This window comes from Streptomyces sp. T12, assembly GCF_028736035.1.
GTDB lineage: Bacteria > Actinomycetota > Actinomycetes > Streptomycetales > Streptomycetaceae > Streptomyces.
Genome location: NZ_CP117866.1, coordinates 5,193,567 through 5,250,623, shown reverse-complemented (window position 1 = coordinate 5,250,623; position 57,057 = coordinate 5,193,567). Strand labels below are relative to the sequence as shown.

General features: G+C 70.8%; 50 protein-coding genes, 4 tRNA genes and 1 pseudogene (2 of these 55 running past the window's edge). 27 read left to right on the top strand and 28 right to left on the bottom strand.

Annotation, left to right across the window (positions count from 1 at the left end):
* Nucleotides 1-222, bottom strand: partial view of an SDR family oxidoreductase gene (locus PBV52_RS23545; RefSeq protein WP_274240873.1) — the beginning only. The gene continues 1,536 nt to the left of window position 1, outside the view; 222 of the gene's 1,758 nt are visible here — the first part of the coding sequence; its start codon is at nt 220-222; the stop codon falls past the left edge of the window.
* 8 nt (nt 223-230) lie between these two features.
* Nucleotides 231-1,082, bottom strand: coding sequence for a M24 family metallopeptidase (locus PBV52_RS23540; RefSeq protein ID WP_274240872.1), 852 nt, complete (start codon nt 1,080-1,082; stop codon nt 231-233).
* 257 nt (nt 1,083-1,339) lie between these two features.
* Between PBV52_RS23540 and PBV52_RS23535 the strand changes: the two genes are divergently transcribed.
* The 6 genes from PBV52_RS23535 to PBV52_RS23510 all read left to right on the top strand — a co-directional run bounded on the left by PBV52_RS23535 (nt 1,340) and on the right by PBV52_RS23510 (nt 5,603).
* Entirely contained in the window at nt 1,340-2,317 is a 978-nt protein-coding gene (locus tag PBV52_RS23535; protein ID WP_274249528.1) for an ABC transporter ATP-binding protein, read from the top strand.
* Nucleotides 2,307-3,233: an ABC transporter permease gene (locus PBV52_RS23530; protein WP_274240871.1), complete on the top strand. Its 927-nt coding sequence runs from the start codon at nt 2,307-2,309 to the stop codon at nt 3,231-3,233. The genes PBV52_RS23535 and PBV52_RS23530 overlap by 11 nt, the downstream gene beginning before the upstream one ends.
* Entirely contained in the window at nt 3,230-4,141 is a 912-nt protein-coding gene (locus PBV52_RS23525; protein WP_274240870.1) for an ABC transporter ATP-binding protein, read from the top strand. The genes PBV52_RS23530 and PBV52_RS23525 overlap by 4 nt, the downstream gene beginning before the upstream one ends.
* Nucleotides 4,142-4,151: 10 nt before the next feature.
* Nucleotides 4,152-4,871, top strand: coding sequence for an ABC transporter permease subunit (locus PBV52_RS23520; protein ID WP_274240869.1), 720 nt, complete (start codon nt 4,152-4,154; stop codon nt 4,869-4,871).
* A gap of 118 nt (nt 4,872-4,989) precedes the next feature.
* Complete coding sequence (locus PBV52_RS23515) at nt 4,990-5,232, top strand: hypothetical protein (RefSeq protein WP_274240867.1); 243 nt, start codon at nt 4,990-4,992, stop codon at nt 5,230-5,232.
* 283 nt (nt 5,233-5,515) lie between these two features.
* Nucleotides 5,516-5,603, top strand: a tRNA-Ser gene (locus PBV52_RS23510).
* Between the two features lie 89 nt (nt 5,604-5,692).
* Here the strand turns inward: PBV52_RS23510 and PBV52_RS23505 are convergent.
* From PBV52_RS23505 to PBV52_RS23465, 9 genes are all read right to left on the bottom strand, one after another.
* Complete coding sequence (locus tag PBV52_RS23505; protein ID WP_274249526.1) at nt 5,693-6,496, bottom strand: HAD family hydrolase; 804 nt, start codon at nt 6,494-6,496, stop codon at nt 5,693-5,695.
* Nucleotides 6,497-6,525: 29 nt separating this feature from the next.
* Nucleotides 6,526-7,803, bottom strand: coding sequence for a serine--tRNA ligase (gene serS, locus PBV52_RS23500; RefSeq protein WP_274240866.1), 1,278 nt, complete (start codon nt 7,801-7,803; stop codon nt 6,526-6,528).
* 589 nt (nt 7,804-8,392) lie between these two features.
* A complete protein-coding gene (gene pheA / locus PBV52_RS23495) occupies nt 8,393-9,325 on the bottom strand; it encodes a prephenate dehydratase (protein ID WP_274240864.1) in 933 nt (310 codons plus the stop codon).
* Nucleotides 9,326-9,431: 106 nt separating this feature from the next.
* On the bottom strand, nt 9,432-10,793 hold the full coding sequence (efeB, locus tag PBV52_RS23490) for an iron uptake transporter deferrochelatase/peroxidase subunit (RefSeq protein ID WP_274240863.1): 1,362 nt from the start codon (nt 10,791-10,793) through the stop codon (nt 9,432-9,434).
* A gap of 8 nt (nt 10,794-10,801) precedes the next feature.
* Nucleotides 10,802-12,973 carry a copper resistance CopC/CopD family protein gene (locus tag PBV52_RS23485; RefSeq protein ID WP_274240862.1) on the bottom strand — a complete coding sequence of 724 codons (2,172 nt, stop codon included), beginning with the start codon at nt 12,971-12,973 and terminating at the stop codon, nt 10,802-10,804.
* Between the two features lie 13 nt (nt 12,974-12,986).
* Nucleotides 12,987-13,469, bottom strand: a complete 483-nt coding sequence (locus PBV52_RS23480) for a copper chaperone PCu(A)C (protein WP_274240860.1) — start codon at nt 13,467-13,469, stop codon at nt 12,987-12,989.
* Complete coding sequence (locus tag PBV52_RS23475) at nt 13,466-14,119, bottom strand: SCO family protein (protein ID WP_274240857.1); 654 nt, start codon at nt 14,117-14,119, stop codon at nt 13,466-13,468. Before PBV52_RS23475 ends, PBV52_RS23480 begins: the two co-directional genes overlap by 4 nt.
* A gap of 117 nt (nt 14,120-14,236) precedes the next feature.
* Entirely contained in the window at nt 14,237-14,974 is a 738-nt protein-coding gene (locus tag PBV52_RS23470; RefSeq protein ID WP_274240856.1) for a YcnI family protein, read from the bottom strand.
* A 210-nt stretch (nt 14,975-15,184) separates the two neighbouring features.
* On the bottom strand, nt 15,185-16,048 hold the full coding sequence (locus tag PBV52_RS23465) for a hypothetical protein (protein WP_274240855.1): 864 nt from the start codon (nt 16,046-16,048) through the stop codon (nt 15,185-15,187).
* Nucleotides 16,049-16,317: 269 nt separating this feature from the next.
* Between PBV52_RS23465 and PBV52_RS23460 the strand changes: the two genes are divergently transcribed.
* Nucleotides 16,318-16,767, top strand: coding sequence for an ATP-binding protein (locus PBV52_RS23460; protein WP_274240854.1), 450 nt, complete (start codon nt 16,318-16,320; stop codon nt 16,765-16,767).
* Between the two features lie 21 nt (nt 16,768-16,788).
* Here PBV52_RS23460 and PBV52_RS23455 read toward each other — a convergent pair whose 3' ends face one another.
* On the bottom strand, nt 16,789-18,090 hold the full coding sequence (locus tag PBV52_RS23455) for a phosphatidylserine/phosphatidylglycerophosphate/cardiolipin synthase family protein (RefSeq protein ID WP_274240852.1): 1,302 nt from the start codon (nt 18,088-18,090) through the stop codon (nt 16,789-16,791).
* Nucleotides 18,091-18,327: 237 nt separating this feature from the next.
* On the opposite strand from PBV52_RS23455, the gene PBV52_RS23450 reads away from it, so the two are divergent.
* Nucleotides 18,328-19,278 carry an intradiol ring-cleavage dioxygenase gene (locus PBV52_RS23450; protein ID WP_274240851.1) on the top strand — a complete coding sequence of 317 codons (951 nt, stop codon included), beginning with the start codon at nt 18,328-18,330 and terminating at the stop codon, nt 19,276-19,278.
* 11 nt (nt 19,279-19,289) lie between these two features.
* Nucleotides 19,290-20,123, top strand: a complete 834-nt coding sequence (locus PBV52_RS23445; RefSeq protein ID WP_274240850.1) for a triphosphoribosyl-dephospho-CoA synthase — start codon at nt 19,290-19,292, stop codon at nt 20,121-20,123.
* On the opposite strand, the gene PBV52_RS23440 is transcribed toward PBV52_RS23445, so the two are convergent.
* From PBV52_RS23440 to PBV52_RS23425, 4 genes are all read right to left on the bottom strand, one after another.
* Nucleotides 20,098-21,327, bottom strand: coding sequence for an MFS transporter (locus PBV52_RS23440; RefSeq protein WP_274240849.1), 1,230 nt, complete (start codon nt 21,325-21,327; stop codon nt 20,098-20,100). The two genes, PBV52_RS23445 and PBV52_RS23440, sit on opposite strands and share 26 nt — an antisense overlap.
* A 68-nt stretch (nt 21,328-21,395) precedes the next feature.
* The gene (locus tag PBV52_RS23435) at nt 21,396-22,742 is read right to left on the bottom strand and encodes a PLP-dependent aminotransferase family protein (protein WP_274240848.1); all 1,347 of its coding nucleotides are present in this window, start codon (nt 22,740-22,742) and stop codon (nt 21,396-21,398) included.
* Nucleotides 22,743-22,872: 130 nt separating this feature from the next.
* Entirely contained in the window at nt 22,873-24,333 is a 1,461-nt protein-coding gene (locus PBV52_RS23430; protein ID WP_274240847.1) for an aminopeptidase P family protein, read from the bottom strand.
* 144 nt (nt 24,334-24,477) lie between these two features.
* Nucleotides 24,478-25,989, bottom strand: a complete 1,512-nt coding sequence (locus PBV52_RS23425; RefSeq protein WP_274240846.1) for a PP2C family protein-serine/threonine phosphatase — start codon at nt 25,987-25,989, stop codon at nt 24,478-24,480.
* Nucleotides 25,990-26,490: 501 nt separating this feature from the next.
* On the opposite strand from PBV52_RS23425, the gene PBV52_RS23420 reads away from it, so the two are divergent.
* Both PBV52_RS23420 and PBV52_RS23415 read left to right on the top strand, forming a co-directional pair.
* Nucleotides 26,491-27,150, top strand: coding sequence for a bifunctional DNA primase/polymerase (locus tag PBV52_RS23420; protein WP_274240845.1), 660 nt, complete (start codon nt 26,491-26,493; stop codon nt 27,148-27,150).
* 56 nt (nt 27,151-27,206) lie between these two features.
* On the top strand, nt 27,207-27,875 hold the full coding sequence (locus tag PBV52_RS23415) for a hypothetical protein (RefSeq protein WP_274240844.1): 669 nt from the start codon (nt 27,207-27,209) through the stop codon (nt 27,873-27,875).
* 243 nt (nt 27,876-28,118) lie between these two features.
* Here PBV52_RS23415 and PBV52_RS23410 read toward each other — a convergent pair whose 3' ends face one another.
* The 3 genes from PBV52_RS23410 to PBV52_RS23400 form a co-directional block, all read right to left on the bottom strand.
* Nucleotides 28,119-29,108 carry a DUF5926 family protein gene (locus PBV52_RS23410; RefSeq protein WP_274240843.1) on the bottom strand — a complete coding sequence of 330 codons (990 nt, stop codon included), beginning with the start codon at nt 29,106-29,108 and terminating at the stop codon, nt 28,119-28,121.
* 148 nt (nt 29,109-29,256) lie between these two features.
* On the bottom strand, nt 29,257-29,895 hold the full coding sequence (locus tag PBV52_RS23405) for an ATP-binding protein (RefSeq protein WP_274240842.1): 639 nt from the start codon (nt 29,893-29,895) through the stop codon (nt 29,257-29,259).
* A gap of 256 nt (nt 29,896-30,151) precedes the next feature.
* Nucleotides 30,152-30,979, bottom strand: a complete 828-nt coding sequence (locus PBV52_RS23400; protein ID WP_274240840.1) for a glycerophosphodiester phosphodiesterase — start codon at nt 30,977-30,979, stop codon at nt 30,152-30,154.
* 277 nt (nt 30,980-31,256) lie between these two features.
* Between PBV52_RS23400 and PBV52_RS23395 the strand changes: the two genes are divergently transcribed.
* The 3 genes from PBV52_RS23395 (at nt 31,257) to PBV52_RS23385 (ending at nt 34,945) form a co-directional block, all read left to right on the top strand.
* Nucleotides 31,257-32,834 (top strand): S1C family serine protease, encoded by a 1,578-nt coding sequence (locus PBV52_RS23395; RefSeq protein ID WP_274240839.1) that lies wholly within the window; start codon nt 31,257-31,259, stop codon nt 32,832-32,834.
* Nucleotides 32,835-33,173: 339 nt separating this feature from the next.
* Entirely contained in the window at nt 33,174-34,727 is a 1,554-nt protein-coding gene (locus PBV52_RS23390; protein WP_274240838.1) for a serine/threonine-protein kinase, read from the top strand.
* Nucleotides 34,728-34,860: 133 nt separating this feature from the next.
* Nucleotides 34,861-34,945: transfer RNA gene (locus PBV52_RS23385), tRNA-Ser, on the top strand.
* A gap of 145 nt (nt 34,946-35,090) precedes the next feature.
* Here PBV52_RS23385 and PBV52_RS23380 read toward each other — a convergent pair.
* The 4 genes from PBV52_RS23380 to PBV52_RS23365 form a co-directional block, all read right to left on the bottom strand.
* The gene (locus PBV52_RS23380; RefSeq protein WP_274240837.1) at nt 35,091-35,495 is read right to left on the bottom strand and encodes an amphi-Trp domain-containing protein; all 405 of its coding nucleotides are present in this window, start codon (nt 35,493-35,495) and stop codon (nt 35,091-35,093) included.
* A gap of 43 nt (nt 35,496-35,538) precedes the next feature.
* Nucleotides 35,539-36,069 (bottom strand): DinB family protein, encoded by a 531-nt coding sequence (locus tag PBV52_RS23375; protein WP_274240836.1) that lies wholly within the window; start codon nt 36,067-36,069, stop codon nt 35,539-35,541.
* Between the two features lie 120 nt (nt 36,070-36,189).
* Nucleotides 36,190-36,621, bottom strand: a complete 432-nt coding sequence (locus PBV52_RS23370) for a hypothetical protein (protein ID WP_274240835.1) — start codon at nt 36,619-36,621, stop codon at nt 36,190-36,192.
* 166 nt (nt 36,622-36,787) lie between these two features.
* Nucleotides 36,788-37,654 carry a bifunctional DNA primase/polymerase gene (locus tag PBV52_RS23365; protein WP_274240834.1) on the bottom strand — a complete coding sequence of 289 codons (867 nt, stop codon included), beginning with the start codon at nt 37,652-37,654 and terminating at the stop codon, nt 36,788-36,790.
* A 374-nt stretch (nt 37,655-38,028) separates the two neighbouring features.
* Between PBV52_RS23365 and PBV52_RS23360 the strand changes: the two genes are divergently transcribed.
* The 6 genes and pseudogenes from PBV52_RS23360 to PBV52_RS23335 all read left to right on the top strand — a co-directional run bounded on the left by PBV52_RS23360 (nt 38,029) and on the right by PBV52_RS23335 (nt 44,321).
* Entirely contained in the window at nt 38,029-38,355 is a 327-nt protein-coding gene (locus tag PBV52_RS23360) for a hypothetical protein (RefSeq protein ID WP_274240833.1), read from the top strand.
* Nucleotides 38,356-38,800: 445 nt separating this feature from the next.
* Nucleotides 38,801-39,769, top strand: a complete 969-nt coding sequence (locus PBV52_RS23355) for a bifunctional MaoC family dehydratase N-terminal/OB-fold nucleic acid binding domain-containing protein (protein WP_274240832.1) — start codon at nt 38,801-38,803, stop codon at nt 39,767-39,769.
* A pseudogene (locus PBV52_RS23350) lies at nt 39,766-40,185 on the top strand (MaoC family dehydratase); the annotation flags it as partial. The gene PBV52_RS23355 and the pseudogene PBV52_RS23350, both read left to right, overlap by 4 nt.
* Nucleotides 40,186-40,310: 125 nt before the next feature.
* On the top strand, nt 40,311-41,477 hold the full coding sequence (locus PBV52_RS23345; RefSeq protein ID WP_274240831.1) for a lipid-transfer protein: 1,167 nt from the start codon (nt 40,311-40,313) through the stop codon (nt 41,475-41,477).
* A 146-nt stretch (nt 41,478-41,623) separates the two neighbouring features.
* Nucleotides 41,624-42,184 carry a SigE family RNA polymerase sigma factor gene (locus PBV52_RS23340; RefSeq protein WP_274240829.1) on the top strand — a complete coding sequence of 187 codons (561 nt, stop codon included), beginning with the start codon at nt 41,624-41,626 and terminating at the stop codon, nt 42,182-42,184.
* A 493-nt stretch (nt 42,185-42,677) separates the two neighbouring features.
* Complete coding sequence (locus PBV52_RS23335; RefSeq protein ID WP_274249524.1) at nt 42,678-44,321, top strand: long-chain fatty acid--CoA ligase; 1,644 nt, start codon at nt 42,678-42,680, stop codon at nt 44,319-44,321.
* Between the two features lie 207 nt (nt 44,322-44,528).
* Here PBV52_RS23335 and PBV52_RS23330 read toward each other — a convergent pair whose 3' ends face one another.
* Nucleotides 44,529-45,731 (bottom strand): MFS transporter, encoded by a 1,203-nt coding sequence (locus PBV52_RS23330; RefSeq protein ID WP_274240828.1) that lies wholly within the window; start codon nt 45,729-45,731, stop codon nt 44,529-44,531.
* 136 nt (nt 45,732-45,867) lie between these two features.
* Between PBV52_RS23330 and PBV52_RS23325 the strand changes: the two genes are divergently transcribed.
* Nucleotides 45,868-46,446: a TetR family transcriptional regulator gene (locus tag PBV52_RS23325; RefSeq protein WP_274240827.1), complete on the top strand. Its 579-nt coding sequence runs from the start codon at nt 45,868-45,870 to the stop codon at nt 46,444-46,446.
* Nucleotides 46,447-46,546: 100 nt separating this feature from the next.
* Here the strand turns inward: PBV52_RS23325 and PBV52_RS23320 are convergent, their stop codons facing one another.
* Both PBV52_RS23320 and PBV52_RS23315 read right to left on the bottom strand, forming a co-directional pair.
* Complete coding sequence (locus tag PBV52_RS23320) at nt 46,547-50,971, bottom strand: PAS domain-containing protein (protein WP_274240826.1); 4,425 nt, start codon at nt 50,969-50,971, stop codon at nt 46,547-46,549.
* A gap of 288 nt (nt 50,972-51,259) precedes the next feature.
* Nucleotides 51,260-51,787: an SSI family serine proteinase inhibitor gene (locus PBV52_RS23315; RefSeq protein WP_274240825.1), complete on the bottom strand. Its 528-nt coding sequence runs from the start codon at nt 51,785-51,787 to the stop codon at nt 51,260-51,262.
* 213 nt (nt 51,788-52,000) lie between these two features.
* Between PBV52_RS23315 and PBV52_RS23310 the strand changes: the two genes are divergently transcribed.
* From PBV52_RS23310 to PBV52_RS23285, 6 genes are all read left to right on the top strand, one after another.
* Nucleotides 52,001-52,091: transfer RNA gene (locus tag PBV52_RS23310), tRNA-Ser, on the top strand.
* A gap of 208 nt (nt 52,092-52,299) precedes the next feature.
* A tRNA-Arg gene (locus tag PBV52_RS23305) sits at nt 52,300-52,372 on the top strand.
* Nucleotides 52,373-52,600: 228 nt separating this feature from the next.
* Nucleotides 52,601-52,906 (top strand): hypothetical protein, encoded by a 306-nt coding sequence (locus PBV52_RS23300; protein WP_274240823.1) that lies wholly within the window; start codon nt 52,601-52,603, stop codon nt 52,904-52,906.
* Nucleotides 52,907-52,911: 5 nt separating this feature from the next.
* Nucleotides 52,912-54,213: a hypothetical protein gene (locus tag PBV52_RS23295; RefSeq protein WP_274240822.1), complete on the top strand. Its 1,302-nt coding sequence runs from the start codon at nt 52,912-52,914 to the stop codon at nt 54,211-54,213.
* Complete coding sequence (locus tag PBV52_RS23290) at nt 54,210-54,950, top strand: hypothetical protein (RefSeq protein ID WP_274240821.1); 741 nt, start codon at nt 54,210-54,212, stop codon at nt 54,948-54,950. The genes PBV52_RS23295 and PBV52_RS23290 overlap by 4 nt, the downstream gene beginning before the upstream one ends.
* Nucleotides 54,951-54,970: 20 nt before the next feature.
* Nucleotides 54,971-55,624: a hypothetical protein gene (locus PBV52_RS23285; protein WP_274240819.1), complete on the top strand. Its 654-nt coding sequence runs from the start codon at nt 54,971-54,973 to the stop codon at nt 55,622-55,624.
* Between the two features lie 11 nt (nt 55,625-55,635).
* Here PBV52_RS23285 and PBV52_RS23280 read toward each other — a convergent pair whose 3' ends face one another.
* Nucleotides 55,636-56,619: an MASE1 domain-containing protein gene (locus PBV52_RS23280; RefSeq protein ID WP_274240817.1), complete on the bottom strand. Its 984-nt coding sequence runs from the start codon at nt 56,617-56,619 to the stop codon at nt 55,636-55,638.
* Nucleotides 56,620-56,624: 5 nt separating this feature from the next.
* Nucleotides 56,625-57,057, bottom strand: the 3' portion of a protein-coding gene (locus PBV52_RS23275) for a PP2C family protein-serine/threonine phosphatase (protein ID WP_274249522.1). It continues 410 nt past the right edge of the window; the window shows 433 of its 843 coding nt (coding positions 411-843); its start codon lies off the right edge, out of view; the stop codon is at nt 56,625-56,627.

Genomic DNA, 57,057 nt, shown 5'->3' with positions numbered 1-57,057 from the left:
CAGCGGCTTCGGTGCCGTCGAGCGGCCGTGGCCCCGGACGTCGTACAGCACGACATGGAAGCGGTCGGCCAGCCGTGGCGCGACCTCGGACCACACCTCCTTGCTGTCCGGATAGCCGTGCACGAGGATCACTGTCGGCTGCCCGGGGTCGCCCAGCTCGGCGACGCACAGCTCGACCCCGCCGGTCCGCACCCGGCGCTCACGCGCGTTCTCGAGAGTCACCGGCACCGTCACCTTTCCTCCGCCCAGCGCCGCACATGCGGCAGATCGTCGTCCAGCCAGAAGGCGCTCTCCTCGGGATCCCCGGAGTCGGTGACGACCAGGATCTCCTCGAACTTCGCGCCCGTGCCCCGGAAGCCCAGGTGCGGTTCGACCGCCCACAGGCCCGGCTGCGGCGGATGGTCGGAGAAGCGGTACGGCGACCACAGCGGGGACCAGCCCTCGCGGTGGCCGTGCAGCGCGTCACTCGCCAGGCCCTTCAGGGACTGGGTGCCGAACCCGAACACATGCGCCGACCAGCGGCGCTGCTCGACCCGGTCGACCTTGTGCGCGATCACGCCGAAGGGATAGGCACGGTGCCGGTTGGCGTAACCCTGGCGGACCATGAGCCGGTCCACGTCCTCGTAGATCTCCCGCAGCGGCCGCCGCTCGCGCACCTCGCGCAGGATCAGCTCGCGATGCGCCTCCAGATCGGCCATCAGCTTGTCCTGTACGGGGTTGATGCCGAGTGAGCCCGAGTAGCCGATGTCGGCCGTGTAGCCGTCGTACACAGGGGCCATGTCCAGGATGAACGGCATCCCGGGCTCCAGCCGGCGGTTGGTGGGGAAGAACTGCAGCGGGATGCGGAAGTTCACGAACGCAGTGCGGTCCCCGAACCAGGCGAAGGGGAGATGGAACCAGTCCCGCACACCGCGCTCACGCAGCCACTCGCGCTGCATACGCGCCGCCTCGCGCTCGGTGATGCCCGGCTCCAGTCGCGCCGCGACGGCCTCCGCGCACTCGTACGCCAGCCGCTGGACCTGCCTGAACCCGCGCAATTCCGCGGAATCCGCACGGAGTCCGCCTGTCACTGCCGTAGTCATGCCACCGCCCCACCTTGTCCACACTGACTGCGGTACGTGCCCGTAACTTGACACTGGTGAATGTGACAGTTGTTAGAGGCTGCGTCAATAGGCGTGCCTCGGGCTGTGGAAAACCACGCCGATGTGGAAAAATCAGGGGCGCGTTGTTCGACTCAGGGGTGACCCCTAGGGCCCCGTACATCTGGAGTCTGACTTCAAGACAGCTCTGCGGGTTGACGACCGGCGTGGTCCGCGTCACTACCGTCGAAGGCGTGACTGTGATCGCGACCGAAAGCCTGAGCAAGCGGTTCCCCAGGGTGACCGCGCTTGACCGGCTCTCCGTGGACGTCGGGCCCGGTGTGACCGGACTCGTCGGAGCCAATGGAGCCGGCAAGTCCACACTGATCAAGATCCTGCTGGGTCTGTCCCCCGCCACCGAGGGCCGCGCCGAAGTGCTCGGCCTCGACGTCGCCACCAAGGGCGGCGCCATCCGCGAGCGCGTCGGGTACATGCCGGAGCACGACTGTCTGCCGCCCGACGTCTCGGCCACCGAGTTCGTCGTGCACATGGCCCGCATGTCCGGCCTGCCCCCCGCCGCCGCGCGCGAGCGCACCGCTGACACGCTGCGCCACGTCGGTCTCTACGAGGAGCGCTATCGCCCCATCGGGGGCTACTCGACCGGCATGAAGCAGCGCGTGAAGCTGGCGCAGGCCCTGGTGCACGACCCGCAGCTGGTCCTCCTGGACGAGCCGACCAACGGCCTCGACCCGGTCGGCCGCGACGAGATGCTCGGCCTCATCTGCCGCATCCACACCGACTTCGGCATCTCGGTCCTGGTCACCTCCCATCTGCTGGGCGAACTGGAGCGCACCTGCGACCACGTCGTCGTCATCGACGGCGGCAAGCTCCTGCGCTCCAGCTCCACCACCGACTTCACCCAGACCACGACGACCCTCGCCATCGAGGTCACCGACACCGACGACCACCCGGACGGCACCCGCGCGGTGCGCGAGGCGCTCCACGCGCGCGGGGTGGACGTTCTCGACGGCAGCGGCGGCCTCCCGGGCGCCGGGCACATCCTGCTGCTCACCGCGCAGGGCGACGAGACCTACGACCTGGTGCGCGACGTGGTCGCCGACCTCGGCCTCGGCCTGGTGCGCATGGAACAGCGCCGGCACCACATCTCGGAGGTCTTCACCGACAACGAGCAGAGCGCCGACGCGCAGCCGAAGGAGGCGGTCAGCCATGGCGGTTGAGCACCCCGTAGCCACCCAGCAGGGTGACCAGACCCGCATCCACAACATCGGCTACCGCACCTACGACGGCCCCCGCCTCGGCCGCTCCTATGCCACCCGTTCCCTCTACTCGCAGTCCCTGCGCGGCGCCTACGGCCTCGGCCGCTCGGTGAAGTCCAAGGTGCTGCCGATGCTGCTGTTCGTGGTGATGTGCGTGCCCGCGGCCATCATGGTCGCCGTCGCGGTCGCCACCAAGGCGAACGACCTGCCCGTCGACTACACGCGCTACGCGATCGTCATGCAGGCCGTCATCAGCCTGTACGTCGCCTCGCAGGCACCCCAGTCCGTCTCCCGCGACCTGCGCTTCAAGACCGTACCGCTGTACTTCTCGCGGCCCATCGAGACCGCCGACTACGTACGGGCGAAGTTCGCCGCGCTGGCCTCCGCGCTGTTCATCCTCACCGCGGCCCCGCTGATCGTGCTCTACGTGGGCGCGCTGCTGGCCAAGCTCGACTTCGCCGACCAGACCAAGGGATTCGCACAGGGACTCGTCTCCGTGGCACTGCTCTCGCTGCTCTTCGCCGGCCTCGGCCTGGTCATCGCGTCGGTCACCCCGCGCCGCGGCTTCGGCATCGCGGCCGTGATCGCCGTACTGACCATCTCCTACGGCGCGGTGTCCACCCTCCAGGCCATCGCCGACGCGCAGTCCCTCGGTGACGGCGGCGGCAGCAGCGGGGCCATCGCCTGGATCGGCCTGTTCTCGCCGATCACGCTCATCGACGGCGTGCAGTCCGCCTTCCTGGGCGCGAGCTCCGCGTTCCCCGGCGCGGTGGGCCCGAGCACCGGCGTGGGCGCCGTCTACGTCCTCGTCACCCTCGGCCTGATCGCCGCGAGTTACGGCCTCCTGATGCGCCGCTACCGAAAGGTCGGACTGTGACCACGCTCTCCATCGACCACGTATCCCGCTGGTTCGGCAACGTGGTCGCCGTCAACGACATCACCATGACGATCGGCCCCGGAGTCACCGGCCTCCTCGGCCCCAATGGCGCCGGAAAGTCCACCCTCATCAACATGATGGGCGGCTTCCTGGCCCCCTCCACCGGCACCGTCACCCTCGACGGCCAGCCGGTCTGGCGCAACGAGGCGATCTACCAGCACATCGGCATCGTCCCCGAGCGCGAGGCCATGTACGACTTCCTCACCGGCCGCGAATTCGTCGTCGCCAACGCCGAGTTGCACGGCCTGGGTGCCAAGGCCGCCCAAAAGGCCCTGGCCACGGTCGAGATGGAGTACGCCCAGGACCGAAAGGTCTCCACGTACTCCAAGGGCATGCGCCAGCGCGTGAAGATGGCGAGCGCCCTCGTCCACAACCCCTCGCTGCTCCTGCTCGACGAGCCCTTCAACGGCATGGACCCGCGCCAGCGCATGCAGCTCATGGACCTGCTGCGGCGCATGGGCGACGAGGGCCGCACCGTGCTGTTCTCCTCCCACATCCTCGAGGAGGTCGAGCAACTCGCCCGGCACATCGAGGTGGTCGTCGCCGGGCGGCACGCGGCCAGCGGTGACTTCCGCAAGATCCGTCGCCTGATGACCGACCGCCCGCACCGCTACCTGGTGCGCTCCAGCGACGACCGCGCCCTCGCGGCCGCGCTGATCGCCGACCCGTCGACGTCCGGAATCGAGGTCGACCTGGCCGAGGGCGCGTTGCACATCCAGGCCGTCGACTTCGGCCGCTTCACGGCCCTGCTGCCGAGGGTGGCACGCGACCACGGCATCCGTCTGCTCACGGTCTCGCCGTCCGACGAGTCCCTCGAGTCCGTCTTCTCGTATCTCGTCGCGGCGTAGGAGGCCCAAGATGTACGACCCCACAGTCGCCCGGCTCACCTACCGGGCCCTGCTCGGCCGTCGCCGGGCCCTCATCCTGGGCGCGTTGCCGCTGCTGCTCATCGCGGTCTCCGTGGTGGTGCGCGGTCTCGCCGGAGCCGACGACCAGACCGCGTCGGACCTGCTCGGCGGGCTTGCGCTCGCCACCATGGTGCCGCTCATCGGTGTCATCGCCGGCACCGGTGCGATCGGGCCCGAGATCGACGACGGCTCGGTGGTGTATCTGCTGTCCAAGCCGGTGAAACGGTCGACGATCATCTTCACCAAGCTGATCGTGGCGATCGCCGTGACGATGGTGTTCTCGGCGTTGCCCACCTTCATCGCCGGGTTCATCCTGAACGGCAACGGCCAGCAGATCGCCGTCGCCTACACGGTGGCCGCGCTGGTCGCCTCCATCGCCTACGCCGCACTCTTCCTGCTGCTCGGGACCGTGTCCCGGCACGCGGTGGTCTTCGGGCTCGTCTACGCGCTCGTCTGGGAGGCCCTGTTCGGCTCCCTGGTGTCGGGGGCGCGCACGCTGAGCGTCCAGCAGTGGGCGCTGGCGGTGGCACAGAAGGTCGCCGGCGGGGAGATGGTGACGTCGGACGTCTCACTGCCCACGGCGACGGTGCTGTTGGCCGTGGTCACCGTGCTCGCGACCTGGTACGCGGGACAGAAGCTGCGGTCGCTGACGCTCGCCGGTGAGGAGTAAGGGCGCCGGTGAGAAGTAAAGGAGCGGGCCCCTGACCGGGCTCGCTCCTGACGGAGGCTTCACCTCTGCCCGGGCACACTGGGCAAGGGGGATGCACTGTACGAACTGGAGGACGGCGATGGCAGGCGGCATGGCGCAGCACGGGGATCGCGAACAGTCCGGGGACGACACCTGGAGCAACCTGGTCCTGGACGACGACTTCATACGCGCGGCCGAGACCGCCGAGCCGTCCGCCCGCGCCCGCATGCTGGCCGCGCGCTGGCGTCGCGAGAAGCCCGAGCCGCAGCCGTGGCGCTCCGACGAGCCGCCTGCCGGGTGGTTCTTCAGCAAGGGGCGCCGACGCAAGTGGCGCCGCCGGTAAGGGGCGTACGCCGCCTTTCCAGTGCCTTTTAATCAGTGGCGCCCAACTCGCCGTACAGGCACAGTGGTTGTGTCCACACCGCCGGACGACGAGTTCGGCGCCACGTTCTGGGAGAGGAGCGCGACGATGTCCATGCACGGCAGTACGTCGAGCTCCCGACAGGGCAGCCGACGGCGGACTCCGGAGTAATCGCTACCCCTCCGTAGAGTCCGTACCGCACGGGGAGCTGCCCGGGGCGGCCGCTTCGAGCACGCGATGTCGCTCTCGCGTGGGTCGCCCACCCGGAGGATTGGCCGAGTGGTAAGGCACCGGCTTGCTAAGCCGTGGTCGGGTCTGAAAAGCCCGCGCACGTTCGATTCGTGCATCCTCCGCGAGACGTTTCCACTTTGGCGCAGCCGTAGTGCAGGGGCTGGGTGCGTTGAGAAGGCGCCCGGCGCTGCAGGCCGTGCCACGGTGGGGGCTAACCCAGCAACCGCTCCAACACCACCGCGATCCCGTCCTCCTCATGGGAGGCCGTCACCTCGTCAGCCACCGCCCGGAGCTCCTCATGGGCGTTGGCCATCGCCACGCCGCGCGCGGCCCAGGCGAACATCGGGATGTCGTTCGGCATGTCGCCGAAGGCGATCGTGTCCGCGGCCTTGAGGCCCAGGCGGCGAGCCGCCAGGGACAGGCCCGTTGCCTTGGACAAGCCCAGGGGCAGCAGCTCCACTATGCCCTCGCCCGCCATCGCCACCGTGACGAAGCCGCCCGCGGCCTGGCGGGCCGCCTCGGCCAGCTCATCGTCCGACAGATCCGGATGCTGTATGTAGATCTTGTTCAGCGGGGCGCTCCACAGATCCGAAGCGTCCGTGAACGGGGTCGAAGGCAGGTGGCCCGTGACCGCGTAGCCCGGGCCGACCAGCACATCGCCGTCCAGGCCGTCGCGGCTCGCCGCCAGGAACAGCGGGCCGACCTCCGCCTCGATCTTGGCCAGCGCCACACCCGCCAGCTGTCGGTCCAGGGTCACCGACGTCAGCAGGCGGCGTTCGCCGACGTCGTACACCTGGGCGCCCTGGCCGCAGACGGCGAGGCCCTCGTAGCCGAGGTCGTCGAGGATGTGGCGCGTCCACGGGACCGCGCGGCCCGTCACGACGATGTGCGCGGCGCCCGCCGCGGTGGCTGCGGTGAGGGCGTCACGGGTGCGCCGCGAGACCGACTCGTCGGAGCGCAGGAGCGTTCCGTCGAGGTCGGTCGCGATCAGCTTGTACGGAAAGCCCCCGGTCACCTCGCCGGAAGCCTCGCCGGCCGCCTCGCTCACTTGGCCACCGGCTCCAGGACTTCCCGGCCGCCCAGGTACGGGCGCAGCACCTGGGGGACCCGGACGGAGCCGTCGGCCTGCTGGTGGTTCTCCAGGATCGCCACGATCGTGCGCGGTACGGCGCACAGCGTGCCGTTGAGCGTCGCCAGCGGCTGCACCTTCTTGCCGTCGCGCATGCGGACGGACAGCCGGCGCGCCTGGAAGCTGTCGCAGTTGGAGGCCGAGGTCAGCTCGCGGTACTTGCCCTGGGTCGGGATCCACGCCTCGCAGTCGAACTTGCGGGACGCCGACGCGCCCAGGTCGCCCGAGGCCACGTCGATGACCTGGAAGGGCAGCTCGAGGCCGGTGAGCCACTGCTTCTCCCACTCCAGGAGCCGCTTGTGCTCGTTCTCCGCGTCCTCGGGGGCGACGTACGAGAACATCTCGACCTTGTCGAACTGGTGCACGCGGAAGATGCCGCGGGTGTCCTTGCCGTAGGTGCCGGCCTCGCGGCGGAAGCAGGGCGAGAAGCCCGCGTAGCGCAGCGGCAGCTTCTCCGCGTCGACGATCTCGTCCATGTGGTAGGCGGCGAGCGGGACCTCGGAGGTGCCGACCAGGTAGTAGTCGTCCTTCTCCAGGTGGTAGACGTTCTCCGCGGCCTGGCCGAGGAAGCCGGTGCCCTCCATGGCGCGCGGGCGGACCAGCGCCGGGGTGAGCATCGGGATGAAACCGGCCTCGGTGGCCTGGGCGATCGCCGCGTTGACCAGCGCCAGTTCCAGCAGGGCGCCGACGCCGGTGAGGTAGTAGAAGCGCGAGCCGGACACCTTGGCGCCGCGCTCGACGTCGATGGCGCCCAGCGCCTCGCCGAGCTCCAGGTGGTCCTTGGGCTCGAAGCCCTCGGCGCCGAAGTCGCGGATGGTGCCGTGCGTCTCCAGGACGACGAAGTCCTCCTCGCCGCCGACCGGGACGTCGGGGTGCACGAGGTTGCCGAGCTGGAGCGCGAGGCGCTTGGTCTCCTCGTCCGCCTCGTTCTGCTCGGCGTCGGCCGCCTTGACGTCGGCGGCCAGCTGGCTCGCCTTCTTCAGTAGCTCGGCCTTCTCGTCGCCCGAGGCCTTGGGGATGAGCTTGCCGAGGTTCTTCTGCTCGGAACGCAGCTCGTCGAAGCGGACGCCGGACGACCTGCGCCGCTCGTCGGCAGACAGGAGGGCGTCGACGAGCGCGACGTCCTCTCCACGGGCGCGCTGCGAGGCGCGCACTCGGTCAGGGTCCTCACGGAGCAGGCGAAGGTCAATCACGCGCTCAAGGCTACCGGGGCGGGGTGACAGCCCACGACTCGCTATTCCGAACCGCGGCTTACGTTCAGTTATGGGTGAATTGCGAGGCGTGTCAATAAAAGGCGTCTCACTCCCTGGAACGGGGCAGGCGCGAGGCGGCCAGTTGACCCGATTCCCTTGTGGAGAACGGGATTTGGGCCGCGGTTGTCCACAGGGATCCCCAGTCGGGGAAGAGTTATCCACAGGGTGTGTGGATGGACTGTGGATGTCGGAATTGATCACTCCGCAATGTGCCGAGCAAGTCGAGGATTCCCAGGACAAACCCTATCCATCCGCACTTTCGAGTGGAAAGCGGTCGCCCCAAAGGATTGCCCAAAGGAAAAGAGTGGACGAAGGGTGACTTGCTCGATGGTGGACGCCGAGGTGGCTCGGAGAGTGATTTGTCGACAGCCTCACCCTTGCTTGTCGACTTGTCCCCAGGTCGAGAAGAGTACCTGTGGATAACGCCTGTGGATAACGACAATAAGCTGGTAGTACTGGCGTGAAACCTGCGCGGGAGCCGGTCGGAACCGGCCGCCACGGGCCGGTCCAGGCTCTCGTCACGGGCCGCTCAGAACCGCCCGTCCTGGCACCGTGCCACCCAGTCCGCCGCCGACACGAACGCCTCGTCCGACGTCCCCTGGCGCGGCGCCTGCACATTCCCCGGCTTCAGGTCTGCGCGCGGATACGAGCCCAGGAACCGCACCTCCAGGCAGATCCGCTTCAGCCCCATCAGCGCCTCGGCCACCCGGCGGTCGGAGACATGGCCCTCGGCGTCGATGCAGAAGCAGTAGTTGCCGATGCCCGCGCCGGTCGGCCGGGACTGCAGCAGCATCAGGTTGATGCCGCGCGTGCCGAACTCGCCCAGGAGGTCGCGCAGCCCACCGGGATGGTCGTCGCGCTGCCACAGCACCACGGACGTCTTGTCCGCGCCGGTCGGCGCCGCGGGCCGGGCCGGCCGGCCCACCAGCACGAACCGTGTCTGGGCGTTCTGCGCGTCGTGGATCTCGGTCTCCAGGGCCTCCAGGCCGTACCGGGCGGCCGCGAACTCGCCGGCGAAGGCGGCGTCGTACTGGCCCTCCTGGACCAGGCGCGCGGCGTCCGCGTTCGAGGCGGCCGACTCCCAGTGGGCGTCCGGGAGGTTCTTCTTCATCCAGTTGCGTACCTGCGGCTGGGCGGCCGGGTGCGCGGAGACCGTCTTGATGTCCGACAGCTTGGTGCCGGGCCTGACCAGCAGCGCGAAGGTGATCGAGAGCAGCACCTCGCGGTAGATCATCAGCGGCGCGCCCGCGACCAGCTCGTCGAGCGTGGTCGTGATACCGCCCTCGACGGAGTTCTCGATCGGTACGAAGGCGGCCTCGGCCTCGCCGACGCGCACCGCGTCGAGCGCGGACTGCACGGACACGTACGGGATCAGCTCCCGGGTCGCGGCCTCGGGAAGCGTGCGCAGGGCGACTTCGGTGAAGGTGCCCTCGGGGCCGAGATAGGCATAGCTCGCTGGCATGACCTCACCCTAATGGGCCTTGCGAAACGCGGTGGACATATCTCACCCGGCCGCGCCAAGGGGGATCCGGACGCCGGCTCACGGGATGTGCCGAACCCAACCCAGCTCACCCCTCCAGCAACCGCTGCCCCACGTACTCGCCCTCCGCTGCTCCGCCCGGCACCGCGAACAGCCCGCTCGCCTCGTGCCGGATGAACTTCGACAGTGCGTCACCGCGGTCGAGCTTGCGCTGGACGGTGACGAAGCCGCGCAGTGGGTCGGCCTGCCAGCAGATGAACAGCAGCCCCGCGTCGGGCACCCCGTCCGCGTCGATGCCGTCGTGGTACGAGAAGGGGCGCCGCAACATTGCCGCGCCGCCGTTCTGGTCGGGCCGGGTGATGCGGGCGTGGGCGTTGAGGGGAACGACCAGGTTCCCTGCCTTGTCCGTCTTCTCCAGGTCCATCTCGGTCGTCTCGGTGCCCCCGGACAGCGGTGCCCCGTCGGACTTGCGGCGCCCGATGACGTCCTCCTGCTCCTTGACCGAGAGCTGCTCCCAGTCGTCGAGAAGCATGCGGATGCGGCGTACGACGGCGTAGGAGCCGCCTGCCATCCACGCGGGGTCCTTCGAACCGGACTCCGGCACGAAGATGCGCTGGTCGAAGTCGGATTCCGTCGGCTTCGGATTGCGCGTGCCGTCCATCTGGCCCATCAGGTTGCGCGCCGTCATCGGGTGCGCGGTGGCACCCGGCGACCGGTTGAAGCCGTTCATCTGCCACCGCACCTTGGCGGCCTGGCCGGCGTCCTTCTGGATCGCGCGCAGGGCGTGGAAGGCGACCAGGGCGTCATTGGCGCCGATCTGCACCCACAGGTCGCCGTTGCTGCGCGCCTTGTCGAGCTGGTCGGAGGAGAAGTCGGGCAGCGGGTCCAGGGAGACCGGGCGCTGCTTCTCCAGGCCGGTTCGCGCGAAGAAGCTGTGCCCGAAGCCGAAGGTGATCGTCAGGGACGACGGCCCGGCGTCCCGGGCCACATCGGTGTCGTCCTGCTTGGCGGCGTCGCCCGCCATCAGTCGTCGTGCCGTCTCCGACCAACGGCGCAGCAATGCCGCCGCCTCCTTACGGCCCGCGCCCGCCGCGAGGTCGAAGGCGACAACGTGGCCGCGCGCCTGGAGCGGCTGGAGGATGCCGGGCTGATGTTTCCCGTGAAACATCACCTGATCGGCGCCCAGCGAGGCGAGCGGTGTCGCCTCGGCCGGCCGGGCGGCGTATCCCACGGCCCCGCCGGCCGCACCGAGTACAAGCCCGGTGGCACCGGCGGTTCCGAGCAGCCGTCGCCGCGAAATGCCGTCCTTGTGGGAGGCGCCTTCTGGAAGGCCGCCATTAAGTGCGGTCTCGCCATTAAGTGCCGTCTCGGGAGTCCGGGAAGCCTGGGAAGCCTGGGGCGTCTGGGGAGTCCCAGGGGTACGGGCCTCCGGAATGGACTGGTCAGCCATGGTGCGGTTCAGCCGATCTGCGCGTTCTTGGAGACGGTGGTCTGGTCGATGTCGGAGGTCCGCACGGTGACGGCGATCTTCCATTCGCCCGCCATGGGGATCTGCACTCCGGTCGCCGACCAGTGTCCGGTGGTGATGTGGTCGGGGACCACGGGCAGCGGACCGATGTCCTGCGACTCGAGGGTGAAGGCGACCTTCACCTCGGGGACGTCGAAGGCGCGGCCGTTGGGCCGCTCCACGTAGACGTGCATTTCGTTGCCGCCCACGCGCGCGGGATCGAGGTCGATCCGTACGACGCCCTTGCCGTCCTCGCCGCCGGTGTCGAAGGACATGTCCAGGGTCAGCGCCCCGGTCGCCGAGGCGTCGGCGGACGAGGCCGACGTGGCCGCCCTGGCCGCCTCCTCCGTTCGCCCCGGTTCGGTCGACGTCAGCATGGTGGTGACGGCGAGCAGGACGACGGCGACGCCCGCCTCGGCGAGCACCGAGCGGCGCAGTCCGAACCTGTTCGGGTCGGCGTCCCGCTGCTGCTTCTGCCGCGCCGTGTCGATCGCGGCCTGCTGCCGGGCGAGCTGGGCGGCGCGCCGGGAGTCGCCGCCCTGGGCTTCGCCGCCCTTGCTGCCGGACACGGCGACCGAGGCGCCCTTCTTGCCGGAGGCAGAGACGGAGACGGAGGTAGAGGTGGATGCGGAGGTGGTGGCCCGCGCGGTGGCACGCTCCCGCGCGCCCTCGACAGCCTCGTCCTCGCCCTCCACGTCCCCGTCCTCGCCCTCCACGTCCTCGACACCCTCGACGTCTTGGACCGCGTCTGTCCCGCTCTCGCCCGTGACACCCGCGCCCGTGACACCCGCGCCCGTGTCCGCCGCGCCCCCGACCGCCCCCTTCTCGCCCTCAGCCGCGTCCTTCGCCTCCCGCCGCTTCACCACGACGGCCTCCGCCAGCCGCGCCGTCCACCGCCGCGAGATCCACGCGATCCCGACCAGCAGCACCACGAGCCCGATCTTGACCAGCAGCAACTGCCCGTACCGCGTCCCGGTGAACGCCGACCACGATCCGAGCTGCCGCCACGACTGGTAGATCCCGGTCGCGACCAGCGCGAGCACGCTGCCGAAGGCGACGCGTGAGAACCGTCGTACGGCGGAGGCGTCGACCGGTGTGTCCGCGGGCGCCCGGTAGAGCGCCACGAGCAGTGCGGCGAGCCCGCCGAGCCAGCCGGCGACGGCCAGCAGGTGGACGACGTCGACCGGCATCGCGATCCCGGCCTGGAGCCCGGTCGAGGCGTGCTCGGACATCGCCCAGCTCGCCGCGAGCCCCGTCGCCACCACGGTCCCGCCGATCGCGAGCCCGAAGGTCAGGTCCTGCTTCTCCTCTTCCTCACGCTTGTCGTACGCCCCGAACAGCACGGCGATGAACAGCGCCGCGGCGGCGAGCAGCAGCAGCCGGGAGACCAGGGCCGCGCCCGTCTTGGTCTGCAGCACCTGCCCGAGCAGGTCGAGGTCGAAGATGTCGCCGACCTTGCCGGTGCTGGTGTACGAGCCGCGCAGGAGGAGCAGCCCGAGCGTGGCGGCGGTCAGCGCCAGCCAGCCGGAGACGACGAGCCGCTGGAGCGCCCGCACGCCCGACCCGCGCTGCCAGCAGGCGAGCACGAAGGCGGCGGCGCCGACCATGACGATGAAGCCGGCGTACGACACGTACCGCCCGAACCCGTAGAGCGCGCCGACGATCCCGCCGCCCGCCGTCTGGCCGGAGACGGAGACGGTGGTCTGGGAGGGGGCGCCGATGGAGAAGGTGTAGGCGCCGGCGACGGGATGGCTGTCCTCGGACACCACCTGGTAGGTGACGGTGTAGGTGCCGTCGGGCAGACCGCTGTGGAGTTTCACGGCGTACGTCGTGCCGCTGAGGTTGGCCGGGTCGCCGCGATCGATGCGCTTGCCCTTGGGGTCGAGCACGCGCAGGGAGTCGTCGGACAGGGCGACCTTCTCGGAGAAGGTCAGCGATACCTGCGTCGGGGCCTTGTCGACCACCGCCCCCTGCTGGGGGTCGCTGCCGGTCAGCGCGGCGTGCGCGGAGACCGGCCCGGCACCGGCGAGGAGCAGGCCGGTGGCGGCCAGGAGCAGCAGCACCAGGGTCCGGACATGCGGCAGCACCCGGGGCCGGACGCGGGGGGCGATGGTCTGGGTCAAGGCGATCTCTCCCTCAGTGTCCGGTCTTCGGGTTGTACGTCGCGGACTTCACCGGTATCTCGACCGTCACCGTGCCGGACTCGGCGAAGTGGAGCTGCACGGTCACCTTCTCGCCCTGCTTGGGCTTGCGCTTCAGCTTCTCGAACATCAGGTGGCTGCCGCCGCTCTTGAACACGAGTTGACCGTGCGCGGGGACGTCGATGTCCTTGACCTCCTGCATCGACGATCCGACGGTCTCGTGGGCGGTCACGTCGCCGACGTCGCTGGTGACGGAGGTCAACTCGTCCTTCGTACCGCCCTTGTTGGTGACCGTCAGGAAGCCGGCCGCCATGGAGTCCGAGACCGGCTGCGGCATGTAGGCGTCGCTGACGGACAGTTCCGCCTTGGAGCCGGCCTGGGAGTCGGCCTGGGAGTCGGTCTGGGTGTCCCCGGATCCGCAGCCCGCGAGGACCAGGGCCCCGGTCAGTACCGCGACGGGCGCGACGAGACGCCTCACGGCTTCTCCCCCTTGATGAGCTTGGGGAGGTCCTTGGTGTAGTCGTCGACGGTGGCGTCCTCGGTGTAGAGCACGTACCCGGCGTCGGTCTTCGGCGAGAACGCGACGACCTGGGTGCCGTGGGTGGAGACCATCTTGCCGTTCTTGTCCTTGTGCGGCGGCTCGATGGAGATGCCGAGGGTGCGGGCGCCGGCCTGGATGGTGTCGAAGTCGCCGGTCAGGCCGACGACCTGCGGGTCGATGCCCTTGAGCCACTTGCCGAGCGCGGACGCGGTGTCGCGCTCCGGGTCGGTGGTGACGAACACGACGCGCAGCTCGTCCTGCTGTGCCTTGGGCAGTTGCTTCTTCGCGACGGCGACGTTGTTCATCGTCAGCGGGCAGACGTCGGGGCAGTTGGTGTAGCCGAAGTAGATCAGCGTCGGCTTGCCCCGGGTCTCCTTGCGGAGGTCGTACTTCTTGCCGTTCGTGTCGGTGAGGACCAGGTCGGGCTTCTCGAACGGCTTGTCGAGGACGATGGCGGCCTTGTCCGACCCGGCCTCCTCGGAGACCACGGTGACGGGCTGGGCGCTGTCGTCACCGCTGCCGCAGGCGGAGAGGGTCAGGGTGGCGGCGGCGAGCAGTGCGGCCGCGGCGAAGGTCTTCTTACGCATGGCGAGTCTTCTTACACATAGAAAATGTCCCATTACACACAGAAAAACGTCCCAGTTGTGAGAGATCCGGCACGCACCGGGGGCGTGCCCCGGCGCGCGCCGTGAACCGGAGGGGCGTCAGGCGTTGGTGCGCCGACGGCCGGCGATCACGCCGTACGCCACGCCCAGCGCGCCGACGACGATGCCGACCACGCCCAGGACGCGGGCGGTGGTGTCGCTGCCGTCGGCGGGCTCGGCGGCGGTGGTCTTCGCGGAGGCGGCCTCGGCGTCGTCGGAGTCGGAGGCCTTGTCGGACGACGACGAGCCGTGGTGGCCGTCCTCGGCGGCGGACAGTTCGAGCACCGGGGCCGGGTTCTCCGGTTCCTCCTGGCCGTCCTGCGGGACCTCGATCCAGCGCACGACCTCCTTGTTGGAGTACGTCTGGATCGCCTTGAAGACCAGTTCGTCGGCGTCCTCGGGGAGCTGGCCGACGGAGACCGGGAACTTCTGGAAGAAGCCGGCCTTGATGCCCTTGCCGGTGGCCGTCCAGGTGATCTTGGTGACCGCCTCGGAGATCTTCTCGCCGTGCATCTCGATCGGCTTGTCCAGCTTGGACTTGGTGACCTCGATGTCCCAGCCGTTGATCGCCTCCGGCATCGCCGAGGCCAGCGGGTGGTCCGTCGGGAAGTTGACCTCGAGCTTGGTGGTCTCGGCGTTGTCGCGCTCGTTGGGCACCTTGAAGTCGACGACCGCGTAACCGCCCTTGGCGGCGGTGCCCTCCGGCTGCACGCTGACGTGGGCGAAAGCGGGGACAGACAGGGCGAGCACGGCCGTGCCGGCGAGGGCGCAGGCGGCGGCGATGCGAGAGGCCTTCATTCGGAGCACTCCACTGTGGGTGAGATTCGAGATTCCGGTGGTGAAGAGGAGTACGCGTGCGCAGGGGTGCCCGATCAGGTGGGAAAGCAGCGGGAAAGCAGCGTGAAAGGCAGAACGAAGCTGTCCCTCGATCGGAAACTCGGGCACGCGCGCGTGCCGCACGACGGCGGCCCCTCATCCCCACGTCGGTGGAGTGGCGGTCGCGTCGTGTCAGGCGGCGAGGACGAGTGCGGCGGTCGGCGGGCCGCGCCGGATCACCGTGTGCTGGAGTGCGAGCGTGCGGGGCTCGGCCGGGCCGAACCATCCGGCGCACTGGATGCGCGGGCCCGCCTCGGGCGCGCCCGGCAGCCCGGCACGCAGCGCGCGCACCAGCGCGAGCGCCCCGCGCAGGGACCGTACGGACGCCCCCTCGGCGACCGAGTGCGCCGACAGCGCGGACATCTCGACGATCCGCAGCAGGGCCAGGTCCCCGCGCCGCAGCAGCCAGCCCGCGACGACCGCCGCGAGAACGTGGGCGAGCAGCATGGGCAGGGACGGCAGCAGCGAAGCGCCGGAGTCGGCGGCGGAGTCCGTGACGGTGGACAGAGTGTCCGTCGACGGGTGTGAGGCATGCGCACCGGTGGCCGGGCCGATCCGCGCCTCGGTGAGGATCCGCTGGGCCCGGGCCGGGCTGATGGCCGCCGTGGCGGTCCCGCAGACGAGCCGCGCCGCCTGCGCCACGAGCGCGGCGTCGGACAGGGAGGCGGAAGCGGAGACGGAAGCGGAGGAGGCCCCGGTGGCCGCCCCGGCACTCGCCCCGTGCTGACCGAGCCCGAACAGCGTGTGCAGGACGGTCTGGCCGGCCGCGAGCAGCACCGCGATCCCGGGCAGCGAACGCTCACGTCCCGCGAGCGGCGCCGTGACCAGAAGAACTCCGAGGAACCCCGCGCCCAGCGTCCACAGCGGGATCGTGGCGCAGGAACCCAGGACGTGCCCCACCGCGGCCAGCACGACACAGACCGCGGCGAACACCGCGGCCCGCAGTATCCGGAGATCACTTCCGGAGCGCACCGTGCGCGGGTGGGGGGCAGACATGGCGGGCTCATCATCGCACTGGCCTCATGGCCGCCATACGGCAGGTCCGCAAGATGGCTTACGGGTGGTTGGGGACCGTATGAGGAGACAGATGAGATAGGAGCCGTACGACCGAAAGATCACCGTCTGGTGTAGGCCACACCCACATACACCGATTCCAGAATGGGCGCATCGACCATATGGGCGGCATCACGTCAATGAAGTGCTTACAGCGGGGCACTCGCGGCAATACGTAACGGTATGTCGAGCCGCGGCCAGGAGGCTGGAGTATGAGCATCTGGTGGTCACTCCATCTGCGGCGGGAAGCCGCGAGCGTGCCGCTCGCCCGGCGGTTGCTGATCGGCACGATGGAGACCGCGGGTGTCGACCCCGATGTGTCGTACGACCTCTCCGTCGCCCTCAGCGAGGCCTGCGCGAACGCCGTCGAGCACGGCGGCGACACCGCGCCCGACGGCTCCCCCCAGGCCTACCGCGTCACGGCCTACCTCGACGGCGAGAAATGCCACATCGAGGTCACCGACTCGGGCCCCGGCTTCACCGCACCGCCCCGCGCCCCGCGCCCGGCGGCCACCGACGCCGAGCACGGGCGAGGGCTCTGTCTCATCGAGGAACTCGCGGACCACGTCCAGATCGGCAACAAGCCGGGCCGGAGCGGGGCCGTAGTGAGCTTCGACAAGATCCTCAAGTGGCGGGAGGACGCCCCGTTGATGGCGGTGTAGCGCGCGTCGCGTGTGCGGGCGTCAACCGCCGCAAGCAGAGCGGATCCTGTAGAACTCGCTCAGGTACCTCGCGTGATGGGACGCGCTGCTGATCCGCACGATCGCCTCGTCCGCCGAGCGCAGTGACGACCCCGTCAAATTGGCGCTGCCCGTGTAGACGCGCGGGGTGATGTCGCCGTTGTAGTCGCCGTCGAGCAGGATCTGCTTGTTGTGCGGGCGGACGTCGATTCCGGGGCCGTTGGGGATGCGGCATCCGCGGTGCTGGATGCCGGCGGCGTTCAGCCGGCTGGTGATCGCTGAGTCGCTGTCGGCGTACACGACGTCGATCCAGCAGCCACGGCCGCGCAGCTGCGCCAGTTTGTCGGCGACCTGGCGGCGGGAGCCGAAGAAGCTGTGCATCACGATGCGGATGTCGGTCTGGTGCCGCAGCCCGTCCGCTCCGGTGTAGGCGCAGCTGACCTCGTTCAGCACGTTGACGACGGTGTCCGTGGCCGGGTTGTTGTACGAGGCGTCACCCCGTGGGAAGAAGTAGCCGCGGTAGGTCGAGCCGGTCGGCGTGGAGAAGTAGGCGTTGTTGTTGCCGCGTGCGAGGGTGCGCCCCTGGCGGAGCTGCTCGTGGTACGAGGCGTAGGCGTTGTAGACCGTGCTGTCCGTGAAGGTGACGGCGTCGTTGAAGGACTCCACCTTGTACCAGTCGGAGAGGTTCGAGGAGGTCTGGAAGACGACCCTCGAGTAGCTGGTGCCGTCGTCGAAGGGCCCGATCCTCGAGAAGAGGAAGAACTTGTTGTGGTTGTAGGCCGGTTGGGGCGGCGCCACGGCCAGGCAGCCGCGCTGGACGTCGTCCACCCCGTCGGCGTCCTCGAACCTGTCGTCGCAGACGACGACCCAGGAGCGGGCGGCGGTGCTGGTTCCGAGTACGGCCCTGAGGGACCGGTAGGCCGGGTTGGCGAACTCGGCGCCGTCAGGGCCCACATAGGTCGAGTCGTCGAGGATGAGCCTGACGTCGACGCCGCGCCCATGGGCGGCGATCAGGGCGTTCGCGACCTCCTGGTCGACGAACTCGTGCATCGAGCCGCGGATCTGCGCCCCGGCGGGAGTCGCGTCGATCAGCCGGACGAGCTGGGTGAAGATCGCCTTGCGCTGCGCCGCCGTGCCCAGCGGGTTGTTGAACACGGGCCCGTTGACGACCGGCTTCGTCAGCGCGGCGGCCGGTGTCGCACCGCCGAGGAGGAGCGTGGCCACCACAGACAGGACGGTGGCGACGGCGGGCAGCACCGAACGGAGCAACCGCGCCGGGCTCCGGCGTGCAGACGAACGGGTCATCGTCTTCGCTCTCCTGGGCAGGGAAGATCGCGGAAGTGACCAGTTCTCTTTGCCCGGGGAGGCGACAAACCCACCGGAAGATACGCATTCGGGGTAATCGCTGAGCTCTACGGGTGACCAGGTGACCAACCCACCAACGGCCGATGAGCGCTGCGAACTTCAGCTTCCTCAGGACTCACAGCCCCCGCACAGCGCCACCTCAAGCTCCTGACGGACGGCGCCCCTAATTTCCCGGACATGACGGGAAACCACAAGGACAAGTCGATCACCCGGCGCCGCGCGATCGCGGTGACCGGAGGAACGGTCGCGGCGGGCGGGCTCGCCGTCGCCGGCTATCAGGCGGCCTTCGCCGACGCCGGCACCACCGCGACGGACGCCGCGGCGACGGCCACCACTACCGCCTCGGAGAGCGCAGGCAGCTGCATGACGCTGATGTCGAGCGTCACCGAAGGCCCCTACTACCTCGACAACGCCCTGGTCAGAAAGGACATCACCGAGGGCAAGAGCGGCGTCCCGCTGACGCTGCGCCTCACCGTCGTCGATGCCACCGACAACTGCACCCCGGTCTCCGGCGCGGCCGTGGAGATCTGGCACTGCGACGCCTGGGGTTACTACTCCGGCTACACCACGGCCAACCCCGGCGGCTCCGCGCCCGCCGAGAGCGAGGACGGCTCGACCGCCGACGACAACACCTATCTGCGCGGCTACCAGGTCGCCAACGCAAACGGGGTCGTCAAGTTCGAGACGATCTTCCCGGGCTGGTACACCCCGCGCACCTGCCACATCCACCTCAAGGTGCACACCGGCGGCCAGAAGGAGGACGGCACCTACGAGGGCGGCAAGGTCAACTACACCGGCCAGCTGTTCTTCGCCGACGACATCGCCGAGGAGATCTTCACGCTGGAGCCCTACTCGAAGCACTCCGGCAGCTACACCACCCTCGACAACGACATGGTCTACGACGGCGGCGGCGCCTCCAGCGGCCTGCTCACCCTCAAGGCCGTGCACAAGAAGGACCCCTCCAAGGGCTACAAGGGCTTCCTGACCATCGGCATCGACCCGGACGCCGAGAACACCGGCGCGGGCAGCGGCGGCGGTGGCGGTGGCGGCGAGGGCGGTACGCCGCCGAGCGACGCGCCCACGGGCACCCCGCCCAGCGACGCCCCGTCGGCCTCGGCCTCCTCCTAGGGGGCACGGCCATGAGCAGCCGCGAGGACGAGGCGCTCGCGCAGGCCGCCGTGACCGCGCTGACCGGGCAGCTGGCCCTGGCTCCCAAGCCGGGCCTGCCCGACCCGCGCGACCTCGGCGCCCGCGTCACCCGCCGGGACCACTGCATGCTGCACTGGTCGGCCAAGGCGCTCGCGCCGGGCCTCGCGGCGATGGCGGCCGCAGCCCGGCGCACGGGTGAGCCGACGCCGGGGCTCCGCAGCGAACTGGGCGCGATCGGCAGGTGCGCCGAGCACTCGGTGCACCTCGCGGGCGGCGGGCACCGGGGCGCGCTGTGGGCGCTCGGCCTGCTGGTCGCCGCGGCCGCGCTCGACCCCCGGGCCGGGGCGCGGGACGTCGCCGCCACCGCCAAGCGGATCGCCGCGCACACCGACAAACGCGCCCCACGCAGGCCCTCCCGGGGCTCTTCCGTGTCCGCGAAGTACGGCGCCGCCGGGGCACGGGGCGAGGCCCGGGCCGGATTTCCGCACGTACGTCGGGCGCTGGACGCGCTCACCGCCGCCCGCTCGGCCGGCGCCACGGAGGAGCAGGCCCGCCTGGACGCCCTGCTCACCGTGATGTCCACCCTCCAGGACACCGAACTCCTCTACACCGCGGGCCCCATCGGCCTACGGCAGGTCCAGGCGGGCGCCCGCGCGGTCCTGGAAGCGGGCGGTACGGCCACCGAGGCCGGCGCGGCGGCCCTCGTCGCCCTCGATGCCGACCTGCACACGCGCGTGTGGAGCCCACGGGGGAGTGCGGGGCTGCTCGCGGGGGCGCTGTTCCTGGACTCGCTGCCCGTCACGGCACGAGCACGGGCTGCCTGACCTGTTCCTGCGCCCGACGACCGGCGGCCCACCTGGCCGCCGGTCCCATCGCGTACGACGCCGCCAGCATCGCCCCGCCCAGCAGCAGCCAGCCCGGCGTCCCCCACTCCACCAGCAGGCTCGTCAGGAGAAGCGGGCCGAGGGTGCGGGCGATCGTGACACCGGTCCCGAACAGGCCCTGGTACTCGCCGACGCGGCCCTCCGGGGCCAGGTCGAACGACAGCTGCCAGGAACCCGCCGACTGCCCCATCTCGGCGACCACTTGAAGCACCGCGCCCACCACCAGGAAACCGACGGCCACCCACAGCGAGGCGCCCGCCGACAGCGCGAACACCACGCACGCGGCGAGCATCACCCAGCCCGCGACACGCACCGCGCGCGTGGCGGTGACGAGGCCCGTGACGCCGCGCGCCGCCCTGACCTGGAAGAGCATCACCGCGCCGGTGTTGAGCACGAACAGCGCGGAGACCAGCCAGGCCGGCGCCTCGGTCCTACGGGTGATCCACAGCGGGAGCACGAGGCTGAGCAGCGGCAGCCGGAGCAGCAGCACGGTGTTGAGGAGCGCGACCAACGCATACGGGCGGTCCCGCAGCACGCCGAGCCCGTCCCGCCGCCGACTCGGCACAGGCGTCACGGAGGGCAGCCGGAGCAGCAACCCCGCGCACACCAGGAAGCTCATCGCGTCCAGCGCGAACACCGCCAGATACGCCGTCCGCGTCCCGGCATGCAGCGCGAGCCCGCCGAGCCCCGCACCCACCGCCAGGCCGGCATTGAGCGTCGACTGCAGATGCGCCAGCAACCCCGTCCGGTCCCCGGCGGACACCAGCCCCGCCAGCAACGCCTGCCGGGCCGCCGCGAGCCCGGACTGCGCGGCGGCGTACGCGCACGCGGCCAGCACGAACGGCACGAACCCGTGCACGACCGTGAAGGACGCCACCGCGAGCCCCGTCACGAGGGCCAGCAGCACCGCCGTACCGCGCGGCCCGCGCCGATCGGCGAGCCGCCCCAGCGGAACCCCGACCAGCGAGCCGACCGCCCAGCCGACCGTCAGCCCGAGCCCCACGCGCGCGGGGGCGAGGCCGACGACCTGGGTGAAGTAGAGGGCCGACGTCGTGTAGTAGGCGCCGTCTCCGACCGAGTTGCTCAACTGGGCCAGGGCGAGGACGCGTTGCGGACCGGCGGGCGGGAGGAGGCGGGTTGTCATGCCAATGACGTTAAGGACGCCGTGGACCTCTCGACAGGCCCAATACCCAGGCATCTCAGTGGCCCAATTCAGGCCCCTTCCAGCACCTTCACCAACACCTCCAGCGCTTCCGGATACACCCGCTCCCGAGGCGTCCCGTACCCCACGACGAGCCCCTGCGGCCGCTTCTCGCCGCCGCCCGGTGCATGCCAGTGCTCCCCCAGATGCCCCACCGTGAGCCCCTCGGCCTCCGCCCGTGCCAGCACCGCCGCCTCGTCGTCGACCTCCACCAGCGCATGCAGCCCGGCCGCGATCCCGCGCACATTCCGGCGCGCCCCCAGCCGCTCCAGGAGCTGATCCCGGCGCCGCCGGTACCGCAGCCGGCAGGCCCGCACATGCCGGTCGTAGGCGTGGCTGTCGATCAGCTCGGCGAGCGCCAACTGGCCGATGGACTCGGTGTGATGGTCACTGTGCAGCTTGGTGTCGGCGACGGCGTCGACCAGGTGCGGCGGCAGCACCATCCAGCCGAGCCGCAGCGCGGGCCCGAGGGTCTTCGAGGCGGTCCCCAGATACACCACCTGTCCCGGCGCCATCCCCTGCAGCGCGCCGACGGGCTGGCGGTCGTAACGGAACTCCCCGTCGTAGTCGTCCTCGACGATCAGCCCCTCACGCGCGCGTGCCCAGTCGCCGATCGCCCGCCGCCGCTCCGGATGCAGGGTCACACCGGTCGGGTACTGATGCGCGGGCGTGACGACAACGGCCGCGCAGTCCCCCAACTCCTCGGCACACGCACCCCGTTCATCGACCCGCACGGGCACGACGGCGCCCCCGTTGCGCCGCACCACCTCCCGATGGAACGGCAACCCGGGATCCTCCATGGCGACGGCGCCGCCCTCCAGCACGCGCGTGAGGAGCGCCAGCCCCTGCACATACCCGGAGGTGATCACGATCCGCTCCGGCGGCGCGATCACCCCGCGCGCCCGCCCCAGATACCCCGACAGCGCGTTGCGCAACTCGATACGCCCACGCGGATCGCCATAGTCATACGCCGGCGAGGGCGCCGTAGCGATGGCCCTGCGCAACGCCCGCAACCAGGCAGCCGCCGGAAACGCCCCCACATCCGGACTCCCCGGCCGCAGATCAAAACGCGCCTCACGCGCGCGTGCGGCGGCCTCCGGCGGTGCGGCGTCGGCGGGAGGCAACGAGGCGACTTGCGTACCGGCCCCCTGCCGGGCGGTGAGATACCCCTCGGCGACAAGCTGGTCGTAGGCCGCCTTCACAGTGTTCCGCGACATCCCGAGCTCGGAGGCGAGCCGCCGGGTAGCAGGCAACCGCTCCCCGGGAGTAAGCCGTCCGTCCCGCACGGCATCCCGAAGCGCCCGCTCGAGTCCGGCCCGACGCCCATCGACGGCGGCCAGTTCCAGATGCAGGTCCACCCCAACCCCCCCTAGGGGCGCGGGACTGTATCGATATGCGGCTCCGCCGCGTGGGCGCGACAAGCCCCCACAACCCGCAGACCGCGACGACGGCCGGACACCCCTTCGGTACCCGACCATCAATCCGACGTCAGCCCTTCAAAGAGGCCATCCAGGACTCGACCTCGTCCGACCGCCGAGGCAGCCCAGCACTCAGATTCCGGTTCCCGTCCTCCGTCACCAGAATGTCGTCCTCGATCCGCACCCCGATCCCCCGGTACTCCTCCGGCACGGTCAGGTCATCGGCCTGGAAGTACAGCCCGGGCTCGACGGTCAGCACCATCCCCGGCTCCAGCACACCCTCCACGTACGTCTCCGTCCGCGCCGCAGCGCAGTCATGGACGTCCATGCCGAGCATGTGCCCCGTCCCGTGCAGCGTCCACCGCCGCTGAAGCCCCAGCTCCAGCACCCGCTCCACCGGCCCTTCGACGAGCCCCCACTCGACGAGCCGCTCGGTCAGCACACGCTGGGCCGCGTCATGGAAGTCCCGGTACTTCGCACCCGGCTGCACAGCCTCGATGCCGGCCTCCTGGGCCTCGTACACGGCGTCGTAGATCTTCTTCTGGATCTCGCTGTAACGGCCGTTGATCGGCAGCGTCCGCGTGACGTCGGCGGTGTAGTACGTGTGCGTCTCGACGCCCGCGTCGAGCAGCAGCAGATCACCCGACCGCACGGCCCCGTCGTTGCGCACCCAGTGCAGCGTGCAGGCGTGCGGACCGGCCGCGCAGATGGAGCCGTAGCCGACGTCGTTGCCCTCCACGCGCGCGCGGAGGAAGAACGTGCCCTCGATGTAGCGCTCGCTGGTCGCCTCGGCCTTGTCGAGGACCTTCACCACGTCCTCGAAGCCGCGCACGGTCGAGTCGACGGCCTTCTGCAGCTCGCCGATCTCGAACGCGTCCTTGACCAGCCGCGCCTCGGACAGGAAGACCCGCAGTTCCTCGTCCCGCTCGGCGGTGACCTTGTCGGTCAGCGCGGCCTCGATGCCGGCGTCGAAGCCACGCACGACACGCACGGGACCCGTCGCCTCGCGGAGCTGGTCCGCGAGCTCGCGCACGTCGGAGGCCGGGATGCCGTACAGCTTCTCCGCCTCGGTGAGCGAGTGCCGGCGGCCGACCCACAGCTCGCCCTGGCCGGACAGCCAGAACTCGCCGTTCTCGCGGTCGGAGCGTGGCAGGAGGTAGATCGTCGCCTGGTGGCCGTCGGTGACGGGCTCCATGACGAGCACGCCGTCCTCGGTCTGGTTGCCGGTGAGATACGCGTACTCGACCGACGCCCGGAAGGCGTACTCGGTGTCGTTCGAGCGGGTCTTCAGGTTGCCCGCGGGGATCACCAGACGCTCACCCGGGAAGCGCGCCGACAACGCGGAGCGCCGCGCGGCGGTCTCGGCGGCCTGGGGAATCGGCTCCAGGTCGTGCAGCTCCGTGTCGGCCCAGCCGGACTTCATGCTCTCGGCCAGCTCGTCGGACACGCCCGGGTACAGGCCGTTCTTGCGCTGCTTGATCGGCTCCTCAGACTCAGTCTCCGGGGTCTCCGGGGTGAGCTCGTCGGCCACGGTCTTCCTCCTCGATACGGCACTGGACCCCGTCCATCGTACGGTCGTGGAGAGGCGCGCCCAGGGCGAAAGACCGCTTGCCCGCCGCTGCTATGGCGCAGACCACGTGCCTGTTATGGGGAGTGACCGAAGGTCAGCGCGCCGCTACTCGATGCGAGCCGCCAGCAGCACGACGTCCTCCTCGCTGTCCGCCCGGTCGAGCCCGTCCGGCAGCACGGTGCGCAGCACGTGGTCGACGATGGCGTCCGGGTCGTGCCGGATCGCCCGGGGTACGCAGGCCGCCGCCGCGTGCAGCCGGGCGAAGGCGCGGTCGGTGGAGTCGCCGGTGCGGTGCAGCAGTCCGTCGGTGTAGAGCAGAACCGTCTCTCCGGCTTCCGCCGTCAGCTCCACGCTGGGCGCCTCCCAGCAGGCCAGCATGCCCAGCGGCGCGGACACGGAGGTCTCCACGAACTCCGTGCGCCGCTCGCCGATCAGCAGCGGCGGGGTGTGCCCGGCCCCGGCGAGCGTGATCTTGCGCAGGGCGGGCTCGCAGTAGGCGAACAGGGCGGTGGCGGAGCGGGCCGGCTCGGTGAGTCTGAGCAGCAGTTCCAGATCGGACAGGACCGCGACCGGGTCCTCGCCCTCCATGACGGCGTACGCCCGCAGGCTGGCCCTCAGCCGTCCCATCGCGGCGACCGCGCTGGGCCCGGAGCCGGTCACCGAGCCGACCGCCAGGCCGAGTGCGGCGTCCGGCAGCGGCAGCGCGTCGTACCAGTCGCCGCCCCCGCGCGGGCCGGTACGGTGCCGTGCGGCGAGCTGGACGCCGGCCATGCGGGGCAGGCGGGAGGGCAGCAGTTCCTCGGCCATCGTCTTCATGCACGCGCGCGTGCGTTCGACTTCGAGGAGCCGGGCCAGGTGCTCGGTGGCGTAGCGGGTGTACAGGCCGACGAGGTGGCGCTGGCGCTCGGCCGGTTCGGCGGGCTCGTCGTACAGCCACACGGCGGCGCCGAGGCGGCCGGCGGCCTCGGTGGACAGGGGCAGCGCGTAGCTCGCGGCGTAGCCGAGGCGTGCGGCCACCTCGCGGTGGCGCGGGTCGAGCCCGTTTTCGGAGAGCAGGTCCGGCTGGGCGATCTCACGGTCGCCGCCGGGCAGTCCGTCGAGGATCCTCCCGTAGGACATCGCACTGCGCGGGACGGTCTCGATGTGGCCGAGGTCGGCGCGGGCGAGGCCCAGCCCGATCGTCGTGTCCGGGCCGAGCCCGTCGGCCGGTTCCAGTACGACGAGACCGCGCCGGGCACCCACGAGGGCGGCTCCGGCGCGCAGCAGTTCCTGGAGGGCTCCGTCGAGTGCGTCCGTACGGGCCAGGCGCTCGGTGAGTTCGTGGAGTGTCGTGAGGTCGGAGACCCAGCCGGCGAGACGGTCCTGAAGCAGCGCCCCTGGTGCGTTGGGCGGGGGGACCGCTGAGGTGCCCGAGGCCGCGGGCGCGGGCGCGACAGTGTGTGCGGGCGAGGGAACCGTTGAATCGATTCCGGCCACTTTCGGAGGGTGAGGGGCGTTCATGGCGTCCGGCTTTCCGACCGGTGCGTATTGCTCAAAAGCATCGCAAACCCCCATGTCATTCTGCGCCGCTAGCAGTGTCTCCACATGTACACGCACTCGTGAGGGGATGTCCAGCATTGTCCTGCCGGGATTCCTGGTGTCCGTGGGTAACGTGAGTACTCGCCGTACTCCTCTTGCACAATGGCAAAGTTGGCTTAAAACTGACTCAGGGAACGGGGTATTGCGGTCGACTGGTTTCGCTCCACAGAGCGTCACAGCGGTCGTGATGGGTACGTACTCGGTGAAGGCCAGGGGTGGTTGACAGCCACCCGGAACCTGGCGACGGACCCGGGCGTCTTAGCCACCGACGACCGGCCCCATCCTCCCGTGGCGGAGGCGAAGAGAAATACGCGCGACGCTAAACGCCAGACTTCGCCACCCCCACGCCACGCCCATGCTTTTGATAGACGCAGTACGGGCGAGGTGGCCGCGGAAGCAGTCAACGCTCGGCCCATAGGGGTTTCCCTTGCCCACGGCAGGGGTGTGATGCGCCAACAGGTACGCACAGTGAAGTGATCGACACATGGTGTGATGTGACCACGGTGTTGCCAGCGGTGCAACGGAAAGGAACGAGCGCTCATGCGCGAGATCCTCGGAAGGCGACGCAGGCTCCTGCGCAGCGACGGGACGCCTGAATTGATCAGCGCGGCCCTGACCTTCGCGACGGAATGGCGCTGGCCGGTACTCCCAGGCGTGACGACGCACCCGCAGGGGCACTCCCGCTGCGGCTGCCCCGACCCTGAGTGCACGGTGCCCGGCGCCCACCCCTTCGACCCCGGCCTCCTCGCGGCCACCACCGACGAGCGCATGGTGCGCTGGTGGTGGGCCAACCGGCCCACGGCCCCGATCATCCTCGCCACCGGCGACGCGGCCCCCTGTGCGGTCAGCCTCCCCGCCCTGCCGGCCGCGCACGCCCTCACCGCACTCGACCGCATGGGCATGCGCCTCGGCCCGGTCGTCGCCTCGCCCGCCCGCTGGTCGATCCTGGTGAAGCCGTACTCCATGGAGCAGCTGGGCGAACTGCTCTACGCCAAGGACTTCGTCCCCGGCTCCCTCCGCTTCCACGGCGAGGGCGGCTATATCGCCCTGCCCCCGTCCGAGACGGGCCAGGGCCCCATCAGCTGGCAGCGCGCTCCGCTGCCCGGCTCGGCCTCCCCGTGGGTGCCGGACGTGGAGGCCGTGGTGGACGCCGTGGTTGAGGCCCTCACTCGTACGGGTGTGAGCGCGCCCGAATTGTAGGGCCGTCCGGCGCGCGCGGGACGGTGCACGCGCGCGTGGTCGTTATCTTCCGCTATATGCCGCGTCAAACCAGGGGAAAAAGGGCACCGTCGTCGCATCGCCGCGGGCCGAATCGCAGAAGAGTCCGTCTGATCGCCTTCGCGTCCGTCGCGGCGGCCGCGGTCGCCCTGCCGCTGGCCTGGGCGGCCGCCGGTCAGGTCGTCGACGCGAGCCGGGCCGCCCGACACACGTCCGCGCACGAGGCCGTACGGTCCTCCCCCCATGCTCCGAAGGACGGTGCCGTACGCCCGTCCCGCCCCGCCGACGCCAAGGCGCCGGCCGCCGAGCTCGCCGACTCGTCGCTGCTGCTCGGCCTGGGCCTTGCCACCGCCGCCCGCTGCGGCCCCGAACTCACCTCCCCCGAGGGCGTCGAGGCGCAGACCTGCGTCCTCACACAGGGCGAGGAGACCTGGGCGCGTACCTACTTCCGCAATGCGACCGGCGGTGCGATGGACTCCGTACTGAGTCTCATGGGGCCCGGTGGCCGCACGGTGCAGATGCGCTGCGCCGGGGGCGCCGAGGACGAGCCGGGGACGTGCGAGACGCCCCGGGAGCGCACTCGGGGCAACCTGGACGCCTACACGGCGGTCGCGGAGTTCGCGTCCCGGGCCGGGAGCGGGCCGCTGCTGCTGCGCTCCGCGAGCAACTCCTCGCCGGGCAACTCCGGGTCACCTACGGGCAGTTGACAGGCGGCGTCATTCCGTAAAGGAGTGCGCATATGGGAAGACCCGGTTGCTGGCGACGGGGGATGCACCAGCAACCGGGCTAGTGGAACGGTAACAAGAGATCGGCGGTTCGCAAATTCGATCCGGGCTTTCCAGTCACGGATTCCCTTGCTCCGCAGGGGAGTTGTGATCGGATTCACCCCTCCCGGAGGGGCCGGTTCGGCTGAACGGCCGTTCAGCCGAACCTGATCTCCGCAGCGCTCGTCAGCTGAGCGTGACCTGCCGGTTGGTCAGGCCGCCACGCGCGCGACGCTCGTCCGCGGTGAGCGGAGCGTCCGTGGCCAGGGCCGCGGCGAGGCGCTCGGCGAACTCCGCCGCCGGCTTCTCCACGTCCTCCGCGCCGACGCCGCTCGGCAGGTCCCAGACCGGCACGGTGAGGCCGTGAGCGCGGAAGGAGCCCACGAGACGGGTGCCTTCGCCGAGGTTCGACTTCCTTGCCGCGTGCAGCCGCGCGAGAGCGTCCAGAAGCTGCTCCTCGGAGTGCGGCATGACCCAGCGCAGGTGGTTCTTGTCCGGCGTCTCGCACCAGTAGGCGGCGTCCACGCCGGTCAGCCGCACCGTCGGGATGGCCGCGGCGTTGGCCCGCTCCAAGGAGGCGGTCACCTCCGGAGTGGCGTTCTCCGCGTCCGGGACCCAGAACTCGAAGCCCGCGTGCACAACTGGCTCGAACGCGCCTTCGGGGTCGAGCAGATCCTGCAGCCGCGGACCGTCGGCCGGGGCACGGCGGCCCTGGACCGGCGTGCCGGGCTGTGCGGTCAGTGCCTGCTGGAGAGTGTCGGCGAGGTCGCGGCTGATGTCGCCCGACGCCGTGTCGTTCTGCAGGCCGAGCAGTACCGAGCCGTCGTCGCGGCGCAGGGCCGGCCAGGCCATCGGCAGGACGGTGGCCAGGGTGACGGACGGGACGCCCTCGGGGAGGCCGCCCTTCAGGGTCAGCTCGACCGTGGCGGCCGGCACCAGTTCGCGCAGCGCCACCCAGTCGCACTCGCCCGGCAGCCCCTCGAACGGGCGGTGCACCAGCTCGGTCACCGCCTGCGCGGCGGCCCGGCCGTGACAGGCCTTGTAGCGCCGGCCGCTGCCGCAGGGGCAGGGCTCGCGTGCGCCGACGACCGGAAAGTGGCCATCAGCGCCTCCGGCGGGGGCTCCGTCGCTGAGCTGCGGGCGCTTGGCCTTGGTCTGGGGTCGCTTCTTGGCCATCGTGGGTGTCTCCCGGTTACGGCTCGTCTCGTACGGCGCGAGCCTAGCCCTTCACGCCATGCGCGACGGGAGCCTGTGGACAACCCACCGGGTCGTGCCGGAAACAGGGCCTCCGGCGGAAGCAGTGCCTCTGCCGGAACCCGTGCCGTCAGTCCAGGTCGTCAAAGGCGTCGGCGAAGTCGAGGCCGGATATCGCGCCCACCGACGGCGCTGCGACGCGCGTAGCGAAGTCGTGGCGGCGGTGTCCGGCATCCGGATCATGAACGTCGCCGTGGACCACGACCCAGACCGTGACCTCGCCCCGGGCGTCGTCCCGTACACCCCAGTCGTCGGCGAGAGCGGTGATGATGTTCAGCCCGCGGCCGCCGTGCGCGGTGACCGAGGGCGTGGCCGGAGCAGGGCGGGTGGGCCCGCCGCCGTCCGTCACCTCCACGATGAGCCTGCCGCTCGCGTCCACGCGCCAGGCGGCCCGGACGTCACCGTCCCCGGACAGTGCGTCACCGAGCGGCCGGCCGTGTTTGCAGGCGTTGCTCAAGAGTTCGGAAAGAATCAGTACGGCATCGTCGATGACCGAATCCGCCACACCACCCCTGCGCAATTGTGAGCGCATACGGTGTCTCGCTTCCCCCACGCCCGCAGGGCCATGGGGTACGGCCATGCTCGACGACGTGGGCACCTCCTGTGCCACCACCAACGCCACCCCCGAGACCTCCTTTGCCCCACGCCACGGTGTGGATGCCCCATTGGCCTGTACCGGAAACCGGCCAATCAATGTCCGGTGACGCACTCGCAACGATCGAATACGGACCGAACGCGCCGGAGCACTCCCTGTAATCGAGATGGCTGGAATTCGACGGTGTGACCGAGAGTGGAGGATGGGGCTGAAGGGGCTCCGGGGTCAAGAGGTTGTGCAGGGATTGATGAGGTTTTAGGGGTTTCCGGGTGCGCGGTTTGCTGTGACCACTTGATTTGGCCGTGCCTTTGGCCGTGCTTCGGTCGTGCCGTTGGTCGTGCTTCGGCCGTGCGTCGGCTACGCGCGCGGGTCAGCGGCCTAGCTGGTGCAGCACCGCGCGCGGGCGGTTGGTGATGATGGCGTCGACGCCCAGCTCGACGCAGAGGTCGACGTCCTGGGGCTCGTTCACGGTCCAGACGTGCACCTGGTGACCGGCCCTTTTCAGGCGCTCCACATAAGCCGGGTGACTGCGTACGATCCGGATCGAGGGGCCGGCGATGCCGACGCCCGCGGGCAGCCGTCCGTCCCGGAGTCTGGGTGAGACGAACTGCATCAGATAGACGGTCGGCAGTGTCGGCGAGGCGGCACGCACGCGATGCAGCGAGCGCGCCGAGAAGCTCATGACCCGCACCGGGGACTCGTCCGCCGAGGCGGGCGCGTCGAGCCCGAACCGCTTCAGCAGGACTAGCAGCCGCTCCTCGACCTGCCCCGCCCAGCGGGTCGGGTGCTTGGTCTCGATCGCCAACTCCACACGCCGCCCCGCGTCGGCGACGAGCTCCAGCAGTCGCTCCAGGGTGAGCACCGAGGTGTCCTCGGGGTCCTCCGGCCGGAACTCCCAGTCGGGCTCCTCGGCCCGGTTCTTCCACGAGTCGCGGTTCTTGCGGGAGCCGAAGTCCAGGGCGGCGAGCTCGGCGAGCTCCAGGGCCGAGACCGCGCCGCGGCCGTTGGACGTACGGTTGACGCGGCGGTCGTGGACGCAGACGAGATGGCCGTCCGCGGTGAGGCGTACATCGCACTCGAGGGCGTCCGCACCGTCCTCGATCGCCTTCTTGTACGCGGCCAGGGTGTGCTCGGGAGCGTCTTCGGAGGCTCCGCGATGGGCGACGACTTGGATCTGCTGCTGCCGTGCGTGGGTCACCGCGTCATGGTCCCACCGCGGGCGGGTAGACGTGCGGCCGGAGCAGTCTTGAGGGTGCTGGGATTGCGCCTGCTTAGTCGCACATGCCCTATATAAGGAATGGCCGTGGACCCACAGCCACCGCTTATGGTGCTCTGACGGCCCGTGGGAAAAGCTGACGGCATACAAAAAGACATGCACAGCTGAAGCGCACCGACCGCCGACAAGTACTGGCCAGCGTGAACGGGCGTGACCGAGTGCGACCGAAAACTACAGCCGTGGATCGAGGAGAGAAGCTGTGAGCACCGAGAACGAGGGCGCCGCGGTACCCCCGGCCCCGTCCGCACCTCCCGTGCCGGTGGATGCTCCTGCTGCTCCGGCATCCCAGGAACGCCCGGTTCCCGAGGGCGACGCCGCCCCGACCACTCCGCTCCCGCCGGTGCCGAACGGCGCCCCGGCGAACTCGAACGGCACGCAGCCGTACGCCGCCGAGGCGGGCGCGAACGGGTCTCAGCCGTACGCTGCCGAAGCGGCTTCGAACGGCGCCCAGCCGCCCGTCGCCCCGGCTGCCTCGAACGGTGCCCAGCCGCCCGCCTCCCAGGGCTCGGCCCCCGACGCCTCCTGGCCGCCTCCGCCGCCGCCCACGCCGCCGTACGCCGACAGCGGCATTGCGGCAGGTGCTGCTGGTGCTGGCGCCGATGGCGGTGGCGGCGCGGGCTTCGGCTGGGGCGCCGGCTACCAGCAGCCGGCGCCCAAGTCCGGCCGTGGGCGCGGCGGACTGCTCGCCGCGGTCCTCATCGCCGCGCTGGTCGCGGGCGGCCTGGGCGGCGGCCTCGGCTACACCCTGGCCAAGAACGACGACAACAGCTCCTCGACGACCGTCTCCGCCGCCGACAGCGGTGGCGACATCAAGCGCGACCCGGGCACGGTCGCGTCCGTGACCGCCAAGGCGCTGCCGAGCACCGTCACCATCGAGGCCGAGAGCAGCAGTGGCGAGGGCGGCACCGGCACCGGCTTCGTCTTCGACACCGAGGGCCACATCGTCACCAACAACCACGTGGTGGCCGACGCGGTCGACGGCGGCAAGCTCACGGCGACCTTCCCGAACGGCAAGAAGTACGACGCCGAGGTCGTCGGGCACGCGCAGGGCTACGACGTAGCGGTGATCAAGCTCAAGAACGCGCCGTCGGACCTCAAGCCGCTGACGCTGGGCAACTCCGACGAGGTGGCGGTCGGCGACTCGACGATCGCGATCGGCGCCCCCTTCGGCCTGTCCAACACGGTCACGACGGGCATCATCAGCGCCAAGAACCGCCCGGTGGCCTCCAGCGACGGCACCGGCAGCAACGCCTCCTACATGAGCGCCCTGCAGACGGACGCCTCGATCAACCCCGGCAACTCCGGCGGGCCGCTGCTGGACGCGCAGGGCAACGTCATCGGCATCAACTCCGCGATCCAGTCCTCCGCCAACGGCCTGGGCGGCACCAGCCAGTCCGGCTCGATCGGCCTCGGCTTCGCCATCCCGATCAACCAGGCCCAGTACGTCGCCAAGCAGCTGATCAAGACCGGCAAGCCGGTGTACGCCAAGATCGGCGCTTCCGTCTCCCTGGAGGACACCACCGGCGGCGCCAAGATCACCGAGCAGGGCGCCAGCGGCTCGGACGCGGTCGAGGCGGGCGGCCCCGCCGCCAAGGCCGGCCTCAAGCCCGGCGACGTCATCACCAAGCTCGACGACAGGGTGATCGACTCCGGCCCCACCCTGATCGGCGAGATCTGGACCCACAAGCCCGGCGACAAGGTCACGATCACCTACGAACGCGGCGGCCAGTCCCGCACGGTCGAACTCACCCTGGGCGCCCGCACGGGCGACAGCTGACGCCACCGGCCACGCGCGCGTACGTCCGGCTCCGACCAGGGGCGACGTCACGCGCGCGTGTTCGTTTGTTGCCCTCGCCTTGGGCGAGGTGGGCGCCTTCGGGAGGGGCGGGAACCAGGAGGCGACGCACCGCGTCCTCCCCGCCGGGAGGGCGCCCTGTCGCACTGTCGTTCGCTGAGGCGACGGCATGGGTGGACGGCCAGGGAGCTGTTCGCCGGGGTGTGGACTGCGCTGCGCGCGCGGGGGGTTGCCGATCGAGGGCGGCCGTGTCCATACGTTCGGATGGGCTATCGTGCCTTCTCGACCTCGACTGTTCGCGAATGGGAAGCGGAGCCGCGAATGGGAAGCAGACAAGGGGACGGTCTCGCGGTGTCCGATCTCGGGCGGCTCGTCGCCGGCAGGTACCTGCTGGTGGAGCGGGTGGGCAGCGGCGGTATGGGAACCGTCTGGCGTGCCGAGGACAAACTGCTCGGTCGGCACGTCGCCGTGAAGAAGCTGCGCATCCCGCCGCACCTGCAGGACGACGAGGTCCGGACGCTCTACGAGCGCACCCGCCGCGAGGCCCGCAGCGCCGCCCGGATCACCCACCCCAACGTGATCGTGGTGCACGACGTCGTCGACGACGAGGGCCTGCCGTGCATCGTCATGGAGTACATCCCCTCGGTCACGTTGAGCGACGTCCTCAAGCGCCGGGGCGCGCTGCCACCCGAGGAAGCTGCCCGGATCGGCCGTGCCATGGTCGCCGCCCTGCGCGCCGCCCATGACGCCGGAGTCCTGCACCGGGACGTCAAACCCGCCAACGTGCTGCTCGGTGACGACGGACGGATCGTCCTCACCGACTTCGGGATCGCCATGGAGTCGGGAACGTCCTCGCTGACCAAGCCCGGCGAGTTGATCGGCTCCATCTGCTACCTGGCGCCCGAACGGCTCAGGGGCGCGCATCCCGAGACCGGTCCCGCCAGTGACCTGTGGGCCCTGGGGGCGACGCTGTACCAGGCGGTCGAGGGGCGGGACCCGTTCCGCCGCGACACCCCGATCGAGACGGCGTACGCCATCGCCACCGATCCGTACGAGCCCTCGCGCAGGGCCGGGGACCTGACCCCGGTGATCGAGGGTCTGCTCGTCAAGGATCCCGAACAGCGCATGGACGTACACGAGGTAGAACGCCGCCTGGGCGAGGTGACCGGCACCGGGACCTCGCGCCTCGATGCACCCACGCGCCCGGACCGTGCGCAGGACCTCGTGCCTCCCGGCGGGAAGGGCAAGGGCAACCGCCGCCGTACGGTGGTGCGGTCGGTCCTGGCAGTGACCCTCGCCGCCTGTCTGGCGGGCGGCGCACTGTGGTGGCTCAAGGGCCGCGCCGATGGGCCGACTACGCACCCGTCCGGCTCCGAGGCGTCCACTTCCTCCCCCACCGCCAGCCCCGCTGCCACCGTGCCGCCGGTGCCCGCCGGTTACCACCTCGAGAAGCCGGACACCGGCATCTCCGTGCCCGTGCGCGACGGCTGGACCCGCAAGACGTTGCCCGGTGGCGAAGTCGGCTATATAGACCCGTCGGAACTGGTGGGCCTGAGGGTCAACGTCGTCGAGTTCGCGGGCACCGATCCGCTGCGGCACTGGCGTGAGACGGAAGAGGAACAGACCGCCCGCGACAATCCCGGCTATGAACGGGTGAGGATGGCCGAGACGACCTTCCGGGGACAGCCTGCCGGGTACTGGGAGTTCACCTTCGACGGCCGCGCACGCAAGTACCGCGCGGCGGAACTGGCCTTCGCGAGCGCCGACGGCACCCAGTACGTCATCTACCTCTCCGCGCCGGACGAGCAATGGCACGAGTACCGGCCGGCCTTCGACGCCGCCGTCAACGGAGTCCGCCTGAGCGACGCCGGCTGACGGCGAGCGCTCGTACGGCCGCTCAGGGACTCTTCGGCAAGGGAGCCACGGGCCCGCATACGGACCACCAACCCCGCGCAACGCGTCAGGCCGGTACGCTGTACCCGCTCCGCCCCTGGTGGGCCGGGGCCGAGGTGGGTTGCCCGAGCGGCCTAAGGGAACGGTCTTGAAAACCGTCGTGGCGCGAGTCACCGTGGGTTCAAATCCCACACCCACCGCTTGTCAGGCGGCATAAGGCCAGGTGAGAAGGGGTGCCCGAGGTTCGGGCACCCCTTACACCGTCCCGGTGGACGCCGTCGCCGCGCTAGGTGGCTGAATCGGTTCGCATGCTGCGCACATCATTGAGGCGGACCTTGGCGCCGCTCACGACTTCGTCGCGGCGGTCCGCTTCGAGGTTCTGCCTCCGCCGGTGCGGGCCCGCCCGGGAGCGGCAGCCGTGCTCTTCCGCCCGCTTCCAGCCTTCTCTGCGCCTGGGGCGGTCGGCCACTTGAACTCGATCTCCAGCTCGATCTCCCCGTCACTGACCTCGACCTCGATCTCGCCGCGAAGGTCGTCCGGGATCCGCAGGCTCAGTTTCCAAGGGTCGAGTTCCAGTTCGGCATCCCCGCCTTCCCGCAGCGCGGTCGCGAGCGCCTCGAGCTGATCGGCCGCCTCAAGGCGGGACAGCGAGCGCTTCTGCTCAAGCTTGAGATCCTGCATGGCGTCTCCGATCCAGCGCGGAAATAAGCAGATGAAGACCATTTTGGTGCTAATTGCCGAGCTGGACATCTTGCCGAGAGACACCCATCGGCGCGGCGTCGGCGGTAAGGGATCAGTGCCCCGGCTGCTGAGCCCGTAGCAGCCTCAACTGCCCGATCTCGGCGGCGTTCTTCATCAGCTCGGCGTTCACCCAGCCGATCATGTGGGCGACGGTGTACTGCGGGTCGTTCGGCCAGGGGAACAGCGCCGTGGCGTCCAGATCCGTGTCGTCGAGCCGGTCCAGCGCGGCCAGCCACTTCGCACGCAGGTCGCGCAACCAGGCGACGGTCGCCTTCCCGTCGCCTGGCCAGGTGACGTCGGTCCGCTCCCTGGGCGGGCGGCCCCGCAGATGGTCGGTGGACACGCTCCACCACCAGCCGATGTGCCAGCTCACCCAGGCGATGGTCGGCACGGGGACGGGATCGGGCTCGGTCTCCGCCCAGTCCGGCACCCAGGTGCCGTCGGCGGCCGGGCGTACCGTCCAGCAGTGCGGCCCCGGTTCCCACAGGAAGTCCTCGGGCCGGAGCCGTTCGAGGTGGTACTCGAACAGCGCCCAGGTGAGATCGAACTGCCAGCGCATCAGGTCACGTCGGGAAATGCTCATCGGCCGACCCTGGCAGTCGGGCTCCCCTTCGGGGCAAGCCGATTTCCCCGCCACGGCCGTCGTCGGAGGGCCGTCTCAGGAGCGCGTGGTCCCGCCGTCCCGAGGGCCTAGTCCCGACGTCTAGAGCTCGTAGTCCCGCGCCAGCGCCTCCCACTCGACCTCCCGCAGCGCGTCCTCCGCGTCACAGCCGGACGGCACGCGCGCGGTGGGCTGGAACCAGATGATCGTGAGGGCGGAGCGATACAGGACCGGGTCGTGGTCGCGGTCGAGGGCCGTGGAGTGGAAGGCGCCCACGCAGGCCACCGACGGCAGCACCTCCACCGGGCCGAACGCGCCCGCGTACTGGTCGGGATACTCGCGCGGCGGCGGCACGAGGTGCACCGGCGTGGAGGGGTGGGCGTGCTCCGCGGTGCGGAGGAGTCCCTTGATCTTCATGTCGTTGACCGGCTTGCACGGGTAGCCCTCCAGCATTCCGCCGTACGTCGAGGAGAGCTGCAGCTCGGAGAGATCGAGCGAGCGGCCGGACGTGAGGACGACGCGGGTCAGCGACATGGTCGGCACTCTAGGGCGGTGGTGCATCGAGCTCCCGTGAATTTCAAGGCCTGTCAGGCGCCTGCGAGCCCCGGGATCCGGGGCAGACGCCTGCGGATCCCGGAGCCCGTCAGGTGTCTGCGGGCCCCGGAGCCCGGGCAGACGGCTGCGGACCCCGGATGTCCGGTCAGGGCCGGTGCCCCGTCATCCGCGCGGCCGACGCGATCGTCGCGCGGGCCTCGCGTTCGGTCAGGCCGGTGTTGAGTGCCGCCTCGACCAGAGGGTCGACGAGGGCGGGGCCGATGCCGTCCTCGTAGGCACGGCAGGCAGCCCAGAACAGGCGGGTGTTGCGCTGGCCCTCGTGCGCGGCGAGCACGAACTGGACGAGTCCCTGCCCGTGGCCGCCGGCCGAGGGGGGCGTGGGGTGGTGTGTGCGGGGCGGAGGGAGCAGAAGGCGCAGGAGGGCGCGCGGACAGGGCGCGGGGGCGATGTGGGAGGTGCCGGGGGCGGTGCTGTAGACGCCGTGGTCGGTGCGGGAGCCGGGGCCGACGAGGTAGCCGCCGGCGCCGCGGATGTCGATGCCGGGCGCGAGGCGGCCCGCCGAGTTGGGGACGACGACGTGGGGCGGGCCGGTCAGCCAGAGGTGGCGGCCGCCGCTGGGGGTCAGGACGACCACCGTGGGCGGGATCGTGAACAGGTGGCGCAGCGCCAGTTCGCGCAGGGCGGCCGAGGAGTCCGTACCGGATTTGGTGTCGAGGTCGATGCCGATCAGGTGGTGTGGGGGCAGGCCGCACGCGATGCCGTAGCCCGTGGCCCAGGGGGCGGCCGCGAAGAGTTCGCGGATGCGGGCGGGGTCGGTGGAGGCGTCGTAGACCCCGTGCCCGAAGCGGCCGCACTCGCCGTGGCAGGGCGCGGGGCCGGGGTCGTCGCGGTGCGGGGAGCGCAGGGCCGGGAGCTTCGTCCGGGACAGGGGGATGACGGCCAGTCCGCGTTCGGCGGCTGACAGGGCGTGTGCGAGGGCCAGCGTCGTGGCCTGCCGGTCGGTGGTGGCCATGCCTCCATGTTCGTACGAATGTTCGAAAAAGGAAAGGGGGGAGGGGGTGGCCTGGCGGGCGACCCGCCGGGCGGTGGAGGTTGGCCACAAGTTGCTGGAACCTTTCGTCCCTTGTGGGGCTTGAGGTGCGCTGTCCGTACTTCCCCGACTTGAAGGCTAGAAGTGGCGAAAGGGGTTTATCGACATGTCATCACGCTTCAGGGCGAATAGGGGCTTCCGGGGTGGTTCGCCGGGGATTCGGTGGGCAACTCTGATCTCGCGACGTCGTGCACAGCTCCAGGGCGGTCGGCCAACTGCCTTGGAACGAGCAGTACTTCATGCACTACCTATGCGTCCGGCGGGGAGCCTGGGCGCACCTGTTCTGGAGGAACAACATGGCAAGCATCCGTACCGCCCGCGTCATCGCAGCCATCTCCGCACTCCCGCTCGCCGCCGCACTGTTCACCGGCGTCGCGACGGCGGACAACGGCGCCTTCGCGGACGACGGATCCAGCGCGGCCGTCACGAACGCCGCCCAGGGCCTCATCGGCAGCGGGGTCGGCGGCGACAACTACGGCACCTCGTCCACCACACAGCAGCAGGCGACCGGCTCCGGTGCCTCGAACCAGAGCAACACGGCCCAGGTCAACGGCTCCGCGTTCACGGCCGTCAATCAGGGCAACGACAACACGTCCGTCAACTTCACTCCGATCTGGTGGTGAGCTGAGGGGGCCTGCGCCCCGGTGCTCAGGCGCCGGCCCTCTCGGATCTGTGGGGTGTGCTGTGGGGTGCAACGCGTCTGCGTGGCGGTACTTCGGTGCCGCCACGCAGGCGTTTTCCGTGTTTCTCCTGGCTTTTCTGCGGCCTCCCGGTGACCTTCGTCGGCCTGCTGCGGCCTTGACAGTGGGTCGTATCTGACGGACAGTCAGAAACCTTCGTGGGGCCTGAGATCCGGGGCTTGGGGCCTGGAGCCTGGGCTCTGAGATCCGGGGCCTGGGGCCTGAGATATGGCGGCCTGAGATATGGCGGTCTGCGGTCTGCGGTCCGGGCTCTGGGCCTGGCGCCTCGTGAAGGTCCCAAAAACTCGTGGGAACCGGATCGGCGGTCGCGGTGTACCAGAAGTGTCAGTGCGATGCGCCGTGGGGCGATGAGGACGAGGGGGCGACGGTGAGCTACGAGCCCGTGGTGAGCCATGAGGCGGAAGCGAGCGACGAGTTCGGGACGCGGCTGAAGGTCTACGAGGGCCAGCGCGCCGCTGTGGCGCGCGCGGGCAAGGATCCCGTCAACGCGCCCATGATCCGGCACTGGTGCGAGGCCATGGGCGACACCAACCCGGCGTACTCGGGACCGGACGCCATCGCACCGCCCACCATGCTCCAGGCGTGGACCATGAGCGGCCTCTCCGGCCATACGAGAGGCACGCACGCGTACGACGAGCTGCTCGGCCTGCTCGACGATGCGGGCTACACCTCGGTGGTCGCCACCGACTGCGACCAGGAGTATCTACGGCCCTTGCGACCCGGGGACGAGATCACCTTCGACTCGGTGATCGAGTCGGTGTCGGAGAAGAAGACGACGAAGCTCGGCACGGGGTACTTCGTCACGACCCGCATGAACATCCGTGTCGGCACCGACCTGGCGGGCACCCACCGCTTCCGCATCCTCAAGTACGCACCCGCAGGTCGGGCCGGTCAGTCAGAGCAGCACAAGAAGCCTGCTCGCCCCCGCCCCGTAGTCAACCGCGACAACGCCGCCTTCTGGGAGGGCGTCCAGCGGCGCAGCCTGCTCATCCAGCGTTGCACGGGCTGCGGCACTCTGCGCCACCCCTGGCTGCCCGGCTGCAACGCCTGCGGCGGCCTGGACTGGGACACGGTCGGGGCGAGTGGCGAGGGCACGGTCTATTCGTACGTCGTGATGCACCACCCACCGTTCCCCGCCTTCGACCCTCCCTACGCGGTCGGCCTGATCGAACTGGCCGAGGGCGTGCGGATGATCGGCAACGTGGTGGGGGTGCCGTACGACAAGGTGCGGATCGGGCTGCCGGTGCGGCTCGAATTCCAGGAGTACGACGAGGGGTTGGTGCTGCCTGTCTGGCGCGCTCAGGAGGCTCAGCAGATGCAGGAGGTCGTCGCATGAGGGCCGGTGAGGGAGCGACGGGGAATCACCTCAAGGTCGGTGACGAACTGCCGCCGCTGGAGGTCCCGATCACCCGCACGTTGATCGTCGCCGGGGCCATCGCCTCACGCGACTACCAGGACGTGCACCACGACGCGGAGTTGGCCCGCCAGAAGGGCTCTCCCGACATCTTCATGAACATCCTCACGACCAATGGCCTGGTCGGCCGCTACATCACCGACCACTTCGGACCGACGGCCGAACTGCGCAGGGTGGCCATACGACTCGGGGCGCCCAACTACCCGGGAGACACGATGGTGTTGACGGGCAGGATCGAGGAGGTCGACGGCGACACGGCGACGGTACGGGTGGTCGGTGCGAACGGCATCGGCAGACACGTGACCGGCACGGTGACGGTGACCGTCCCGGCTGAGGCTGCCGTCAGTGCCCGGGCTGGGGCGGCAGTCAGCGTGCCGGTGCAGGCGGCGGATGGCGTGCCGGCTGGGGTGACGGAGAGCGTGCCGGCGAGGGCCGCGGGCACTGCATCGTCGGAGGGTCCCGCATGAGTGTCCGCGCGCGGGACGCCCTGGCCGGCCGGGCGGCGATTGTCGGTGTCGGGGCCACCGAGTTCTCCAAGGACTCGGGACGCAGCGAACTCCGGCTGGCCGTGGAGGCGGTGCGGGCCGCCCTGGACGACGCGGGGCTGACGCCCGGGGACGTGGACGGGATGGTGACGTTCACGATGGACACCAGCCCGGAGATCACCGTGGCCCAGGCCTGCGGGATGGGCGAGCTGTCCTTCTTCTCCCGGGTCCACTACGGCGGCGGCGCGGCCTGCGCGACCGTCCAGCAGGCGGCGCTCGCCGTGGCCACGGGGGTCGCGGAGGTGGTGGTCTGCTACCGGGCGTTCAACGAGCGGTCGGGGCGGCGCTTCGGGTCGGGAGTACAGCACCGGGAACAGTCGGCGGAGGGGGCGGCGCTCGGCTGGTCGCTGCCGTTCGGGCTGCTCACGCCGGCCTCCTGGGTGGCGATGGCGGCCCAGCGATATCTGCACACGTACGGGCTGACGCCGGAGGTGTTCGGGCATGTGGCCGTCGTCGACCGCAAGTACGCGGCAACCAACCCGGCCGCGTACTTCCACGGCAGACCCATCACCCTCGCCGACCACGCGGCCTCGCGCTGGATCGTCGAGCCACTGCGGCTGCTGGACTGCTGCCAGGAGACGGACGGCGGCCAAGCGCTCGTCGTCACGACCGTCGACCGGGCCCGTGACCTGCCCCGTCCGCCGGCCGTCATAGCGGCGGCGGCCCAGGGCGCCGGCCGAGGGCAGGAGCAGATGACGAGCTTCTACCGGGACGACCTCACCGGCCTGCCGGAGATGGCCGTGGTGGCGCGGCAGCTGTGGCGGACGGCAGGGCTGGGGCCGGGGGAGATCGACGTGGGGATCCTGTACGACCACTTCACTCCTTTCGTGCTGATGCAGTTGGAGGAGTTCGGGTTCTGTGGAAAGGGGGAGGCCGGGGACTTCGTGGCCGAGGAGCGGCTGCCGCTCAACACGCACGGGGGGCAGCTCGGGGAGGCGTATCTGCACGGGATGAACGGCATCGCGGAGGGGGTGAGGCAGGTGCGGGGGACGTCCGTGAACCAGATATCCGGGGCGGGGCGGGTACTGGTGACGGCGGGTACGGGCGTGCCGACGTCGGGGCTGGTTCTTGCTGCCGACGGGTGACCCCCAGGGGTAATCCCGCAGTATGTGTCCCCCGCTCGTCCACCTTCAGGAGGTGGAGTCAGCCCCACCCCTACAACCTGAGGCGGACGATGCTTCGGCACCTGCGGCCGATCCGCTGAGGCAGGGGCCGCTCATAGCGTGGAGCCATGACCACACCCGTCTGCACCAGCGCTTCCGACGCCGCGACGCGGTCCCTGCCGAATGCGACGTATCCCTCCTTCACGTCGTACGTGCGGGCCCGCCAGCCGGTGCTGCTGCGTACCGCCCGGTCGCTGACCGCGAACCCGAGCGACGCGGAGGACCTGCTGCAGACCGCGCTCACCAAGACGTACGTCGCCTGGGAACGCATCGAGGACCATCGCGCGCTCGACGGCTATGTGCGCAGGGCGCTGCTGAACACGCGGACCTCGCAGTGGCGCAAGCGCAAGGTGGACGAGTTCGCCTGCGACGAGCTGCCCGAGCCGGAGCCCGCGCCCGGCCACGACGACGATCCGGCGGAGCGGCAGGCGCTGCACGACGCGATGTGGCGCGCGATCACGCGGCTGCCGGCGAGGCAGCGGGCGATGGTCGTCCTGCGGTACTACGAGGACCTCAGCGAGGTCCAGACGGCCGAGGTGCTCGGGGTCTCCGTCGGCACGGTGAAGTCGGCGGTGTCACGAGCGCTCGGGAAGCTCCGCGAGGACCCTGAGCTGGGGCTGGTTCGCTAGTGCCGGCGCTGGGCCGACGGTGAGGTGCCGAGGCCGGAATCGCGCGCCGTCCCTGGTATCCACAGCGCCGACCCTGCTGCCTACAGCGCCGTCCCTGTAACCCACCCGTGCCGACCCTGTCACCCACCGTGCCGACCCTGTCACCCACCGCGCCGTCCCTGTAACCCACGCCCCCCGTCGGCGCCACCACCCCACCCGGCCGGACTCCACCCGGCCGTCCCCCACCCAGCCCCACCCCACTTCACCCAACCTCACCGTGACCTACCCCACCCCGATCTACCCGCCCCCGATCCGCACCCGCGACCCACCCCGCCCCTGATCCCACCCCGATCGAGCCCGCCTCCCCCGTTATCGTCACGTCCCCATGAACGCAACGTGACATGATCGATCGCCCGGCCCTAGTGACATACCGCGCGGTATGCGCGCAGAATCTCCGCAACCCTTACTACCGCGTAGGCAATGTCGCCCCCGGGAGGACGCCGTGCTGAGCACGATGCAGGACGTACCGCTGCTGATCTCGAGGATCCTGACCCACGGGTCGACGATCCACGGCACATCGCAGGTCATCACCTGGACCGGAGAGGCCGAGCCGCACCGCCGTTCCTTCGCCGAGGTCGGTGCGCGTGCGGCCCAGCTGGCGCATGCCCTGCGCGAGGACCTGGGCGTGGTCGGCGACGAGCGGGTCGCGACGCTGATGTGGAACAACGCCGAGCATGTGGAGGCGTACTTCGCGATCCCCTCGATGGGCGCGATCCTGCACACCCTCAACCTCCGCCTCCCGGCCGAGCAGTTGGCCTGGATCGTCAACCACGCGGCCGACCGGGTGGTCATCGCCAACGGTTCGCTCCTCCCCCTGCTCGCCCCGCTGCTGCCGCACCTCAAGACGGTGGAGCATGTGGTGGTGTCGGGGCCGGGTGACCGTTCTGGTCTCGCGGGTGCGTCCGTGCAGGTGCACGAGTACGAGGAGCTGATCGCCGGCAAGCCGACCACGTACGACTGGCCGGAGCTGGACGAGCGTCAGGCCGCCTCCATGTGCTACACCTCCGGGACGACCGGGGACCCGAAGGGCGTCGTCTACTCCCACCGTTCCGTCTACCTGCACTCCATGCAGGTCAACATGACCCAGTCGATGGGGCTGACGGACCAGGACACGTCGCTGATCGTGGTGCCGCAGTTCCACGTCAACGCGTGGGGACTGCCGCACGCCACGTTCATGACCGGCGTCAACATGCTGATGCCGGACCGCTTCCTCCAGCCCGCGCCCCTCGCCGAGATGATCGAGGGCGAGAAGCCGACCCACGCGGCCGCCGTGCCCACCATCTGGCAGGGCCTGCTCGCCGAGCTCACCGCCAAGCCCCGGGACGTCTCCACCCTCGGCCAGGTCACGATCGGCGGTTCGGCCTGTCCGCCCTCGCTGATGGAGGCGTTCGACAAGCTGGGCATGCGGGTCTGCCACGCCTGGGGCATGACGGAGACGTCGCCGCTCGGCACGGTCGCCCGTCCGCCGGCCCACGCGGTCGGCACGGAGGAGGAGTTCGCGTACCGGCTGACCCAGGGCCGTTTCCCGACGAGCGTCGAGGCCCGCCTCACCGGCCCCGGCGGCGAACGCATCCCCTGGGACGGCGAGTCGGCCGGCGAGCTGGAGGTGCGCGGCCCCTGGATCGCGGGCGCCTACTACAACGGCCCCGACGCCGAACCCCTGCGCCCCGCCGACAAGTTCAGCGAGGACGGCTGGCTGAAGACCGGCGACGTCGGCACCATCTCCCCCGACGGCTTCCTCACCCTCACCGACCGCGCCAAGGACGTCATCAAGTCCGGCGGCGAGTGGATCTCCTCGGTCGAGCTGGAGAACGCCCTGATGTCCCACCCGGACGTCGCCGAGGCCGCCGTGGTCGCCGTCCCCGACGACAAGTGGGGCGAGCGCCCGTTGGCCACGGTCGTCCTCAAGGAGGGCGCCACCACCGACTTCGAGGCCCTGCGCACCTTCCTCGCCGACGAGGGCAAGATCGCCAAGTGGCAGCTCCCGGAGCGCTGGACGGTCATCGCGGCGGTGCCGAAGACGAGCGTCGGCAAGTTCGACAAGAAGGTACTGCGCAGGCAGTACGCCGAGGGCGACCTGGACATCACCCAGCTCTGAGGGGCGAGGCCCTGACGGGCAAGCCCTGACGAGCGAACGGCGGTCGGGACGAGCGAACGGCGGTCGGGACGGGTGTACGGCGGTCGGGACGGAGCGGGCTCTTCCGCGCCCCGCACCTGTCCCGGCCACCGTTTCCCGCCGACCGCCGCCGACTTCATATCCGTGCGGCTCCTTCATATCCGTGCGGCTCCTTCGCTGCCATACGCCTCACCGCCGCACCGCAGTGAACCCCCACCCCAACACCAGCCAAACCCCCGCCACCGCGCACACTCCGCCCCAGCCCCACTGCCCGAAGGCGAAGCCCGCCAGGGCCGAGGCGGTGGCGCCGCCGGTGAAGCCTGCGACGACGTAGGCGCTGTTGGCGGTCGCGGGAGAGGTGGTGGTCGTCAGGGCCAGGGTCTGGTTGGCGACGTGGGAGGCGACCAGGGCGGCGTGGATGGCGACGGCGGCCACGAACAGCGCGGCCATCACGTGCCCGCCCAGCCAGAACAGCGGCACGGAGACGGCGGCGAGCAGATACGCGGACCGTACGACCTTGGCGGCGCCGAAACGGTCGACCAGGCCCCCCGCGAGCGGCGCCACGACGCTCGCCGACAGTCCGAAGAGGCCGAAGAGTCCGGCGGTCGCGGTCGAGAGGGCGTACGGCTTCCCCGTCAGCAGCAGGGCCAGCGAGGTCCACAGGGCGCTCCAGGCGCCGTACATCCCGGCCTGCCGTACGCATGCGCGCCACAGGTCGGGGGAGCGGCGCACCAGGCCCGGCATCTCGGTGAGCCCAGAGAAGAGGCCGCCGAGGCCGCCGGCGCGGCGGGGGCGTTCGGCCGGCAGGACGGCGGCTGTCAGCAGGCCGAGTACGGCGGTGAGGGCGGCCGCGCCCACGAACACCCACCGCCAGCCGAAGGCCTGCCCGGCCAGGCCGCCGAGGACGCGGGCCGCGACGATGCCGGTGAACAGGCCGGCGATGACGGCGGCGACATGGCGGGCGCGGCGTTCGGCGGGGGCGCGTTCGGCGACGAGCGGGACGAGCAGTTGCGGGACGACGGTCGCGGCGGAGGCGACGAGGACCGCGGCCGCGAGCGTGCTGGTCCCGGACGCCGCCGCACCCACGGCCAGGGCGGCCGTGGTGGCCAGCGACAGGACGGCGACCAGCGGACGTCGGCTCACGCGGTCGCCGAGGGGGGCGAAGAAGAGCAGGCCGGCGGCGTAGCCGAACTGCGCGACCGAGGCGATCCAGGCCACGGCCGAGGGGGCGGTCCCGAAGTCCTGGGCGATGACCGAGAGCAGCGGGGCGGCGAGATAGATGTTGGCGGCCGTGACGGCGGAGCACAGGGCGATGAGGGGGAGGAAGAGGCGTGACGTCTTCGTCTGTGGGGTGGGCGTGCGGAGACGGCGAGCTGGGGTGGTCGACTGCATGAGCGGAGCGCTTCCTTCGAGCCTTCGAGGGTGCTCTAACAACTAACTGGTTGGTTGGATGTCTGCCGAACAGTCTGCGCCGCGCCCGCCTCCCCGTCAACCAAACAGTTGGTTACTTACCCGCTACCCTGATCCCATGGCAGTAAGGGACCCCGAGGCCACCAAGGCCCGGATCTTCGACGCGGCGGTCGCCGAGTTCGCCCGGTACGGCATCGCGGGCGCCCGGATCGACCGCATCGCGGCCGAGGCCAAGGCCAACAAGCAGTTGATCTACGCCTACTTCGGCAACAAGGCGGAGCTGTTCTCCCAGGTCCTCGGCCGGTCCATGGTCGACCTCGCGGCGGCCGTCCCCGTCGACCCGGACGACATCGAGGGCTGGCTGGACCGGCTGATGGACTACCACGCCGCCCACCCGGAACTGCTGCGCCTCCTGTACTGGGAGGGCATCCAGTACGGCACCACCGAACTGCCCGACGAGACCGAACGCCAGGACCACTACGCCCACAAGGTCGCCGCCGTCCAGGACGGCCAGGACCGCGGCGTCATCACCGACGCGATCCCAGCCCAGGACCTGCTGTTCCTGCTGGTCGCGATGGCCAACTGGGCCACCGTCGTGCCTCAGATGAGCCGCATCCTGGTGGGCGGCGAGGACGACGACCGCGACCGCCTGCGTGCCTCGGTCAAGGAGGCGGCGCGCAGGCTCATCGCGCGCTGACGTACGTCAGCCGGTACCGCGTCCCGACGTACTTCACGAGGCGACGGGCCTGCCATGCGTCACGACGCACCTCACAGGCCATGCGTCACGACATACGCCTTCAGTTGGTGCCGATCCGCGACAGCAGGTCCACGATCCGGGACTGCACCTCGCCGCTGGTGGACCGCTCGGCGAGGAACAGCACCGTCTCGCCGGAGGCCAGCCGCGGCAGGTCGGCCTGGTCGACGGCGGCCGTGTAGACGACGAGCGGGGTGCGGTTGAGCTGCCCGTTGGCGCGCAGCCAGTCCACGATCCCGGCCCGGCGCCGGTGCACCTGCATCAGGTCCATCACGACCAGGTTCGGCCGGAAATCGCCCGCCAGCGCCACCGCGTCGGCGTCGCTCGCGGCCCGCGCCACCTGCATCCCGCGCCGCTCCAGCGTCGCGGTCAACGCCAGCGCGATCTCCGCGTGCTCCTCGATGAGCAGGACGCGCGGCGGGTGCTGCTCGGTGTCCCGGGGCGCGAGCGCCTTCAGCAGTACGGCGGGATCGGCGCCGTACGCCGCCTCCCGCGAGGCCTGTCCGAGCCCCGCCGTCACCATCACCGGCACCTCGGCCGCGACGGCGGCCTGCCGCAACGACTGCAGCGCGGTCCGGGTGATCGGCCCGGTCAGCGGGTCGACGAACAGCGCGGCCGGGAACGCCGCGATCTGGGCGTCGACCTCCTCGCGCGAATGCACGATGACGGGCCGGTAGCCACGGTCGCTGAGCGCCTGCTGGGTGGTCACATCCGGCGCCGGCCACACCAGCAGCCGCCGCGGGTTGTCGAGCGGCTCCGGCGGCAACTCGTCGTCCATCGGCTGCGGGCGCGGGGTGTCGGCGATCTCGACGGCCCCGCCCGGCCCGTCCAGCGGCTCGGGCCCCTCGGCGGCGTTCTCGTCCGGCGCGCCTATGGCGTACGACCGTCCGGCGGCTTCGGGCATCGGCGCCAGCCGCGACTGCCCGGCCTGCGACGGCTGGGACTGCCCGCCGAGCGACGGCTGCGACGGTGCGGGAGCCGGCTGCGCGGGCACCGGCTGCTCGGTCGGCGGATGCGGCCGCGCCGCCTGCTCCGCCGAGGCGCCGGTCCGCGTGGCGGGGTCGGGCGGCGTACCCAGCTTGCGGCGCCGTCCGCCGTTGGTCTGATGCGGGGGAGGCGTGGCCGACGACGGCGAGGGCTGCTGCACCTGCGCCGCCTGCCGCGTGAAGGGCACCCCCTGCCCCAACGTCCGGACACTGATCGCCCGCCCCTGCGTCGAGTTCGGGTCGACGGGTGCGCCGGGAGCGGCAGGAGCGGCGGCTTCGGCCGGGAGAGGCTGCGCCGCACGCTGCTGCTGGGCGGCCTGGGCTGTCTCCGCCACCTCGGGGGGCAGCGGGGTGCCCGGAGCCGGCGTACCGGGGGCGGGCTGGGGCTGCGCCTGCTGGGGGGCGTTCGGATTCGGCGGTACGGGAGCGCCGGCCGCGTGCGGGGGCGCGGGGGCCGCCGCAGCGAGGTCCGCCGGTACGGCTGTCCCGGCACCGGAGGCGTCATCGGCAGCGGGCCACGGCTGGGGGGCCGGGGTGCCCTGTGCCGGGGTGCCCTGCGCGGGGGCGCCTTGGCCGGGAGCCGCCTCGGCGGGGAGGGGGTGACCTGGCACAGGCTGCGCGGGGGCGGGCTGACCAGGCACCGGCTGGGGCTGACCCTGCTGCACCGGAGTCGCCTGCCCAGCAGCCGCTTCCGTGGGCTGGCCCACGGCCCGGCGGCGACGCCCGGTCGGCGCGCTGGTCGGATGCGGCTGCGGCGGGGTGTGGTCCTCGGACTGGTCGTGCGGCACGGCATCGTGCCGACCCTCGTCGACGAGAACGTCACCGGGAGCCCCCTGCCCCGGGGCCTGGACCTGCCCCGGAACCTGGACCTGCCCCGGAGCCTGAGCCTGCACGGGAGCCGGCGCCTGCCCCGGAACCGGAACCGCACCCGGAACCGCACCCGGGACCTGCCCCGGAGCCACAGGCGAAGCCGGAGTCATAGCCGCAGCCGCAGCCGCAGCCGCAGGCGTGGTCGGAGTCATGGCCGGACCCGGAGCCGGACCCGGACCCGGAGCCGAAGTCGGCTCGGCGCCGCCCTGCCCCTCCGCGCCGCCGCTGCCGTCGGCGACGGCGGTCCGGTCCGCCGCGGCGGGCGGCAGCGCGAACACCTGACGGGGCCCCGCCTCCTGCGCCTGCGCCTGCGCGGCACCGCGCTCGGCCGCCGCGGCCAGGGCGCGCCGCCGACGCCCGCTCGGCTGAGCACCCTCACCCGAACCCGTCGTACCGGCCCCGGAACCCGGCTGAGCGGGGTCACCGCCCGCAGGCAGCGCGGGCGGCAGCGCGTGCTGCTCCCCGCCGTCACGCCGGGCACGTCGCCCACTGGGTGCGGGCACTCCTTGCGGGGGTACGGTCCCGCCGAGCCCGTTCCCGGCGGCCGCGGTCCCCGCCGCATGCTCGGCGGCCGTGACGACGGCTCCCTCGGAGACACCGTCCTGGCCGCCCGTGCCGCTCTCGGCCGGTCGCCCGCGCCGCCGTCCGGTACCGCCGGAGGCCTCGCCGCCGTCGTCACCCGCACCCTGCGGGAGCTCCGGCGAGGGTGCGGCCGCGCGCCTGCGCCGCCGCCCCGTGGGCGTCGCGCCCTCGGCGTCGGTGGCCTCGGCATCGGCGCCGGGCGTGTCGCTCTCCAGGAAGGCGTCGACGGAGGACCGCCGGGCCCGCCGCCGACCGCCCCCGGCACCCTGCTCGCCGCCCTCGGCGGCACCCTCGGTCCCGTCACCGGCCTCAGCCGCAGTGCCCGCGGCGACCTCGACGGCCTCGACAGGGGCGGCGGGAACGGCCCCGGCCCCACCGCCGATCGGCACTTCGAGGACGTACGCGCTGCCGCTCATCCCCGGCACGTCGTGCGTCTGCAGCACACCGCCGTGGGCCCGCACGATGCCGCGCACGATCGGCTCGTGCACCGGGTCTCCCCCGGCATACGGCCCCCGCACCTCGATCCGTACGACCTCACCGCGCTGCGCCGCCGCCACGACGACGGTGTTGTCCATGTAACCGCCCGCGGAGACGGGCGAGTTGCCGGTCGCGTCGACCCCCGCGACATCCGCGACGAGATGCGCGAGCGCGGTGGCGAGGCGCTGCGGGTCGACCTCGGCCTCGATGGGCGGCGCGTGCACCGCGAACTGCACCCGCCCCGGCCCGATGAGCTCGACGGCCCCGTCGACACCCGCGGCGACGACGGCGTCGAGCATCACCTTCGTACGGGTGACCTGCTCGCCACCCGAGTCGAGCCGCTGGTACCCGAGGACGTTGTCGATCAGCGTCGTGATGCGCGAATAGCCGGCCGACAGGTGATGCAGCACCTGGTTGGCCTCAGGCCACAACTGCCCCGCGTCGTCCGCGGCGAGCGCGGCCAGCTCACGACGGAGTTCGTCGAGCGGACCCCGCAGCGAACGCGCGAGCAGCGTCAGCAGCTGCTCGTGCCGCCCGGCGAGGGCCTCGTACCGGTCCTTCTCCCGCTCCCCGAGCGCGGCATACCGCTCCTCGCCCGCGGCGAGCTCCTCCTCGTGCCGCTCCGTGAGCTCCTCGAGTTCGCTCACGTGCTTCTGCCGCAGGGCGGTCAGCTCGGAGGCGTGCTCCTCGGCGAGCCGCTCCAGCTCCGACGCGTGCCGCTTGTCGTCCGCCGCCTTCTCGTCGGCGAGGGCGTCGTAGGGCCGCCGGTCGGTGAAGGTCATCACGGCGCCGACGAGCTGCTCGCCGTCGCGCACGGGCGCGGTCGTCAGGTCGACGGACACCTTGTCCCCGCCCTTGGACCACAGCACCTGCCCACGCACCCGGTGCTTGCGCCCCGAGCGCAGGGTGTCGGCGAGCGGAGACTCCTCGTACGGGAAGGGGGATCCGTCGGTACGGGAGTGCAGGACGAGCGTGTGCAGCTCGCGACCGCCGAGGTCACTGGCCCGATAACCCAGTATCTGAGCGGCGGCCGGGTTGACGAGAACGATCCGCCCGTCGGTGTCGGTGCCGACGACACCTTCCGACGCGGCCCGCAGAATCATCTCGGTCTGCCGCTGCGAACGCGCCAGCTCGGCCTCGGTGTCGACGGTCCCCGAAAGGTCCCGCACGACGAGCATGAGCAGCTCGTCACCCGTGTAGCCGTAGTTGTCGTAGGCCTGCTGGCCGTTTTCGAGATTCGCGGACGTGACCTCGACCGGGAACTCGCTCCCGTCGGTCCGCCGGGCCATCATCCGGGTCGGCTTGGTCCGCCCCTGCGGATCCATGTGGTCGGGCCGCCGCATGGAGCCCGGAATCAGCTTCGAGTCGAACTGGGGCAGCAGATCGAGCAGCCCCCGCCCCACCAGAGCGGTCCCCGGCGCCTCGAAGGCCTCGAGCGCGATGGTGTTGGCATTGACGACGGTCCCATTGGCGTTGACCAGCACCAACGCATCGGGCAGCGCGTCGAGTATGGCTGCGAGGCGAGCAGCGCCTCGGGATGGCCTGCTGCTCACGAGACGCTTCCTCCCTGTTACCGCACCTTGCCGACCGCTCGGGCCATCTTGCCAACCGTCCCGCAGCGTGTCACGCGAGGGAGTCTAAGGGCTGGGGTTGCGCTCGCGACGCCGGATGAGAGGGAGGTCGCACGACGAAGTGACCCAGAACGTATGACCGCCTGTACAGACGTCCTTCCGGCCGGCCTCCGGCTTCCTTGTGACTTCCTTGCGGCTTCCTTCCGACTTCGCGAGACCTTCGCGGGAGTTTTACGGAGTCGGTGCGTCCGGTATGGAAACCGCAGTCACCTACGACCGCTGCCCTTGCGCCCGCAGGTCGGGAAGGAGCGGGACGAGCCGGTCCCATCGGGCGATCTGGCACCCGTCACTGCGGTCGTACCGCGCGTCTACGGGGCGCCCGGCCCAGGTCCCGGTGACATGCGCGGTGGCCGGCCCGCCGTACTGCATGGTGCAGAAGCCGCCCTGCGGCGTCGGCGCGAAGACGTCCTTGCCCCATCGGGTACCGCGGTCGAGCGCGGCACAGGCGCCCTCGGTATCGGGGTGGTCGCCGCCCGCCGGATGGCAGGAGAGCTCATAGGTCCGGTCGCCACCGGCGCCACCGGCGCTGCCGCCGACGTTGCGGACGGTGACGGTGAGGTGATCGCCGGAGTGGCCCAGGTCCTTGAGGGTCGGGGGCGCGAGGGGAAGGGGCGCGGCCTGGGCGTGCGCGGAGGCGGGCACGACGGCGGCGGAGCCGACGGCCGCGAGGGAGCCGGCGGCGACGAGGAGAACCCGGCGAAGGCGCCGGGCCGGGGCGGAACGGTTGACCTGCAACATGACCTGACTAACGCCGCGCGCCCTCGGACGTTGCGCACACCCCGCCCACCCTGGGCCCTTCGGCGGATGTCTCGACGTACGCCTCGACGCACGCCGGGAAGGACTTTGCCCTGCAGCCTCCCTGCCTAGTACCGTGGGAGCCGATTGGTGACACCCCGCTCGACTGTGTCATCATCTGCACGCACCACTCGCGCTCGCGCGAGCGGCTGTGCTGGAGGCGTCGCCTAGTCCGGTCTATGGCGCCGCACTGCTAATGCGGTTTGGGCCTTAAAGCCCATCGAGGGTTCAAATCCCTCCGCCTCCGCGCCTGATCACGAAGCCCCGGTCACCAGACCGGGGCTTCGTTGGTTTGCGCTGCGACGCCATACGGCCGACGAGGGGCTCTTCGGGGCATTTCCGCAGGTCACAAGGGGTGCGGCAAACGGATTTCACATGGCGGCGGCAGTCATGTAATGTTCTTCCTGTCGCCGCGAGCGGGCCGGAAGGGCCGGGAGCGGCGGAAAACAGAACAAGCACTCGTAGCTTAACGGATAGAGCATCTGACTACGGATCAGAAGGTTGCAGGTTCGAATCCTGCCGAGTGCACATAGAGCCAGAGGCCCCGGAGTGATCCGGGGCCTCTGGCGTTTTCGTCGGGGCAACCCGGGCCAGAACGGAAGGGCTTCACGTAAGCGTGACGGGGCGGGCGCAATGTCGCACAGCTCTTCCGCAATCCTGACACGGGGTCTTTGCCGTTCCATGGCAGGATCGGGCCTTCGGTTGCCGGTTGTCGTTTGCTGATGCGACTGCCGAAATGCGAACGGGGAGGCCTGCGTGGGGGATCACTTCAAGACGGACATCGATCAGCTCGCGGCGTTCACCAAGGATCTCCAGGGAGCCCATGACTCCCTTGAGCAGGTGCGGACCGCTCTGCAGCACGTGCGCGCCGACCAGATCGGTACGCCGGAGCTGGACGAGGCGTGTGACACGTTCCAGGAGCGGTGGAAGTACGGCAACGAGCAGATCAAGGAACGCATCGGCAAGCTCACCGAGGGGCTGCAGAAGAACACGGACAACTACCGCGAGATCGAGACGTCGCTCGAGGAGAGCTTCAAGCGCGCCGCGGCTGCGGGGAAGTGATCGAAGTGGCTCAGAATCCCTATGTGCACCTCGGCTGGAACCCCGTGCCGGGAGAGCCGGGCGAGGTCGAGGGGCTGCGCAACCAGCTCACCAAGTCGGCGAGCGCGCTGCAGACCGCGTACGAGAAGATCGACAGACTGCTCGGCGAGTCCAGCTTCTGGGAGGGCGATGCCGCCGTGGGCTTCCGGGAGGCCCTCGACGGTGACCTGCCGAAGTACATGAAGGACGCCCACAAGTCGCTGACGCTGGCCGCCGGTCACCTCGGCAAGTGGCACGGCGGGCTGACCAGCCGCCGGGAGCTGGCGCACAAGTACGACGTCGAGGCCGCCGATCACAAGGGTGAGCTGAAGACGGCCAACTCCCGGCACGAGACGGCCAAGCAGGACCCCGACCTGAAGCTCGCGGGGCAGACGTTCGACGAAGGCCCCGAGCTGCAGGCCGCTCAGGCCCGCCTGAACGCGGCCAACTCGCGGCTCAGCGACGCCGTCACCGCCGTCAACAACGCACAGGGCGCCCTCGACGAGGTGATACGCAAGGCGCGGGAGCTGGAGGGGACGCACGAGGCCGAGGCGCGGGACATCGCGACGAAGCTGACGGACTCCACGAAGGATCTGGCGCCCGAGGAGCCCGGGTGGCTGAGCAAGGCGCTCAGCTGGATCGGGGACAACCTCACCAACATCCTCAGTGTGCTGGCCGCGGTGGCGGGGTTGCTCGCGCTGCTGTGCACGGGGCCGTTCGGGATCGCGATGCTGCTCGCCGCGGGTGCGCTGAGCCTGGCCACGATGGGGTCCCGGCTCGCCGATCCCAAGGTGCGGGCCTCGCTCAAGGACGGGTTCACCAAGGGGGAGTTCGACGCGGACTTCTGGGAGAACTCGGTGGGGCTCGTCGGTGACGCCCTGGGGGCGGTACCGGGTATCGGGGCCGTGTCCCGTGGCCTCAACGGGGCCATCCGGTCGACGCGTTTCGCGTCCGAGGCGGTCAGCGCGGGGCAGTTCCTCGGCCGGTTCGCCGACGACACCGTCACGGCCGCCAGCCGGATCGCGACCGCGGGTTCCTACAACCCCGTCGGTGATCTGGTGGCCAAGGCGGCGGGGGGCAGCCAGGCCGTCAGAGTGGGCATGGACTATGTCTCGCCGGTCGCGGGCGTGTTCACCGCCGGGTACGGGCTGGCCGCCGAGAACATCGACGCCCTCGACAGCGACGGCGGCAAGAACACCGCCACCGGGGTCGACGCGGCCCGCGCGGGCCTGTTCGACGGCCCCGCGGCCTTCTCCGTGCTCCGCAACACCATGGCGGTACTGCGATGACCGAGGAAGCCGCCGGGAACCCGGTCCGTCTGGTGATCGACGACACGGCCAGGGATCCGAGCTCGAAGATCTGGTACGCGCTGCCGGGCGGGTACTTCGACGTTCCCATCGACGCTCTCGATCCCGCACCGGGCTCGGAGCAGGAGACGCAGCTCGCGCAGGCACTGGCGCTGATCCTCGACCTTGCCCCCGAGGACCAGCGTGACCGGTACACCGGTGCGCTGCGGGACGTTCGGTTCATGGCCGGCCAGATGCGGAGCGAAGGCGTCATCGCCTGCTCGCTCGGGATGCACTACGCGGACGACGGGTCCTCCGCCTCGTCCGTGTTCACGGTGGCGCTCAGGGAGGTCGCGTGGGCGCCGGCGAAGATCACGGCGGTTCGCGCGGTCTCCTTGCGCGAATGCGCCGAGAACGTGGAGCTGTTGACGCTTCCCGGGGGCCGGCCGGCGTCGATCACCGACACCATGGTCACCATGCCCGCCCTGGAGGGGATCCCCGGCCAGGAGCTCTACCAGTGCAATCTCTACGTCCCGGCCCCCTCGGGTACGCAGCTGGGTGTCCTGACGTTGAGCACCACGGCCGTGGACTCCCGCAAGCACTACCGCGACCTGATGGAAGGCATCGCGCACACGGTGTCCTTCCACGATCCGCTGCCGGAGATCGAGCGCGCCGCACGCGGAGACGCCGATGACGGCGCGGGCGGCGTCGCGGACGACATCGCCTCCGACTTCGGCTGACCCGGGAGGTGTGATCGACCATGGGCTTCGACAGGCAAGACTCCGACCAGCAGGGCTTCGACCAGCAGGGCTTCGACCAGCAGGGCTTCGACGGTCCGGTGGCGTGGGACACGCCTGGCACCCGGCGTGCGCTCCATCGCTGGACGGCGTGGCACCTGGCCAAGTCGCTGGGTTGGGTGGCGCTGTGGGTGGGGGCGCTGTACCTCACGCTCCTGCTGCCCACGGCGGCAGTGGTGGCCATGGTGCCGGTCCTCGTGGTGCTCGCGATCCTGGCGGTCCTGGCCCTCGGCCGGCTCAGCACGGGGTGGCGGATGCGGCGCATCCTCGCGGTCTACCCCTGGCGTCGGCAGTCCGGTGCCGTCCGGATCACCAAGGGCAAGGACGCGCTCTTCGTGCTGCCCGACCCCGACAGCCCCGGGACGACGGTCTCGCTGAAGGCGGCCGCCGGGCTCTTCCGGTCCTGGAGCCGCGAGGCGCTGAAGGACTACGACGCGGAACTCCGGTACGCGGGTGACCCGCGGTTCGCCTGCGTGGTGGCCAAGCCCGGCCTGCGCGGTCTGGGCTGCCTCGCCCAACCCACCGCCTACGGCTCCCGCACCTCCCCCCGCCGCAAGGGCCTCAGCTCCGAAGCCCGCCGTCGCGCCCGGGCCATCGGCGCGCGCGTCGCCGACTGAGGGGGAGCGGGCTACTTCCGTTCCCCGCGTCTTTCCGGCCGCAGGAGCGGGCGCTGATCGAGTGCTTGGTCCGGCATGAGCCGGGACAGGGCTTCCGACAGGCGATCGCAGGCCTCCCCCAGCTCCCTCAGGGTCTGGTTGCGCTCGGTGATGACGGCCGAGAGCAGGAGGGACGTCAGTGCCACGGTGCCGTTGAAGGCCTGCAGGATGACCATCTTGGCGAGGAGGTCCTGGCCGGCGAACGGACCCACCCCGACCGCACCCGCGTAGATCGCGGCCACGGAGCTGATCAGCGCACAGGGCGCGGCGCCGGGCAGCTGGAAGCGGAAGGCCGCCCAGAGCAGGAACGGGACGACGAGGAAGAGCAGGTTGAGCGAGCTGCGGGTGGCCACCACGGAGGCCACCGCCGTGCCGCACAGCAGGACCAGCGCCTCGGCGCAGCGCAGCACAGGTGCGTCGCGTGGCCGGTGTACGGTGCGCGCGGCCAGCAGGAGCGGGGCGATGACGAGGACCCCCATCGCGTCGCCCGTCCACCACACCGACCAGGTCGGCCAGAAGTCGTGGGCCGACAGTGCCTCGGAGGCCACCAGGACGGTGGTGCCGATCGTCGCGCTGATCACCATGCCGCCCAGGGCCCCGAGGAAGACCAGGGCCAGGGCGTCCTGCAGCCGGTCGAGGGCGGTCCGGAATCCCACGCGCCGCAGCAGGAGGTAGGCGCAGACCGGGGCGAGGGTGTTGCCGGTCACGATGGCGAGCACGGGGAAGAACGACGGCCCGAGCGGCGCGTTCACCGCGAGCGCTCCGAGAGCGATTCCCGGCCACATGCGAAGGCCCCACGCCATGACGGCGACCAGGGCGATGCCGGTGGGCGGCCAGAACGGCGTGACCTGCCCGCGTACCAGTTCCTGCTGCAGCCCGATCTTGGCGCTGACGTAGTAGGCGGCGGCGACGGCAGCCAGCCGTAGGCCCTCGGTGACGACCGGACCGCGGTGCATGCCGCTCACCCGCCGCCGCCCGGCTCGTCCACGAGGCCGCCGTAACGAAGTACGAGGACCGCGGCGTCGTCGTTGTGGCCGGTGTTGTCCGCCACCTTGATCACCTGCGCGGCCAGCTCGTCCGGGTCGGAGCCGCAGGCGTCGCCGACCAGGTCGGCCACCGTCTTCAGCCCGTCCTCGATCGGGTAGCCGGGGCCTTCCACGACACCGTCGGTGAGCAGCACGAACGCGCCCGCGTCGGTCAGTAGCCGACGGGACGACGGGTAGCGCTCGCCGGCGTGGATGCCCAGCGGCAGACCGCCTTCGCTCAGGACGATCTCGCAGCGGCCGTCGCTCGTGGCCCAGACGGCCGGGACGTGCCCGGCGCGGGCGTCGCAGAGCTCCCTGGTGACCGGGTCGAAGCGCAGGAACGAGCAGGTCACGAACAGCTCGGTGTCC

Coding starts and splice junctions, on each gene's coding strand:
- PBV52_RS23340 (WP_274240829.1), top strand. CDS start 41,624: ATGACCACACCCGTCTGCACCAGCGCTTCCGACGCCGCGACGCGGTCC.
- PBV52_RS23315 (WP_274240825.1), bottom strand. CDS start 51,787: ATGTTGCAGGTCAACCGTTCCGCCCCGGCCCGGCGCCTTCGCCGGGTT.
- PBV52_RS23425 (WP_274240846.1), bottom strand. CDS start 25,989: ATGCTGGACATCCCCTCACGAGTGCGTGTACATGTGGAGACACTGCTA.
- PBV52_RS23470 (WP_274240856.1), bottom strand. CDS start 14,974: ATGAAGGCCTCTCGCATCGCCGCCGCCTGCGCCCTCGCCGGCACGGCC.
- PBV52_RS23465 (WP_274240855.1), bottom strand. CDS start 16,048: ATGTCTGCCCCCCACCCGCGCACGGTGCGCTCCGGAAGTGATCTCCGG.
- PBV52_RS23390 (WP_274240838.1), top strand. CDS start 33,174: ATGGGAAGCAGACAAGGGGACGGTCTCGCGGTGTCCGATCTCGGGCGG.
- PBV52_RS23370 (WP_274240835.1), bottom strand. CDS start 36,621: ATGTCGCTGACCCGCGTCGTCCTCACGTCCGGCCGCTCGCTCGATCTC.
- PBV52_RS23420 (WP_274240845.1), top strand. CDS start 26,491: ATGCGCGAGATCCTCGGAAGGCGACGCAGGCTCCTGCGCAGCGACGGG.
- efeB (WP_274240863.1), bottom strand. CDS start 10,793: ATGGCTGACCAGTCCATTCCGGAGGCCCGTACCCCTGGGACTCCCCAG.
- PBV52_RS23335 (WP_274249524.1), top strand. CDS start 42,678: ATGCAGGACGTACCGCTGCTGATCTCGAGGATCCTGACCCACGGGTCG.
- PBV52_RS23345 (WP_274240831.1), top strand. CDS start 40,311: ATGAGTGTCCGCGCGCGGGACGCCCTGGCCGGCCGGGCGGCGATTGTC.
- PBV52_RS23445 (WP_274240850.1), top strand. CDS start 19,290: ATGAGCAGCCGCGAGGACGAGGCGCTCGCGCAGGCCGCCGTGACCGCG.
- PBV52_RS23520 (WP_274240869.1), top strand. CDS start 4,152: ATGTACGACCCCACAGTCGCCCGGCTCACCTACCGGGCCCTGCTCGGC.
- PBV52_RS23280 (WP_274240817.1), bottom strand. CDS start 56,619: ATGCACCGCGGTCCGGTCGTCACCGAGGGCCTACGGCTGGCTGCCGTC.
- PBV52_RS23360 (WP_274240833.1), top strand. CDS start 38,029: ATGGCAAGCATCCGTACCGCCCGCGTCATCGCAGCCATCTCCGCACTC.
- PBV52_RS23455 (WP_274240852.1), bottom strand. CDS start 18,090: ATGACCCGTTCGTCTGCACGCCGGAGCCCGGCGCGGTTGCTCCGTTCG.
- PBV52_RS23515 (WP_274240867.1), top strand. CDS start 4,990: ATGGCAGGCGGCATGGCGCAGCACGGGGATCGCGAACAGTCCGGGGAC.
- PBV52_RS23410 (WP_274240843.1), bottom strand. CDS start 29,108: ATGGCCAAGAAGCGACCCCAGACCAAGGCCAAGCGCCCGCAGCTCAGC.
- PBV52_RS23285 (WP_274240819.1), top strand. CDS start 54,971: ATGGGCTTCGACAGGCAAGACTCCGACCAGCAGGGCTTCGACCAGCAG.
- pheA (WP_274240864.1), bottom strand. CDS start 9,325: ATGCCAGCGAGCTATGCCTATCTCGGCCCCGAGGGCACCTTCACCGAA.
- PBV52_RS23415 (WP_274240844.1), top strand. CDS start 27,207: ATGCCGCGTCAAACCAGGGGAAAAAGGGCACCGTCGTCGCATCGCCGC.
- PBV52_RS23330 (WP_274240828.1), bottom strand. CDS start 45,731: ATGCAGTCGACCACCCCAGCTCGCCGTCTCCGCACGCCCACCCCACAG.
- PBV52_RS23375 (WP_274240836.1), bottom strand. CDS start 36,069: ATGAGCATTTCCCGACGTGACCTGATGCGCTGGCAGTTCGATCTCACC.
- PBV52_RS23530 (WP_274240871.1), top strand. CDS start 2,307: ATGGCGGTTGAGCACCCCGTAGCCACCCAGCAGGGTGACCAGACCCGC.
- PBV52_RS23290 (WP_274240821.1), top strand. CDS start 54,210: ATGACCGAGGAAGCCGCCGGGAACCCGGTCCGTCTGGTGATCGACGAC.
- PBV52_RS23450 (WP_274240851.1), top strand. CDS start 18,328: ATGACGGGAAACCACAAGGACAAGTCGATCACCCGGCGCCGCGCGATC.
- PBV52_RS23325 (WP_274240827.1), top strand. CDS start 45,868: ATGGCAGTAAGGGACCCCGAGGCCACCAAGGCCCGGATCTTCGACGCG.
- PBV52_RS23440 (WP_274240849.1), bottom strand. CDS start 21,327: ATGACAACCCGCCTCCTCCCGCCCGCCGGTCCGCAACGCGTCCTCGCC.
- PBV52_RS23365 (WP_274240834.1), bottom strand. CDS start 37,654: ATGGCCACCACCGACCGGCAGGCCACGACGCTGGCCCTCGCACACGCC.
- PBV52_RS23475 (WP_274240857.1), bottom strand. CDS start 14,119: ATGCGTAAGAAGACCTTCGCCGCGGCCGCACTGCTCGCCGCCGCCACC.
- PBV52_RS23460 (WP_274240854.1), top strand. CDS start 16,318: ATGAGCATCTGGTGGTCACTCCATCTGCGGCGGGAAGCCGCGAGCGTG.
- PBV52_RS23540 (WP_274240872.1), bottom strand. CDS start 1,082: ATGACTACGGCAGTGACAGGCGGACTCCGTGCGGATTCCGCGGAATTG.
- PBV52_RS23380 (WP_274240837.1), bottom strand. CDS start 35,495: ATGTCCAGCTCGGCAATTAGCACCAAAATGGTCTTCATCTGCTTATTT.